Source organism: Amycolatopsis jejuensis (assembly GCF_000717335.1).
Lineage (GTDB): Bacteria > Actinomycetota > Actinomycetes > Mycobacteriales > Pseudonocardiaceae > Amycolatopsis > Amycolatopsis jejuensis.
In genome coordinates this window covers 1-56,863 of the sequence record NZ_JNYZ01000033.1, presented here as the reverse complement: position 1 = coordinate 56,863, position 56,863 = coordinate 1, and the positions used below count along the sequence as shown (strand labels likewise).

51 protein-coding genes (1 of these 51 cut by a window edge) are annotated in these 56,863 nt (G+C 68.8%); 30 read left to right on the top strand and 21 right to left on the bottom strand.

Going from position 1 to position 56,863, the window contains the following annotated elements; all coding sequences use genetic code 11:
* The 7 genes from OO71_RS36220 to OO71_RS36190 form a co-directional block, all read right to left on the bottom strand.
* Positions 1-1,037 carry the 5' portion of a cysteine desulfurase-like protein gene (locus OO71_RS36220; RefSeq protein ID WP_033294558.1) on the bottom strand. It extends 202 nt beyond the left edge of the window, so the window shows 1,037 of its 1,239 coding nt (coding positions 1-1,037); its start codon is at positions 1,035-1,037; its stop codon lies off the left edge, out of view.
* Between the two features lie 124 nt (positions 1,038-1,161).
* On the bottom strand, positions 1,162-2,757 hold the full coding sequence (locus tag OO71_RS36215) for a helix-turn-helix domain-containing protein (protein WP_033294523.1): 1,596 nt from the start codon (positions 2,755-2,757) through the stop codon (positions 1,162-1,164).
* Between the two features lie 20 nt (positions 2,758-2,777).
* A complete protein-coding gene (locus OO71_RS36210; RefSeq protein ID WP_033294522.1) occupies positions 2,778-3,386 on the bottom strand; it encodes a TetR/AcrR family transcriptional regulator in 609 nt (202 codons plus the stop codon).
* Between the two features lie 63 nt (positions 3,387-3,449).
* Entirely contained in the window at positions 3,450-4,994 is a 1,545-nt protein-coding gene (locus OO71_RS36205) for a class I adenylate-forming enzyme family protein (protein WP_033294521.1), read from the bottom strand.
* Positions 4,991-6,139, bottom strand: a complete 1,149-nt coding sequence (locus OO71_RS36200; RefSeq protein WP_051792637.1) for a saccharopine dehydrogenase family protein — start codon at positions 6,137-6,139, stop codon at positions 4,991-4,993. Before OO71_RS36200 ends, OO71_RS36205 begins: the two co-directional genes overlap by 4 nt.
* A 39-nt stretch (positions 6,140-6,178) precedes the next feature.
* Positions 6,179-7,810: a N,N-dimethylformamidase beta subunit family domain-containing protein gene (locus OO71_RS36195; protein WP_051792636.1), complete on the bottom strand. Its 1,632-nt coding sequence runs from the start codon at positions 7,808-7,810 to the stop codon at positions 6,179-6,181.
* A complete protein-coding gene (locus OO71_RS36190) occupies positions 7,807-9,108 on the bottom strand; it encodes an MFS transporter (protein ID WP_051792635.1) in 1,302 nt (433 codons plus the stop codon). Before OO71_RS36190 ends, OO71_RS36195 begins: the two co-directional genes overlap by 4 nt.
* Positions 9,109-9,328: 220 nt before the next feature.
* Between OO71_RS36190 and OO71_RS36185 the strand changes: the two genes are divergently transcribed.
* The gene (locus tag OO71_RS36185) at positions 9,329-9,973 is read left to right on the top strand and encodes a TetR/AcrR family transcriptional regulator (RefSeq protein WP_033294520.1); all 645 of its coding nucleotides are present in this window, start codon (positions 9,329-9,331) and stop codon (positions 9,971-9,973) included.
* 6 nt (positions 9,974-9,979) lie between these two features.
* Here the strand turns inward: OO71_RS36185 and OO71_RS36180 are convergent, their stop codons facing one another.
* Both OO71_RS36180 and OO71_RS36175 read right to left on the bottom strand, forming a co-directional pair.
* Positions 9,980-10,435: a MaoC family dehydratase gene (locus tag OO71_RS36180; RefSeq protein WP_033294519.1), complete on the bottom strand. Its 456-nt coding sequence runs from the start codon at positions 10,433-10,435 to the stop codon at positions 9,980-9,982.
* A 23-nt stretch (positions 10,436-10,458) separates the two neighbouring features.
* Positions 10,459-11,421 carry an NADPH:quinone oxidoreductase family protein gene (locus tag OO71_RS36175; protein WP_033294518.1) on the bottom strand — a complete coding sequence of 321 codons (963 nt, stop codon included), beginning with the start codon at positions 11,419-11,421 and terminating at the stop codon, positions 10,459-10,461.
* Between the two features lie 304 nt (positions 11,422-11,725).
* On the opposite strand from OO71_RS36175, the gene OO71_RS36170 reads away from it, so the two are divergent.
* Entirely contained in the window at positions 11,726-13,174 is a 1,449-nt protein-coding gene (locus OO71_RS36170) for an FAD-dependent monooxygenase (RefSeq protein ID WP_033294517.1), read from the top strand.
* A gap of 105 nt (positions 13,175-13,279) precedes the next feature.
* Positions 13,280-14,479 carry a glycosyltransferase gene (locus tag OO71_RS36165; protein WP_033294516.1) on the top strand — a complete coding sequence of 400 codons (1,200 nt, stop codon included), beginning with the start codon at positions 13,280-13,282 and terminating at the stop codon, positions 14,477-14,479.
* 35 nt (positions 14,480-14,514) lie between these two features.
* Here the strand turns inward: OO71_RS36165 and OO71_RS36160 are convergent, their stop codons facing one another.
* Positions 14,515-14,742: a hypothetical protein gene (locus tag OO71_RS36160; protein WP_033294515.1), complete on the bottom strand. Its 228-nt coding sequence runs from the start codon at positions 14,740-14,742 to the stop codon at positions 14,515-14,517.
* 178 nt (positions 14,743-14,920) lie between these two features.
* Here OO71_RS36160 and OO71_RS36155 point away from each other — a divergent pair, with 178 nt between their 5' ends.
* Complete coding sequence (locus OO71_RS36155) at positions 14,921-16,363, top strand: alpha/beta fold hydrolase (protein WP_156096737.1); 1,443 nt, start codon at positions 14,921-14,923, stop codon at positions 16,361-16,363.
* 237 nt (positions 16,364-16,600) lie between these two features.
* On the opposite strand, the gene OO71_RS36150 is transcribed toward OO71_RS36155, so the two are convergent.
* From OO71_RS36150 to OO71_RS36120, 7 genes are all read right to left on the bottom strand, one after another.
* Positions 16,601-19,807: a hypothetical protein gene (locus OO71_RS36150; RefSeq protein ID WP_033294514.1), complete on the bottom strand. Its 3,207-nt coding sequence runs from the start codon at positions 19,805-19,807 to the stop codon at positions 16,601-16,603.
* 67 nt (positions 19,808-19,874) lie between these two features.
* The gene (locus tag OO71_RS36145; protein WP_033294513.1) at positions 19,875-20,285 is read right to left on the bottom strand and encodes a hypothetical protein; all 411 of its coding nucleotides are present in this window, start codon (positions 20,283-20,285) and stop codon (positions 19,875-19,877) included.
* A 24-nt stretch (positions 20,286-20,309) separates the two neighbouring features.
* Positions 20,310-21,146: a class I SAM-dependent methyltransferase gene (locus OO71_RS36140; RefSeq protein WP_033294512.1), complete on the bottom strand. Its 837-nt coding sequence runs from the start codon at positions 21,144-21,146 to the stop codon at positions 20,310-20,312.
* A 26-nt stretch (positions 21,147-21,172) separates the two neighbouring features.
* Positions 21,173-22,570: an amidase gene (locus OO71_RS36135; RefSeq protein WP_033294511.1), complete on the bottom strand. Its 1,398-nt coding sequence runs from the start codon at positions 22,568-22,570 to the stop codon at positions 21,173-21,175.
* Between the two features lies 1 nt (position 22,571).
* Positions 22,572-23,357: a class II aldolase/adducin family protein gene (locus tag OO71_RS36130; protein ID WP_033294510.1), complete on the bottom strand. Its 786-nt coding sequence runs from the start codon at positions 23,355-23,357 to the stop codon at positions 22,572-22,574.
* 25 nt (positions 23,358-23,382) lie between these two features.
* Positions 23,383-23,799: an HIT family protein gene (locus OO71_RS36125; protein ID WP_033294509.1), complete on the bottom strand. Its 417-nt coding sequence runs from the start codon at positions 23,797-23,799 to the stop codon at positions 23,383-23,385.
* A gap of 125 nt (positions 23,800-23,924) precedes the next feature.
* Positions 23,925-24,623 carry a GntR family transcriptional regulator gene (locus OO71_RS36120; RefSeq protein ID WP_051792632.1) on the bottom strand — a complete coding sequence of 233 codons (699 nt, stop codon included), beginning with the start codon at positions 24,621-24,623 and terminating at the stop codon, positions 23,925-23,927.
* Positions 24,624-24,930: 307 nt separating this feature from the next.
* Here OO71_RS36120 and OO71_RS36115 point away from each other — a divergent pair, with 307 nt between their 5' ends.
* The 8 genes from OO71_RS36115 (at position 24,931) to OO71_RS36080 (ending at position 35,236) form a co-directional block, all read left to right on the top strand.
* Positions 24,931-26,253, top strand: coding sequence for an MFS transporter (locus OO71_RS36115; RefSeq protein WP_084145514.1), 1,323 nt, complete (start codon positions 24,931-24,933; stop codon positions 26,251-26,253).
* Complete coding sequence (locus OO71_RS36110; protein ID WP_084145513.1) at positions 26,250-27,029, top strand: SDR family NAD(P)-dependent oxidoreductase; 780 nt, start codon at positions 26,250-26,252, stop codon at positions 27,027-27,029. The genes OO71_RS36115 and OO71_RS36110 overlap by 4 nt, the downstream gene beginning before the upstream one ends.
* Entirely contained in the window at positions 27,026-27,979 is a 954-nt protein-coding gene (locus tag OO71_RS36105; protein WP_033294507.1) for a DUF6081 family protein, read from the top strand. Before OO71_RS36110 ends, OO71_RS36105 begins: the two co-directional genes overlap by 4 nt.
* A 1-nt stretch (position 27,980) precedes the next feature.
* The gene (gene ilvD / locus OO71_RS36100; protein ID WP_211260783.1) at positions 27,981-29,687 is read left to right on the top strand and encodes a dihydroxy-acid dehydratase; all 1,707 of its coding nucleotides are present in this window, start codon (positions 27,981-27,983) and stop codon (positions 29,685-29,687) included.
* Positions 29,688-29,733: 46 nt separating this feature from the next.
* Entirely contained in the window at positions 29,734-30,066 is a 333-nt protein-coding gene (locus OO71_RS36095; RefSeq protein ID WP_033294506.1) for a putative quinol monooxygenase, read from the top strand.
* Between the two features lie 154 nt (positions 30,067-30,220).
* A complete protein-coding gene (locus OO71_RS36090; protein WP_033294505.1) occupies positions 30,221-31,138 on the top strand; it encodes an ABC transporter ATP-binding protein in 918 nt (305 codons plus the stop codon).
* Positions 31,135-32,487 carry an ABC transporter permease gene (locus OO71_RS36085; RefSeq protein ID WP_033294504.1) on the top strand — a complete coding sequence of 451 codons (1,353 nt, stop codon included), beginning with the start codon at positions 31,135-31,137 and terminating at the stop codon, positions 32,485-32,487. The genes OO71_RS36090 and OO71_RS36085 overlap by 4 nt, the downstream gene beginning before the upstream one ends.
* A 7-nt stretch (positions 32,488-32,494) precedes the next feature.
* Positions 32,495-35,236: an alkaline phosphatase family protein gene (locus OO71_RS36080; RefSeq protein WP_033294503.1), complete on the top strand. Its 2,742-nt coding sequence runs from the start codon at positions 32,495-32,497 to the stop codon at positions 35,234-35,236.
* A gap of 66 nt (positions 35,237-35,302) precedes the next feature.
* Here the strand turns inward: OO71_RS36080 and OO71_RS36075 are convergent, their stop codons facing one another.
* Entirely contained in the window at positions 35,303-36,175 is an 873-nt protein-coding gene (locus OO71_RS36075) for a PaaX family transcriptional regulator (RefSeq protein ID WP_033294502.1), read from the bottom strand.
* Positions 36,176-36,413: 238 nt separating this feature from the next.
* Between OO71_RS36075 and OO71_RS36070 the strand changes: the two genes are divergently transcribed.
* From OO71_RS36070 to OO71_RS36020, 11 genes are all read left to right on the top strand, one after another.
* Entirely contained in the window at positions 36,414-38,015 is a 1,602-nt protein-coding gene (locus tag OO71_RS36070; protein WP_033294501.1) for a phytoene desaturase family protein, read from the top strand.
* A 72-nt stretch (positions 38,016-38,087) separates the two neighbouring features.
* Entirely contained in the window at positions 38,088-39,092 is a 1,005-nt protein-coding gene (locus OO71_RS36065; RefSeq protein ID WP_033294500.1) for an ABC transporter substrate-binding protein, read from the top strand.
* Positions 39,089-39,901, top strand: a complete 813-nt coding sequence (locus OO71_RS36060) for an ABC transporter permease (RefSeq protein ID WP_051792631.1) — start codon at positions 39,089-39,091, stop codon at positions 39,899-39,901. Before OO71_RS36065 ends, OO71_RS36060 begins: the two co-directional genes overlap by 4 nt.
* A complete protein-coding gene (locus OO71_RS36055; RefSeq protein ID WP_033294499.1) occupies positions 39,898-40,686 on the top strand; it encodes an ABC transporter permease in 789 nt (262 codons plus the stop codon). Before OO71_RS36060 ends, OO71_RS36055 begins: the two co-directional genes overlap by 4 nt.
* Positions 40,687-40,697: 11 nt before the next feature.
* Entirely contained in the window at positions 40,698-41,495 is a 798-nt protein-coding gene (locus OO71_RS36050; RefSeq protein WP_033294498.1) for an ABC transporter ATP-binding protein, read from the top strand.
* Between the two features lie 60 nt (positions 41,496-41,555).
* Complete coding sequence (locus tag OO71_RS36045; protein WP_033294497.1) at positions 41,556-41,957, top strand: rhodanese-like domain-containing protein; 402 nt, start codon at positions 41,556-41,558, stop codon at positions 41,955-41,957.
* Positions 41,954-42,979 carry an aldo/keto reductase gene (locus OO71_RS36040; RefSeq protein ID WP_051792630.1) on the top strand — a complete coding sequence of 342 codons (1,026 nt, stop codon included), beginning with the start codon at positions 41,954-41,956 and terminating at the stop codon, positions 42,977-42,979. Before OO71_RS36045 ends, OO71_RS36040 begins: the two co-directional genes overlap by 4 nt.
* A complete protein-coding gene (locus OO71_RS36035) occupies positions 42,976-43,617 on the top strand; it encodes an MBL fold metallo-hydrolase (RefSeq protein WP_033294496.1) in 642 nt (213 codons plus the stop codon). Before OO71_RS36040 ends, OO71_RS36035 begins: the two co-directional genes overlap by 4 nt.
* Before the next feature lie 35 nt (positions 43,618-43,652).
* Entirely contained in the window at positions 43,653-45,818 is a 2,166-nt protein-coding gene (locus OO71_RS36030) for a thiamine pyrophosphate-dependent enzyme (RefSeq protein ID WP_033294495.1), read from the top strand.
* Positions 45,815-47,410: an indolepyruvate oxidoreductase subunit beta family protein gene (locus OO71_RS36025; protein WP_033294494.1), complete on the top strand. Its 1,596-nt coding sequence runs from the start codon at positions 45,815-45,817 to the stop codon at positions 47,408-47,410. Before OO71_RS36030 ends, OO71_RS36025 begins: the two co-directional genes overlap by 4 nt.
* A 16-nt stretch (positions 47,411-47,426) precedes the next feature.
* Positions 47,427-48,176, top strand: coding sequence for a cyclase family protein (locus OO71_RS36020; RefSeq protein WP_033294493.1), 750 nt, complete (start codon positions 47,427-47,429; stop codon positions 48,174-48,176).
* A gap of 81 nt (positions 48,177-48,257) precedes the next feature.
* Here OO71_RS36020 and OO71_RS36015 read toward each other — a convergent pair whose 3' ends face one another.
* Positions 48,258-49,109, bottom strand: coding sequence for an NmrA family NAD(P)-binding protein (locus tag OO71_RS36015; RefSeq protein ID WP_245633893.1), 852 nt, complete (start codon positions 49,107-49,109; stop codon positions 48,258-48,260).
* A gap of 102 nt (positions 49,110-49,211) precedes the next feature.
* On the opposite strand from OO71_RS36015, the gene OO71_RS36010 reads away from it, so the two are divergent.
* Positions 49,212-49,919 carry a TetR/AcrR family transcriptional regulator gene (locus OO71_RS36010; RefSeq protein WP_033294491.1) on the top strand — a complete coding sequence of 236 codons (708 nt, stop codon included), beginning with the start codon at positions 49,212-49,214 and terminating at the stop codon, positions 49,917-49,919.
* A 524-nt stretch (positions 49,920-50,443) separates the two neighbouring features.
* Positions 50,444-50,587: a hypothetical protein gene (locus OO71_RS50570; protein WP_156096736.1), complete on the top strand. Its 144-nt coding sequence runs from the start codon at positions 50,444-50,446 to the stop codon at positions 50,585-50,587.
* Between the two features lie 8 nt (positions 50,588-50,595).
* Here the strand turns inward: OO71_RS50570 and OO71_RS36005 are convergent, their stop codons facing one another.
* A complete protein-coding gene (locus OO71_RS36005; RefSeq protein ID WP_211260782.1) occupies positions 50,596-51,546 on the bottom strand; it encodes a VOC family protein in 951 nt (316 codons plus the stop codon).
* Between the two features lie 47 nt (positions 51,547-51,593).
* On the opposite strand from OO71_RS36005, the gene OO71_RS36000 reads away from it, so the two are divergent.
* Positions 51,594-52,391, top strand: a complete 798-nt coding sequence (locus OO71_RS36000) for an enoyl-CoA hydratase/isomerase family protein (protein ID WP_033294489.1) — start codon at positions 51,594-51,596, stop codon at positions 52,389-52,391.
* Positions 52,392-52,470: 79 nt separating this feature from the next.
* Positions 52,471-53,925, top strand: a complete 1,455-nt coding sequence (locus tag OO71_RS35995; protein WP_211260781.1) for an NAD-dependent succinate-semialdehyde dehydrogenase — start codon at positions 52,471-52,473, stop codon at positions 53,923-53,925.
* Positions 53,926-53,928: 3 nt separating this feature from the next.
* Here OO71_RS35995 and OO71_RS35990 read toward each other — a convergent pair whose 3' ends face one another.
* Positions 53,929-54,291: an ArsR/SmtB family transcription factor gene (locus OO71_RS35990; RefSeq protein WP_051792629.1), complete on the bottom strand. Its 363-nt coding sequence runs from the start codon at positions 54,289-54,291 to the stop codon at positions 53,929-53,931.
* A 202-nt stretch (positions 54,292-54,493) separates the two neighbouring features.
* On the opposite strand from OO71_RS35990, the gene OO71_RS35985 reads away from it, so the two are divergent.
* The 3 genes from OO71_RS35985 to OO71_RS35975 are packed head-to-tail and all read left to right on the top strand — an operon-like array spanning position 54,494 to position 56,750.
* Entirely contained in the window at positions 54,494-54,862 is a 369-nt protein-coding gene (locus tag OO71_RS35985; RefSeq protein ID WP_051792628.1) for a 2Fe-2S iron-sulfur cluster-binding protein, read from the top strand.
* Positions 54,863-54,878: 16 nt separating this feature from the next.
* The gene (locus OO71_RS35980; protein WP_033294488.1) at positions 54,879-55,334 is read left to right on the top strand and encodes a nuclear transport factor 2 family protein; all 456 of its coding nucleotides are present in this window, start codon (positions 54,879-54,881) and stop codon (positions 55,332-55,334) included.
* Between the two features lie 18 nt (positions 55,335-55,352).
* The gene (locus OO71_RS35975; protein ID WP_051792627.1) at positions 55,353-56,750 is read left to right on the top strand and encodes an aromatic ring-hydroxylating oxygenase subunit alpha; all 1,398 of its coding nucleotides are present in this window, start codon (positions 55,353-55,355) and stop codon (positions 56,748-56,750) included.
* Positions 56,751-56,863: the final 113 nt, after the last annotated feature.

Genomic DNA, 56,863 nt, shown 5'->3' with positions numbered 1-56,863 from the left:
CGGTGCGGGAGGGTGAACGAAAACGTGGGAGTGCGTTCCCCCGCTCGGTCCGGATCGGTGATTCCGTAGACCTTCAGCCCCTTGATCGACGCCATCCGGCGCAGTGCATGGGCGGACAGCTCCCGTTCGTGGGCACCGATCCGCGCGTAGGCGTCGTCCAGGCGCCGCCGTCGGTCGGGTCCTTTGCCAAGACCGGCTAGGTAGTCGACGGCCGCGACGAACCCGGCGATTGCCTCGTGTGGCTGGGTTCCGGTTTCGAACCGGTGTCCCGGCGGATTCTCGGCCGCCGGGCGGACCCGGTCTGCCGGCAGCGTGGTCGCGAGCTCCCGGTCGATCGCGGCAAGTCCCAGGTGCGGGCCGAAGAACTTGTACGGCGAGCAGAGCAGGACGTCGAGGCCGAAGGCCCGGCGGTCGATGCGTTCGTGCGGAGCGAAATGGACGGCGTCTCCCCAAGCCAGCGCGCCTGCTTCGTGCGCAAGACCGGTGATCCGGCGCACGTCGGTTTTCGACCCGAAAGCGTTCGAGGCAAGCGTGAACGCCACGACGCGGGTCCGATCACCGAGCAACGCGGCATACGCGTCCATGTCCAGCGTGGCGTCCTCGCGCCGGAGCGGCACCGTGCGGACGGCGAGCCCGAAGTCCTTGGCGATCTGCAACCAGGGTGACACGTTCCCCTCGTGCTCGAGTTCGGTGGTGATGATCTCGTCACCCGGTTTCAGCGTTCTCCCCACCGCGCGCGTGAGGGCATAGCTCAACGTGGTCATGTTCGCGCCGAAAGCGATTTCGCCCGGATCGGATCCGGTGAAATCCGCGGCGGCCCGGCGTGCCTCGTCGTAGATCGCCTCGGTTTCCCGTGACGTGACGAAAGCGCCGAGGGCATTCGCATTCGTGGTGAGAAGATACGAACGCATGGCCTCGGCGACCGTACCCGGTACCTGCGCCCCGGAAGGCCCGTCGAAATACACGACGGGACGGTCGTTCACGTGCCGCCGCAAAGCCGGAAAGCGATCGCGGATCTCGTTGACCGGCAAGGACATCATGGTTCTCCCCTGGGGTGAAGGTGCTGGCCGGATTCGGGACCAGGCTATCGCCGGGGAACCGGCGCCGGATTGTCCTTCACTGAAGAACCGCGCGGAACCCGTTGTGCGGACTCCCAAATGCTCAGCCTGCGGTGCGGCGCCGGTATGAGCGAGCGGCGAGTACCAGGCTGAGGCCGAGCCATTCGTCGACGCCGTCGAGGTCGAGGCCGAACATTTCCTGGAGTTTCCGGAGCCGGTAGCGCACGGTGTTCGCGTGGATGTGCAGCCGTTCGGCTGCGACGGTGATGTCTCCGCGCGCGATCAGGAGGGTGCTGAGGGTTTCGAGGTAGGCCGTTTGGTGTTCGGTGTCGTGCTGTTCGAGGCGGCGCAGTGGCAGGCAGTCGAGATCGTCGGGGCCGAGGCTGTCGAGGACGCGATGGAGAACCGCGACCGGCCGGACGTCGTCGATGGCCGCGACGAGCCCGCGGTGGCCGTCGTGGGTGAGGACCCGCAGCGAATCCTCGGCCTCCCGGCGGGAACGCTCGGCGTCGTGGACCCCGGCGGCGCCGCCGATTCCGATCCGGACGGTGGCCTTGCGCCCGCCCATCGACGCGTAGTTCGTCGCGAGTTCCCGCGTGCGGCGCAAGCTCGCGGTGTCGTCCTCGTCGACGGCCACCACCGCGTAGAGCATCCGGCCCGAACCGGCGACCGCGCCCGCCACGCGGTAGCTCGCGAGAAACAGTTCCAGTGCACTCCAGTGCCGTTCGACGCTCCGCTCGCGTCCGTTCCGGTCGGCCGGCTCGATCGCCAGTACCCGGAGCCGTTTGCCCGCGAGCCCGAACCGCTCGGCCGCTTCGACCTCGCCGCCGCGGCCGAAAAGCAGGGCGATCAATGCGGTTGCGTGCGCGCGGCGGGTGGCGCGCGACATCGCCTGGTCGCGAAGCAGGTGCAGGGCGGCGACCGCCGCGGCCTCCCGGAACTGCCGCAGCTGCGCGTCTCCGACCGGTCCGCTGACGACCGCCCACATCGAACCGAGCAGGTCGTCCCCGGCCCGGATGGCACAGGCGACCCGTGGCCGCATGCCGTCGATCTCGAAGTAGATCGGATCGCGGGACGAGTAGACGCGGTGCAGGATGTCCTGTTCCCGCAGCAGGGAAACCCACCGCTCGGGCACCCGGCGGCCGAGAATCGTCTCCCGGCGTCCCACGTCGATCTCCCCCTGGGTGACCGAGAACGCCAGCACCCGCAGGGATTCGTCCTCGATCGTGACCGGCCCGCCGATCAGATCGGTTGCGGTGTCGGCGATCGCGAACAGGCTGTTGCCGTCGGTACCCGCGGGGTCCTCGCCCGGTTTCGTGCGGACGAACAACAGCGACCGCATCAGGACCGCGAGATGCAGCCACGACGCGCCGCGGGGAACCGCGAGCACCGCGACCCCGGCGGCTTTCGCAGCCTGCCGGGAACGCTCGTCGAGGCCACCGCCGAGCTTGACGCACAACGCCGCCACCCCGGCGCGGCCGAGCTCGTACAGCGCAGCCGCGAGGTCGGCCGGACCGCGGATCCCCACCCCCAGCGCGATGGTGCCGGGGCTCAGCCCCGAGACGTCGTCCGGGTCGTACATGGCGACGTCGGAGACGCCCACCCCGAGGCCGGCCGGCGCGAGGACGACCTCCAGCAAAGCGTCGGACAAGGCGCTGACCAGTGATTCGAGATGAGCGCCGGGCGCGGGGTGGTCCACTCAGCACCCCTCCGGCCGGGTCAGCCGTTGCCGACGATCCGATCGGCGAGGTCCGCGTACTGGCCGGCGATGTCCTCGATCGAGAGCCGTCCGTCCGGGCGGGCCCAGGACACGACGTGCTCGCACAGGCTGACGAGCGCGAAGGCGGTGACGGTGACGTCCGAGAGCCGGAACTGCCCGGCGGCCACCCCGGCGCGGAGAATGCCGCGGAAGATCTCCATCACTTCCCGTTGCAGCCGGGTGAGCTCGCGCTGGTGCTCCGGGGACAGCACGTGGTCGAGCTGCGCGACCTGGACGATGGACGAGTACGTCATGACATCCGCCCGCAGGCCGAGCTGGAACTGCACGTAACGGCGTACCACGGCGCGCAGGCGGCCGGGCGGGTCGAGCGTCTCCGGTACGGCCAGCGCGTTCAGGAACCGCTTGAGGAAATCCTCGATGATCGCGTAGAGGATGTCCTCCTTCGAGGTGAAATGCCAGTACAGCGCCGGGGCCTTGATGCCGACCTCCCCGGCGATCGCGCTCACCGTCGTGCGGTCGTAACCGCGTTCGAGGAAGAGCCCGGACGCCACGGCGAGCACCCGTTCGCGGGTGTTCGCGGCTGCTGCCGGCGGGACTGGTTCGGCCATGCGTCCCACGATATCCGGGCGACGGTGCGTGACAAGCGGACCGTCGGACCCGGCGCGGCCCGTTCACGAGCCCGGTTCCGGGAGCGCCGCCAAGTACCTCGCCCTGACCTCGGCGCGATCCGTTTTCCCCGACGGCGTCCGCGGGAATTCCTCCTCGGACAGCACCCATTCCCCTGGCACGGCGTAGTCGGCCAGTGCCGCGGCAAGGTGCGCTCGGGCGAGCGCTTCGTCGAACACCGCACCCGGGCGCAGGCGCACGCTGGCCACCACCCGGGCCTGCAGGACCGGATCCGGCGCGCCGAAGACCACCGCTTCGGCCACAGCGGACAATTCGGCAAGGCGGGACTCGACGGTGGCGGGGAGGATCTTCTCGCCACCGCGGTTGATCACGTCGTCGGTGCGTCCGCTGAGCCACAGCAGACCGGCGTCGTCGACCTGCCCGACATCGCCCGTCCGCAGCCATTCGCCTGCCGTCTTCTGCGCGGTCAGGTCCGGGCGGCGCCAGTACTCCCGCATCCTCGTCGGACCGGCCACCCACACCTCGCCTGCGGTCCCGGCCGGAACCTCGCGGCCGAGGTCGTCGACGATCTTCATCCGCACCTCCGGCAGGGGAAGCCCCACGGAATCGCCGCAGCCGACGATCAGGTCCGGCGGCAGGGCCGTGCAGGCCGAGGTGAACTCGGTGAGCCCGTAGGCGTGGATCAGCCGGACCTGTGGCCAGCGCCGGAGCAGTTCGCTGCTCCAGGCGCCCGGCATCGGGCTGCCGCCGAAGAAGGCGGTCCTGGCCCGCGAGAACACGCGGTCGGCGTCGTCGGCCAGCATGAGCATGCGCAGGATGCTGGGCACCCCGACGAGGTAGGTGACCGGCCGCCGGGACAGCTCCTCGACGGCGGCTGCGGTGCGGTACCGGGGGAGCAGGTGGGTACAGCCGCCTGCGAGCAGCATGTGCCCGAGCTGGTCGGCGAATCCGGTGTTGTGGAACAGCGGCACGAGGACCAGCGTGCTGTCCTCGGGCGTGGTGCCCACCAGATCGACGGTGACGGCCGAGCCCATCAGCAGGGCATCGTGGGTGAGCACGGCACCTTTGGGCGCGCCGGTCGAACCGGACGTGAAGCTGATCAGCGCGAGGTCGCTACCGGCGGGCCGGCGGTTCGGCGGTACCGGTGCTGCGCGGTCGAGGGCGGTGCGGACCAGGGAATGCATTTCCCGCACCGGAATCCGGCTGTCCACTTCGGACACCAGCGCGCGGTGTGCTTCGTCGTGCACGGCCATCGCCGCGTCGAGGGTCGTGCACTGGTCCCGGAACTGGCGTGGGCTGATCCGGTTGCTGGTCGGCGCGATCACCGCACCCGCCCGCAACGCCGCGAGGTACACGATCACCCAGCTGGTGCTGTTCGCGCCCGCCAGTGCAATGCGGTCGCCTGCCGAGATGCCGTCCGCCACGAGGGCGCCGGCCACGCGGTCCACGGCGTGCTCGAGCTGCCGGAAGGTCCAGGCTTCGTCCTCGCACCGCAGCGCCGGCCGGTCCGGTGCCGCCGTGGCCCACGAGCTCAGCGCCTGCTCGATGGTGGCCGGGGAGTGCGGAATGCTGGTCGCCGGACTGTTCATTGTGGCGACCCGATCGGCAGGGGCACGAATCCTTGCGGGGATCCGCTGCGTTCCGTCCACAGTTCTTCGAACAGCGGCAAGGTCGCCCGCCACGGCAGGACCTCGGCGCCGTGCGCACCGGCCGGAGCTCCGTGCCGGGCGAGGACGAGCGTGGCCACCGCGGCGCCGATCCCGGTCGTGCGCGCCATCACGTCATCATCCACAATGGACTGACTGTCGACCACCGTCGTCCCGCGCAAGGCTTGGACGAGGGCGGCGGTGCACGCCTCACCGCCCCGTCGCCCGCGCTTGCGATGCCGGTCCCACATCAGCTTCCAGAGGAACTCCGCCGGTTCGACGCCGGTACCGTTCACCTCGACCCGGCTGTCGTCGTGGCCGAAGCCGATCCGGCCGAGCGTCGAGAACGCTGCGTTCGCCCACGCCGGTTGCAGCGCTCCTTTGCAGCTGGCGTAACGCAGGTGCGGAAACTGCCGGACGAGGGTGAACGGCTCGGGGTGGGCGGTGTCGTAGACCTCGACCGCACCGATCGGTTCCGGGAAACGGAAGGTCTGCGCGGTCGCCGGGACGAAACCGGGGGACCGCTCCCACGTGCCGTCGCGGTACACCGGGCACGGCGTCACCGCCATGTGCAGCATATGGCGCAACGGCGCGAGCCCGCCCGGGTCGCTTTCGTGCACCATCCAGGCGATCTGCACACCGTCGGCCTGCGGATTCTCTTCGAGGAGCCGGCAGGCCAGCCAGTTGGTCACCCCCGGGGAAAACCCGGCGCCGGTCAGCACGGGTACGCCTGCGGTCACTGCCTCGTCGTGCAACGACAGCACGGCCTCGGTGCCGGATACGTCGTCGGAGATGTCCAGGTAGGCGCTCCCCGCGGCGATGGCGGCCCGCGCCGCGCGGGCGGATCCGGCGAAGAACGGACCGGTCAGGTTGAGGACCACGTCGACGCCCGTGAAGTCCAGTGGCGCGGTGGCGATGTCCGCCGTTCTCGCGGAAATCCGCCGGGGATCCTTGCCGGCCGCTTCGGCCACGGCCTCGGCGCTGCGGTCGTAACCGGCGAAGTCCGCATCCGGTAGCCGGTCGAGGAGAATCTCCAGCGTGGCCAGGCCCATCCGGCCGAGCCCCAGGATCGCGATGGTGCGCCTCATGCGGGTGTCTGCCTCCGGTTCACGGGTGGATGCTCCGGCTCAGGCCGGACGCGGGGTCAGGAACGTGCCGAGGATGTTGTGCGTGATCGCCTCGACATACGGGTCGTGCAGGCGCAAGCCGTTCACCCATTCGCAGGTGGCGGCGGTGAACACCTCGCCCTCGCCACGGGTGAAGGCCACGATCATGCCGCTGCCGCGGCTGCTCCGGGCGAGGCCCTCCTCGCCGTCCTCGCCGAGGATCGCCGCACGGAACCGGGCGTCGCCGTCGCCGATCATCAGCGAGTCGGCGTACTCGGGCAGCCCGTCCTCGGCGGCGGTCGCCCAGTTCATCGCCAGGATCTCGGTCGTCTCGGGGGCACCGTCGGTGTACCGGGGATGGGGCAGCCCGTCGCGCATTTCGTAGTCCAGGCCGTCCATTTCGAAGGAGAACACATTGCTCTCGTCACCGAACATGTCGCCGTAGCCGAGACCGGTGCCCCGCAACGCCCAATGTGCTGGCCGGAAGACCGTGAACCCGCGGGCGGCGCGGGGAGCCATGCCGCCGAAAGCCGCGTACAGACCACGCAAGGCGTTGACGCCGAAGGTGGTCGCGCCGGGATTGCCGACCAAGGGATCTTCCCAAGCCCCGGTCATCCGGGTGCGGTCGGTACCGGTGATCGGGTCGTGGTCGCGGGCGTCGTATTTGTACGCCACCTGACCGCCGTCCTCGAGCCGGATTTGCCAGGTGAAATTCCCGGCGAACCGGGCGACCCGGCCGCCGTGGGTGACGAACGAGTCGACGGCGGCCCGCATTTCGGCCGTCCAGTACTCGTCGTGCCCGATGAACGACGCGCACCGGTACGCGTCGAGCAATCCGGGCTCGCCGTGGAGGTCGTCCTGGGTGTAGACGTCCACTCGGTAACCGGCGGCTTCCGCCCACTGCACGAAATGCCGTTCGAAGGTGGCCCATCCCGCGGCTGCGTAGTACTTCGAGTAGGAATTCAGGTTCGCCCATTCGATCGCCTCGTACCGTGCGGGCAATGCCGATTTCGGCCGGGTCTCGTTGACCCAGCGCGGGGCGCCGGGCGGGAGCCACACCTGCCCGCGCGCCCAGGGCCGCTGCGCGGACAGGATCGGCGACCGTCCGCGCGGGGTCCCGGGATGCCTGCCGAAGTAGTGGTTCGCGCCGCCCCAGTCGTTGTAGGCGGCCCAGGTCGACGTCGCGAGTACCAGCGCGATCGCGTCCGGCCTCGGCACCGCGGGCTTGACCACGAACAGATGGTGGCCGAGGACCTTGCCGCCGTTCTCGCCCGCGGTGCTCAGTTCCACGAGGTACGTGCCGGGTTCGACGTCGTTGCCCAGGCTCACTTCTGCCGTCGGCGCCCAGCCGCAGCCGTCGCGGTACGCGTACTCCGGGACGGCTTGGAACGCAGTTGCCTGTTCGCTGTCGTGGATCTCCTCGCGCTGTCCGCCGTCGTGCCGGATGCGGATGCGCAGCGCCGGTTCGGTCGACGAGACGAACAGGGTGACGGTCTCGCCGGGGGAGTAGCTCCTGCGGTCGCTGTAGCACCAGGCACCGGGTGCGCCGTGCAGGTCCGGGATCTCGACCCACACTCGCCGGGCGCCGGTCGAGATGCCGGATACGACCGACGGGGTTTCGTCCCCCGGCCGCTCTCCCCGTGCCGCCGTCATGCGTTCACCACTCCGGACTGCTGGCCGGTCGGCAACGGATGGTCGGTACCGGTGGTCGGCACCGGCCGCGCCAGCAGGGACGCGACCAGGGTCACGACACCGGAAGCGGCGAGCAACGCCGCGGCCGGCCAGTAGGCACCGCCGGCGCGCTCGACCAGGTAACTGGTGAGCAGGGGGAGCAAGCTGCCGCCCACGATTGCGGAAAGCTGGTAGCACAACGAGATTCCGCTGTAGCGCAGATGCGTGGGGAACAGGTCGGCCAGCAGCGACGAGAGCGCCCCGTAGTGCCCCATCAGCAGCACGTAGCCGACCGTCAGCGCGATGATGAGCCCGGCTGTGCCCCAATGCACGGTGAGCAGGAAACCGGGAAACGCCCATGCCGCGGTCAGCAGGCCGCCGAGCGCGGCGAACTTGCGCCGGTCCCGCCCGTCGAGCAGCCGGATCACCACCGCGAGCGCGAGCACGGCCGCCGCCGAGGCGATCACGAGGCCGTTCGTCCCGGCGCTCGCGGGTACGCCGAGCCGGGATTTCGCATAGCTCGGCAGGAAATTCACCAGGATCAGCAAGCTGTGCGCGATGACCGTGACACCGGTGCCGACGAGCACCACCCGCCAGAACTGCTTGACCACCGACACCACCGGGACACTGACGACCTGGTCACGGGCCTTCGCCTCGACGAAACTGGCCGACTCCTCGATCCTCAGCCGCACGACGAGACCGACCAGCAGCAGGACGATCGACAGCAGGAACGGCACGCGCCAGCCCCACGCCCGGTACGCCTCGGCGGGCATCAGCTGGAACAGCGCGATGACGGCCGAGGACAGGAGCAGGCCCAGCGGGCTGCCGAACTGGGGAAGCGAGCCGTAGAAGGCGCGTTTGGCCCGCGGCGCGTGCTCCACCGCGAGCAGCACCGCGCCACCCCATTCGCCGCCGACGGCAAGGCCCTGTACCAGCCGCAGGGCCACCAGGATGATCGGCGCCCAGATCCCGATCCGGTCGTAGGTCGGGATCAGCCCGACGAGACTCGTGGCGAGCCCCATCATCAGCAGCGACACGACCAGCGTCTTCTTCCGGCCTGCCCGGTCGCCGAAATGGGCGAAGAGCAGGCCGCCGAGCGGACGGGTCAGGAATCCGGCGCCGAGCGTCGAAAACGCGAGCAGCGAACTGGTCAGCGGATCGCTCGCGGGAAAGAACTGCGAGCCGAGCACGAGCACGACCGTGGTGCCGAAGACGAAGAAATCGTAGAACTCGATGGTGGTCCCGATCAGGGCCGCGGCACCGACGCCGCGTGCGCTCATCGGGCGATGCCTGGCCGGCTGCCGTGGTGCACTCATCAGACTCCTGCCGCAGGGGAAGACGGGGGACGGCGCAATCTCTTTAATGGTATTAAGGAGAGAGTCTAGAACTCGTCCCGGGCCGCGTCAACGGCCGCGGGAATTTCGTGGCAGGGCGGCCGATCCGGCCCGGGAAAACCGGGTCCGGCTGGGCAGTCCGGCATTGGTCGCGTACGGTTGCCCGGTGAGTTCCGGAAAGCCGGCGCGAAGGAAACGATCGCCGCAGAAGCAGCGGTCCGGCGACCGCACGGGGGCCCGTGACGCAATACTGGCTGCCGCGCACCAGCTGTTCGCCGCGCGGGGGTACAGCGGCACCAGCACGATCGCGATCGCGGAGCAGGTCGGCATGCGTGCCCCGGCGCTGTACTGGCATTTCGCCTCGAAGGAAGCGATCCTGTTCGCCATCATCGAGCGGTCGTTCGCCGACTTCCACCGGTCGCTGCGGTTCACCGCGGACGGCCCGGAAGCACGGCTGACCGAACTGGTGCGCAGCTATGTCACATTCCAGCTCGAACAGTCCCCGGAAACGGCTGTCTTTTCTTCGTATCCCGCGTTGAGCATGCTCGGGAACATTCTCACCGAAGAGCACCAGGACCAGCTTCGCGCCATGCAGCGGGAAGTGTACGAACTGTTCAAGGAATGCCTGACCAGTGGCGCCGTATCGGGCGAGTTCCGGATCGGGGACACGAGTGTCACGGCTTTTGCCATGATCAGTCTCTGCGAGTACGTGAACACGTGGGCACAGCAGGGCGGCAAGCGGACCCCGCGGGAAATCGCCGCGGAGTACGTGGTGTTCGCGCTGCGGATGGCCGGGGTCGCGGGGTACTGAACCCGGTCACGTCATCAGGACGATGATCTCGGCCACGCAGGCGGGTTTCGCCGAACCCTCCCGTTCCACCACCACCTCGGTCACGAGTCTCGTGCCGTTCGGGCGTTCGGTGGCTTCCCACAGGGTGATCCGGCCGCGCAGGCGGGAACCGGCCGGTACCGGCTCGGGGAACCGGACCCGGTCCGAGCCGTAGTTCAGCGACGCGTTCAGCCCGTTGACGGTGTAGACCTCGTCCGAGAACCAGGCCATCAGCGACATGACGAGGTACCCGTGGGCGATCGTCGATCCGTGCGGGCTGCGCGCCGCCCGCCCTGGATCGACGTGAATCCACTGCTCGTCGCGGGTCACCCTGGCGAAATCGTCGATGTCCTGCTGGGTGATCGTGATCCAGTCACTCGTGCCCACCTCCTCGCCGACGGAGCGCCTGAGGTCGTCGATGTCCTCGAACACGCGTGGTGCCATGGGATCCTGCTTTCGTCAGGGGGTCAGCGAACTGCGAACACGGCGCGTCCGAGAAGCCGGCGTTCGGCCATTTCCCGGAGCGCGGAAGAGTATTCCTTCAACGGGCGTACCGAATGGATGATCGGGCTGATGGTGCCGTTCCGGATCAGGCCGGTGAGCACGGCCCACTGCTCTTGCGAACGGCCGTGCTCGATCATGTACGACTGTTCCACGCCCCGGATGTCCGTGTTGTTCATGAGCAAGCGGTTCACCTTGACCCGGGGGATCTCGCCGGAGGTGAACCCGACGACCATCAGCCGCCCCATCGGGGCGAGACTGCGCAGCGAGTCGGTGACGACTTCCCCGCCGACCACGTCGATCACGACGTCCACCCCGCGGCCGTTGGTGATTTCCCTTGGCACCGCCGGGATCTGCTCCCGCCGGAGCACGTGGTCCGCCCCGGCCTGCCCGGCTATCCTCGCCTTCGCCTCGGACGACACGACCCCGATCGTGCGAGCACCCAGCCCGCGCGCGACCTGGATACAGGCCGTGCCGACGCCACCGGCGGCACCGTGGATCAGCACGGTTTCGCCCGGTGCCAGGTTTCCCCGGACGGCAAGGGCGAAATGCGCGGTCAAGTAGTTCATCGGAAGCGCTGCGCCGTCGCCGAGCGAAACTCCGTCCGGGAGCGGATACACCTGGGTGACGGGCACCGTGACCACTTCGGCGGCGGCACCGGAGTCGAGGAACCCGGCAATGCGGTCGTTCTCGCGCAGCCCGCTGCCCGCCGGTGCCTCGAGCACGATCCCGGAGAAGTCGGAACCGAGCACGAAGGGCGCCTCGGGCTGCTGGTGGTACAAGCCCTGCGCCATCAGCAGATCGGGAAATCCCGCTGCGACGTAGTGGACTTCCACGAGCACCTCACCGCGGCCACGTTCGGGTGCCGCGACGTCCCGGACCCGGGCCGAGGCGGGCCCGTCCGGCTCTTCGACGCAGATCGCTCGCAAGGTTCCGGCGCCTCCTCGTCCTTAATGCCGTTAAGGACGGTAGCAACGAGCGTCGGCACTGTCAACGCGGGAGGATCCGGCACCTGACTCTTGACCAGCAGGTTCGGCGTCGTGGTCAGGTGATCGGGGAAAAGGATTGGACGCCCGGCCCGCGGGCCGGTACCTTGCAACCGGCCGTGACACGTCCGAGGAGGTGAGACCCATGAACGCAGTACCGAAGTGGGTGCTCCCCCTGCCCGTTGCGGTCGGGTGGTTGACGTAGGTGTCGCCGGGAGCGCCTTGGCACTCCCGAAAGGCAATACCGATGGACTCTTCGCAGGAAAAAACGCCGTCGTTCGACGTGATCATCGCCGGGTGCGGGCCGACCGGCGCGATGCTTGCCGCCGAGCTCAGGCTGCACGAGGTACGGGTGCTCGTTCTCGAGAAGGAAACCGAGCCGGCGCCGTACGTTCGCATTGTCGGGCTGCATATTCGCAGTATCGAGCTGATGGCGATGCGCGGACTGCTGGATCGCCTTCTCGCGCACGGACGACAGCGTCCGGCCGGGGGATTCTTCGCGGCCATTCCCACACCTGCGCCGGAGGGGCTGGACTCCGCGCACGCGTACCTGCTGGGCATTCCGCAGCCGGTCATCGTTCGGCTGCTCGAAGAACATGCGATCGAGCTGGGTGCGCAGGTCCGGCGTGGTTGTGTGGTGGCCGGGGTCGAGCAGGACGACGAGGGGGTCACCGTCGAGCTGGCCGACGGGGAACAGCTGCGGTCGCGGTATCTCGTCGGTTGCGACGGCGCGCGCAGTACGGTGCGCAAGCTGCTCGGCGTCGGCTTTCCCGGTGAGCCATCGCGGAACGACACACTGCACGGCGAGATGGAAGTCGGTGTGCCGCCGGAGGAAATTGCCGCCAAGGTGAGCCATCGGCGGTTGCAGCTCCGGCCCGTAGGCGGTGGGGTTTACACCGTCGTGGTCCCCGCTGCGGGAGTCGGCGACCGCGCGGAACCGCCCACGCTCGAGGATTTCCGGCAGCAGCTGCGGGCCGTCGCCGGAACCGATTTCGGGGTGCACTCGCCGCGCTGGTTGTCCCGTTTCGGCGATGCGACGCGGCTGGCCGAGCGGTACCGGACCGGGCGGGTGCTGCTGGCCGGCGATGCCGCACACATCCATCCGCCCACCGGCGGGCAGGGTCTCAACCTGGGGATTCAGGACGCGGTCAACCTCGGCTGGAAACTGGCCGGGCAGATCCGCGGCTGGGCGCCGGAACCACTGCTGGACACCTATCACGCGGAACGGCATCCGGTCGCCGAGGACGTGCTGGACAACACCCGTGCCCAGATGGAACTGTCGGCCGCCGGACCCGGTCCGCAGGCCGTGCGCCGGCTGCTCACCGAACTGATGAAGTTCGACGAGGTGAACCGCTACCTGATCGAGAAGATCACCGCGATCGACCTCCGTTACGACTTCGGCGCGGGCCCGGACCTCCTCGGCCGCCGCCTGCGCGACCTCGATCTCGAACAGGGCCGCGTCTACGACCGGCTGCATCGGGGCCGCGGCCTGCTCCTGGACCGCACCGAACGGCTGACCGTCGGCGGCCGGTCGGACCGGGTCGATTACCTCGCGGATCCCCTTGCGGTACTGGATGTTCCGGGAATCCTGCTCCGCCCCGACGGCTACGTCGCCTGGATCGGCGACGATCAGCAGGACCTGGACGACCATCTCTCCCGCTGGTTCGGCACACCCGCCACCGGGCAACGGGGATGAGGAAGTGCGCACTTCCAAGAGGAAAGGGCAAGCATGGAGTTTCCGTGGCCGATCGGGCATTTCCGCCGGTACCCTCGCGGCGACGGCTGACCCGAAGGAAGTTTGATGCGCGTTCTTCTCACCACCCAGCCCGGACACGGGCACTTCGACCCGATGGTGCCGTACGCCGCGGCGCTCCGGACGGCCGGTCACGAAGTACGGTTCGGGAGCAGCGCGGTGTTCGGCCCGGCCGTCGAGACCGCCGGGTTCGATTTCACCGCCATCGGCGAGAACTTCAGCTGGGACAACGCGGAGGTGACGTTCCCCGAGTCGGTGGAGTACGCGCGCCGGGGTCAGGGACTGGCGTACTCCAACGTCATCACCTGGACCAGATGGAATCCGGCGGCGGCCCGCGACCTGATCGCCTCGTTCGACAGCTGGCGACCGGACGTCCTGATCCGCGAGTTCGCGGAGAACGGAGCCACGCTCGCGGGCCAGGTCGCGGGCATTCCGGTGATCTGCGCTTCGTGGTCGGCCCTGCCGACGGACGCGCGACGCTGGGGGTCGGTGCTCGACTGGCCGTGGGTGCTCGACCGGTACCGGAGTGAGGCGACGGCCCTCGGGATCGAACTCGACGACGCCACCGCGACATGGGGCAGGCAGCTGACGCTCACCAGCCTGCCTCCGTCCTGGTTCACCGGGGCCGAGACAGAAGCGACCGTGCGGCACTTCCGCCTTCCGCTGGCCGACAGTCCGGCCACTCCAGGTCCGCCTTGGCTGGCTGCACTCGGTCGCGAACGTCCGCTCGTGTACGCGACCCTCGGCACGGTCTTCAACCGGCTGCGCAAGGCCCGCCAGCCCTTGATCGACGGTCTCGCCGAACTCGATGTGGACGTGCTGCTGACGGTCGGCAGCACGGTCGACCCGGATTCCCTCGGTCCGGTCCCGCCGAGGATGCGCATCGAACGTTTCGTGCCGCAGGCCTACGCCATGTCCCAAGCGTCGCTGGTGGTGAGCCACGCGGGCTTGGGCACCATGCTCGGCGCGATTTATCACGGCGTGCCGATGGTGTCCATCGTCCTCGGCGCCGAACATCCCCTCAACGCGGCGAGCGCCGCCGAGGCCGGGCTGGCACTCCCGCTGAACCTGGCCGACCTCGACGCCGACCGGATCGCCACCACCGCACAGCACGCGTTGGACGATCCCGTGCTCCGAGCGACGGCCGACAAGGTCCGGAAGGAGTGCGACAACCTGGAGACCGTCGATCAGGTTGTGCCGCTTGTCGAAAGCTACGTGGAAACCGGGAACACCTCGCCGGAACGGTGACCGAGCCGAACGGCAGCGGGCAGTACCCGATGACGTCAATCCGGTTCGGCGGTCAGGTCGCCGGGCAGGACCGTCGCGATGAGACCGGCGACGAACTGCGGCACCTCGGCCGGGTCCAGCACCAGGCGGGGCTCGTTGTGGTCGGGGCCCTGGAAGACCTCGACCGAGTGCACCCCCGGGTCGTCGGCGCCTTCCGCGACCCCGATGATCGTCCAGTTCCGGTGCCGGGTGTTGGCAAAATGACTGAATCCGGGACGATCCACGGAGTCTCCTCGGCGCTGTTGTCGATCTTGCCGGAAGGCTAGCAGGACGAGGTCCGCAACTCGCGGTCGAGCAGCTTGCCCGGACGGTCACCGTAGCCCCGCCCGAGTCGCCCGCAGGAGGAATTTTTCGGCAGAATGGTCGTCAAGATCAAGTGCCGAGGATGGGGAGGTACCTCCAGTGCGGGTGGCTGTGGCAGCCGTTGCGGCAGCGGCCCTGATGGCAGGGCTGTGCCCGGCGCTGCCGGCGAGTGCGGACGGTGCCGATCCGGTGGTGCACTGGGCGCCGTGCGTCCGGGAGGATGTCCACGCCGGTCTCGAATGCGGTGTCGTCACCGTGCCGATCGACTGGGATGCGCCGGGCAGTGGCAGGTTCGGCGTGGCGGTGTATCGGCTCAAGGCCCGCGGTCCGGCGAAGGGCACGATCGTGAACCTTCCCAGTGGTCCCGGAGAGACCGGCGACATTGCGTTCGCCACGCTCGGCAAGGTCGTCCCGGACTACGACCTGGTCGGCATCGATCCGCGCGGGGTCGGCGGCAGCAGTCCGCTGACCTGCACGGTCACCAGCGACCTCGCTCTTCCGCCGATTCTGCCGCCGGTGACCCGGTCCGGCTTCGAGAAGCTGAACGCGGACCAGCAGCGGTTCCGGCAGCACTGTGCCACCGAGCCGCCCGCCGTGCTTTCCCACCTGGGCACCGACAGCGTGGCCCGCGATCTCGAATACGTGCGGCAGGCCCTGCGCTTGGAGCAGGTCACCCTGTACGGCCACTCCTACGGAACCCTGCTGGCCGAGAAGTACCTCGCCCGGTACGGCCAGCACGTGCGAGCGGCGGTCCTGGAAGGCGTGATGGATCCGACGCAGGACCGGCGGAGCTTCGTCACCGCCCCGGCGGAGGCGGCCGAGGCGGCCTTCGGCGAATTCACCACCTGGTGCGGTGCAACAGAGTCCTGCGCGTTGCACGGCAAGGACGTCGAGGCGTTGCTGCGCAAGGCACAGCAGCTGGCGGACGAGGGAAAAATCCCCGGGTCGTTCGCCAGCCGCCGATGGACGGCCGAGGTCGTGACCCTGGCGGTGGGCCTCCAAGCCGGCCGCGGCAGCAGCGCGTACGCCGATCTGGCGACGACGCTCGCCGCGCTGGCCGACGGCCGGAATCCGGAGCCGGAACGTCCCGGGGAAGACCCGCCGGGGCAGAGGTTCCCCTATGCCGACCCCATCGTGTGCCAGGACTTCGCAGCCGCGGTACGCGGCCCGGCGGACGGGGCGGGCGATCTCGCTGCCACCCGGCGGGTCGCGCCGACGGTCGGCTACGACCCGAACTCGAGCCAGTACACCGCACTCTGCGTCGGCTGGCCCGGACCGGCGCCCGGGGTGGCGGGCCGCCCGGTCACGTCGGCGAGCACGACGCCGGCGCTGCTGGTGAGCAACACCGGGGACACCGCAACGCCCGCGCCATGGGCCCACTCGGTGGCGCGGCAGCTGGCCAGCCAGGCCCGGCTGCTGTCGGTGGACCGCACGACGCACGAGAGCAGCGCCGGAGAGCCGGGCTGCGCCGGGGACGCCATCCGGGACTACGTGACGACTCTCCGGTTGCCTGCGCCGGGCACTGTCTGCGTCCCCGATTGAGAGTGCCCGGCCTGCTCACGGCACAACGGTGTTACTCGGGAGCGAGGGCTGTGCGCAGGGCGCGGTCCCGCACGTCCGGGTCCGAGTGGCTGCGCAGCGCCGACACCAGGTCGCGCCACGGGGGTCGCTATCCCGTGTTCGCGCCGGTCTGGGCGGTGATGCCGATCCCGTCGGGGTGGGCGTGAGATTCCGTGCGGTGTCGAGCGATCCGGGACGGCCTGCTCACGGTACAACCGATCACTCGGGAGCGAGGGCTGTGCGCAGGGCGCGGTCCCGTACGTCCGGGTCCGAGTGGCCGCGCAGCCCCGACAGCAGGTCGCGCCACGGGGCTGGCCATCCGGTGTTCGCACCGGCATGAGCGGCGATGCCGACGGCCAGCAGGGCCTCCGTCGGCGTGGCCGTGAGGTTCCGTGCGGTGTCCAGCAATCCGGGGCGGTCGTGGGCGGACAGCCAGTCCTCCAGCCGGTCCGTGACCTGCCAGGCCAGTGCGGGCCGGTCGGCGAGGGCGGCGATCCGGCGCAGGGCCGGGAGCAGGTCGCCGCGGTGGGGCAGGGCGGCGACGGCCAGCATGAGCGCGTCTGTACGGCTGTCCGGGTCGGCCGCCAGCGTCACCGACAGTTCTTCCGCAGCGCCGAGCAGCCCGGTGTCCGACTGCGACCCGAGGCAGTCGACTAAGTGGCGTAACCGTTGCCGCGCAGGCAGATCGCGGTCGGGGGCGACGAACTCGTCCGCGCCGGTCAGGGTTTCGACCACGGCTCGCAGCGGCGCCGGATCGCCGGTGACGGCGCATGCGGTGATCACGGCGTCGACGGCCTCCCGCCAGGTGGCGGTGTGCGTCAGGTCGCCGATCAGCGCGGCCAGTTCCGGCGTGCCTGCGCGGTCCCAGGCGCTCCAGGCAGGCCACTTGGCCAATCCGATCCGCGCGACCTCCGGATCGGCATTGCTGGCCACGGCCCGCACCAAAGCGCCGTACCGCGGCCGGTGCCGCTCGGCGATGTGCAGCGGACCGGGTTCGGCCAACGCGGTGGCCACGTCGGACAGGCTGGCCGCCTCCGTGAGCCACTGCCAAGCCCGGTCGTCGTCGAGCAGCCACCGCGCTGCCGACACGATGCTGCGGCGAACGTCCCGATGCAGGTCCGGATCTGCCCACATCGCGGCCAGTTCACCGGACGCGTCCGGCACGCGGTGTTCGGCGATGAGCCGCGTCGCTTCCTTCCGCGATGTCACCTTCCGCCCGGCCAGGACGGGGCGGAGCACCGCGATCAGCTCAGCAGGCGGTACGGAACGGGCGGAGCGCCGTGCCGAAGAAAGCGCGACCTGGGCACGGTCGGTTCCGGCGTAACCGAGCAAGATGTCCAGCGCATCAGCGGTCCCGGCCAGCGCGGCTTCCACCACGGCGACCTCGTCGTCCGACAGCAACGGCTGCAAGGCATCAGCGCCGATGCCGGGCAGGTTTGCCCAGCGGCGAATCACCGACACCCGTTTCCACACCGGTTCCTCGGGCGAAGTCGCCACGTTCGCGAGCAGTTCGGCGTACCGGGCGACCTGTGCGGGTAACCACCGCCGCTGCCCGTGCGCGAACACCGGCAGCTCGTCGGGCGGCCCGTCCAGCACGTGGTCGAGCAGGTCGGTCCGGCGAAGGCTGATCGCGTCCGCCACCGCGGTCACCGTGATCGTGGACGGATCACGGCGGACCACGACTTCGACGCGCCCGTCCCGGGTCTCCGGGGGTGCCAGCCACAGCTGAATCGCTTGCTGTGCAACGGTTTCGTCGGCCGCGGTCGTTGCCTCGGCCACGTAGTCCTGCAGGTCGGGCATCGGCCAAGCCCGCCGCTGCAAGCTCGATGCCAGCGACAGGGCCAGGTCGAAGCGACCGGCGCGCGCGTCGGCGGCAATCCGTGGTTGCAATGCCGTGAACAGGACGTCCTCGGCGTTGCGAGGGAGGTCCCGGCCGATCCCGCGCAGGTCGGGCGTTTCCGCGTGGTCGACGGACAACTGCAGGATCCGCAGTCCGCTGCCGACCATGCCGGACTGCGCGGTCAGCGTCCCGTGCCGGATCAGTCGCGCCGCCAAGGTGAGGATTTCCTGCCTGGTGGCCCAGGACGCGTCCCGGGCCTGGACCGCGTCGGTGGCCAGCTTCTCCAGGTCGGCCGAGACCAGCAGCCACCCCGGGATCGCGCCGACCGCTTCGAGTGCGGCATAGCGGACCGGGTCCTGCTCACCGGACAGCCGGGTCAGCGACGCCAGCAGGCGGGCGACGACGTCCGGGTCCCGCGTGGCGGCCGCCGCGCCGATCAGGAACGCGTAGGCCTCCGCCCGCTCGTCCGCGGACGGGTGCGCCGTCCGGGCGCGCAGCACCGGCTCGGCCTCCGGCCACGGCAGCCGCGCCGTGACTTCCGACCGGAGGGACGGATCCTCGGCGACCGGCCGGGTGGCCAGCAGCCGGCGCGCCTGCTCGTGCCGGGTTCGCCACGGCAGGAGGTCCAGCAGCGACAGCGAAAGCAGGTTGCGGTCACCCAGTGCGCCGTTCAGCACCGCCGCCCGCCGGGAGGGCGGCAACCCGCGCAGCAACTCGGCCAGCCGGGTGTCGTCGGTGATGAGGGAACGCGCGAGCACGATCAGGGAAGCGTCCGACGCCCCGCGCAGCGCGCGCCGGAGGTTCCGGCCGAGCCCGAACCACCACGTGCGCCGCCCGGGATCGGCGAGGACCGCGGCAACGCGATCCGGATCGGCCGCGGTCAGGGCGGCCAGCCAGCGGTCCGAGCCCGGCGGCAGGTCGGTGACCGGTCCCGAGTGCGCCAGCAACTCGATGACCTGCCCGGCGTCGTGCCGGACCAGGTGCCGCAGTCCCGGACCGAACCACGCCCACCCGCCGTCCCGTCCGGCCTCGCTCGCGTCGGTCAGCCGGCGGCGCAGGTGAGCGAGCACGGCCGCGGGATGCCGGTGGGTCAACGCCGCCACGTTCGGCACCGCGAAATCCAGCTCCGGCAACAGCCTTTCCACGGTGTCCGCGGCACACGCGGGCAGCACGGCCGCGGCCTCGTGGTCACCGAACCGCTCGCGTACCAGCGGCAGCAGATTCCCGGCCCATTCGGCTGCGCCGGTTGCCCGCATCGCACGGTAGAGCGCATGCCGCCACGCGAGGGGCGCTGTCGGCAACGCCTGCGCGACGACGTCGAAGTGCCGGTCGTGCCGGGCGCAGTGGCCCATGACCCGCCCGGCGTCCCCAGTGGTGAGGCAGCGCCGCAGGTGGGTGTCGTCGTCCGCGATCATCGCCATCGTCGCGGCCCACGCCCGCGGAATCCCCGGTACCGCGTCGAGCTCCGCCAGCAGCCTGCTCAACTCCGCGGTTCCGGCCAGCGCGCGTGCAGTGTCGGCGATGACCCGCTGGCGTGCGGGAAAAGCCAGCGGGGTCACCTGTTCCACCAAGGCGCGCATGTCCATTGCCGGGATTATTCCGGGCTGCAGTGAGACGGGAAATCCGGGCTGGGTTCAAGCAGTTCGATTCAGGTCAGAGCTTCGCCCCTCGTGCGGTCCACGCGGCCATCTCGCCGTCCGCGATCGTCAAGGTCACCAGCCAGCGATCGCTGCGGCGCAGCAGATAGACGTGTTCCCATTCCGCGATCAGTTCTTCGTTCTCACCCCACACCCGGTACGCCATCCGGGCCTCGGCGACGCCGGGGAAGAGTTCCGTCGCGGTCAGGAGCTTGCCCTCCGGGCGGGCCACCCCCTGGCTGCGATAGAAATCCATCAGATTTCCGCAATGGCCGCGAAATTCCTGCACGTCCATCGCGGAGTTGCCGGTGGCCGACGGGAACAATCCGACCGGCTCCCACAGCGCGGCTACCGCGTCGGCGTCGAAGCGGGCGAAGGCGTCGACGTACGATTCGAAGAATGCGGCGATCTCGTCTTGAAAGGTCATCGGGGTTCTCCCAGCGGCGGGCGATCAGCGGGTGGCGACACCGGAAACGTAGAACCGGCTGAGTTTCGTCCCGCCATCGGGGTCTTCGTTGGCCTTCTCGAGCACGCTCGCCATTCTCTCCATCGTCTGTTCCAGGACACCCGCCTTTTCCAACGCCAGGCTACAGGCCCGGGAGACCGGGTGGACCTGGTCGAGCCCGGCGAGGAATTCCCGCGGTGCCGGACCGGTGGTGACGTCGGGATGCTTCGTCACCTGGACCTGGAAGCCCTGTGCAGCGAAGAGCGCACGCATTTCGGCCTCATTTCCCCAATAGCTGTAGGGAAACGGCGCATGTCCGACGACCGCGGCCGTGTCGCTGATCTGGATTTTCGCCGCTTCGGAGATCGCGTCTCCGCCGAACCAGCCGGTCCACACGATCCGTCCGGTCGGTTTCACGACCCGGGCCATTTCGGCGATCGCGGCTTCGCGGTCGGCGCCGAACATCAGGGAGATTGCATCGATCACGACGTCGAAACTGGCGTCGGGAAAGGGCAGCCGGGCGACATCCGCGAGTTCGAAGCGCGTATCCGGATAGTCTTTCAAAGCGGCCCGTGCCACGTCGAGAAGGCGCGGGGAGATTTCGATGGCGGTGACCCGGGCACCGGCTTGGGCGGCAAGCAGCGCGGCATTGTTGCGCGCGCCGACGTCGAGAACGGTTTCCCCGGCTTGGATCCGGGCGGCTTCGACGATCCCGCGGGTGATCGGCAGGAGCGCCTCCGCGACGAACTCGTACTTTCCGAGCGCGCCGAAATCGGGAACGACGGAATCGCGTCCGACGTAGTGTCCGACAAAGTCCCAGGCGGGGGCATCGGTGGTGGGCATCGGAGATCTCCAATCCGGAAGGGAATTCAGAACCGGGGTTCGATCGGGGTCGAGATAGTGCCGGAAGCTTCGATGACGGCTGCGGCGTCGAGGCACAGGTCTTCGCGGAACCGGCGGCCGCCGACGAGGACTCCGATCGGGAGCCCCGTCACCGGGTCGAGCTGGCTGGGCACGCACACCGAGGGCAGGCCGAGCAGGTTCGCGGGCGCGACCGGCCGGATGATCGCCTGCAGCGAAGCCAGATCGCCGGCCAGGTCGAAACCGTGCCCGGGGGTCACGCGGGTCCAGGTCGGGCCGAGGAGGAGGGGGTACTCGTCCTGGAAGGCGGACCAGTCCATCGCGATGCGGTGCCGGCGCTGGAAGGAAGCCGACATGGCAAAGGAATCAGCGAATGCCGGTACCGCATCGGTGTGCATGGTGAAGTATTTGAGTTCGTCCGGCCCGAGGAGCGGCAGTACTTCTTCGGAGCGGTAACGCTGATCGCCGATGATCAGCTCGCTCCACGTTTCAATGGCTTCCTCGTACCGCGGCGGGCAGGCCTCTTCGACCGCATAACCCGCGTCCGACAAGGCATCCGCGGCCCCGCGTACGGCATCTGCCACGGCGCTCTCGAGCGGCATGCCGGACAAGACGGCGACGCGAATCGGCGACCGGACCGGTTTTCCGGCGAGCGGCGCATCGATCGACCACGGGTCCTTGGGATGCGCACCGATGATCGCCTCGAGCACGAGCCGGACGTCGGCCACGGTGCGGGCCATCGGGCCGTGGACGTTCATCAGCTGGCTGGTGATGTACTGATCCGGGCCGGGAATGAGCTGTGCGCACGGTACCCGCCCCGCCGACGGCCGGACGCTGACGATGCCGCAGGCGTTGGCGGGATTGCGCAAGGAGCCGCCGAGGTCCGATCCCAGCCCGATCGGTGTCATCCCGGAGGCGAGCGCCGCGGCGTCACCGCCACTCGAACCACCCGCGGTCCGCTCGTAGTCCCACGGATTGCGGGTCAGGCCGTAAAGCGTGCTGGTGGTCGAAGGCCGGAACGCGAAGTCAGGGAGATTCGTGCGGGCGATGGGGATCGCGCCCGCAGCCCGCATCCGTTCCACCACTGGCGCGTCACCGGGCGAGACCGCGTCGGCCAGCGCCGGGTTACCCCAGGTCGTCGGCAGGCCTGCGACGTCGATACATTCCTTGGCAGAGAAGGGAACGCCGTGAAGCGGGCCGATCGCCGACCCTTGCTGCCGTTCGCGGTCGGCATGGTCGGCGGCTTCGAGCGCTTCTTCACGCAGTACGCGAACCACGGCATTCACTCGCGGATTCACGTCGTCGATCCGGGCCAGGTGGGCTTCGACGAGGGAGCGAGACGTCGTCTCCCCGGTTTTCACTTGCCGCGCCATTTCGGTCGCCGAGAGACGCCACAGGTCGGTCATGCTATTTCTCCGCACGGTTGCTGCGATAGTCTCGCTGAAGATCCACATCGACCGCGTCGAACGCGGCCGGTGCCCCGTCGTCGACCCCTTCGTCAAGCCCGAGACGGGTGAGCCGGCGCAGGTAATACGCCCAAGTCGCCTCGTAGTAGACGGCGGACGACATGATCTGCTGGACATCGGCCACCTCGGCGGCTGGCATGTGATCGGGCGTACCGGCGGCCATTGCCTTCAGCTGCGCGCCGCACACCTTGTCGAGCTCCACAGTGGACACAACCGCGTCCGCGAGGCAGCTACCGGTCACCAGAACGCCGTGATGCTTGAGCAGCAACGCCTTCTTGCTGCCCAGCGCCTTGGCGATCGATGCGCTCGCAGTGTTGAGCAGGGGGCTTTCGTACACCTCGGCCAGCGCAACTTCCTCGTACCAGCGCGCGGAATGCTGGTCGAACGGGACGACGGTGGAGCCGAGTGCGCCGAGCACGACGCCGTTGGCGCCGTGGTGATGGACGATGGACTGCACGTCCGGCCGCTCCGCGTAGATCTCCCCGTGAATCCGGAGATTGGGGTTGACCCGGCCCTCGCCGGAAACGGGGTGCAGATCGAAATCGACCTCGACGAGGTCGGCCGTGCGCACTTCTTCCAGGCTCTGGCCGAGCTGGTAGGTCCAGAAGGTCGAACCGCCGGTACCTCGCAGGGTCAGATGCGCGAGTAGGCCGGTTCCGATCTCGAAGGAACCCAGCGCCCGGCAGGCCAGCGCCAGGTCGCGGGGGGTATCGGTCGGCAGGGACATCGGTGTCCTTCCGGGTCGGGATTTCTCAGGCGGTCAGTGCGGTCCGCACCTTCGCGGCGACGGCGAGGGAAGCAGCGAGATCGCGGTGGTCGGGGAGCAGGGACAGTATTGCGGCGCCGCGCCGGTCCGGCTGGAGTGCCGGGTCGCGGGCGATGACCAGGAAGTGGAAGTGCCGGTAGTTCTCGCCGAAGCTCATGAAGTACACCCGCGGTGCGCCAGTGGCCTGCTGGATCGCGGCGCTCAGCCGCTGCGCCAGCGGGCCGAACTCGGCCAGCTCCGCGGCGGTGGGTCCGGTCCACCCTTCCGTATGTCGCCGGAGCCGCAGGACGAACCACCCGGGAACCTCGTAGCCGTCGCTCACTTCGCACGCCCAGGCGCGGTCGCGATAGACCACCGCCTCGTCGTCCGCATCATCGAGGGCGCACGGCAGGCAGGTGCTCACGTCGGGGCCGCCGGAGAGGGAAATGCCTGTTCGAGGATCAGCACGAACACTGGACCTCCTCGCTATTCGCTAGGATATATCACCCATGCTAAGCGAGAGTGGCTTGGGCCACAAGATGCGATCGGTCAGGGGTTCTCGATGGCGCGGATGCTGTCGAGGATCCGCGCCTCGTTGGCCGCCAGGTGCTCGCGCAGTGCGTCCGCCATGGCGTCGGCCGCGTCGGCACCGTCGGCGAGCGTCAGGTCCAGCAGCAGCCGGTGGGTCTCGTACCGGCGGCGACGCTCTTTTTCGGTGACCTGCATGGGCTCGAACACGAGGTGGGTGTACCGCTCGGCGGCGTGCCACAGGGTGTCGAGCATCCGGTAGTCCCAGGCATTCGCGGCCGGGTGGACCAGTGCCTCGTGAAAGTCGTGGTGGCTCTGCCAGGCGATTTCCGGGTCGACGTCGCGGATCTGCTCGAGGAGCTCGCCGAGCCGGTCGGCTTCGGCCGGGGTGTGCCGCCCGGCCGACGCGCCCGCCAGCGGCAGTTCGATCCGGTAGCGCAGGCGGTAGATGGCCGCGATGTCGTCCGATGACAGCGGCGCGACGCTCGCGCTGCGCGCCTGCCGCAGCACGATCAGGCCCTGCGATTCGAGCCGGCGGAGCGCCTCCCGGATCGGGATGTGACTGACCCCCAGCTGGGCGGCCAGGTCGCGGATGGAAAACTGCTCGCCTGCCGGGAGCGCGCCGGTGAGCACGGCCCGGCGGATCTCGGAGGTCACCAGGTCCACGGCGGAGCTGTTCACACCCGCCACCGACCGGAGCTGGCTTTCCAAGGCCATCATGGGGAAATCTCCTCGCTTCAGCCGAACCCTGCATCCGAACCTTGCACCATGGCTACCCGTGGAGCTACGGTATAGTGTATATCCTACGCCCGGCCGGGCTCAACGAAGAGATCGTGCCTGAGACCAAGGACCGGCCGGTCCGGGATACCCGCCAAGTTCCCCTGCTTCGCGCGGAGCAGGGCTTTCCTTCCCTTGCGGGATCCGCCGCACCCGACCGGTGCGCCGGATGCCCGAGCAGAACTCGATGCCCCAAGACCGGGGTCCGCTGAGTCTTTCGCGGACTTCCCGCTGACCGGAGGTTCCCGGCATGACAAAGGTGTCCCGCCCGAAATCGAGTGCGCCGTTCTCCCTCGCACCGGGCCGGAAAACGACAGTGGCGTTTCTCGCGGTCTTCGTCGGAGCGTCATTCTTCTGCCGCACGGCGCTGAACTCGCTGCAGGAGCCGTTGCAGGCCAACCTGCATCTCAGTGACAACCAGATCGCGCTGGTGATGGGTACGGCGATGGCCATCCCGGCCGTACTCGGCGGCGTTCCGGTCGGCCTGCTGGTGGACCGGTTCAACCGGGCCCGCCTCCTGGCCGTCTTCTGCCTGCTGAACCTCGTGGGCACCCTTCTCACGGCGCTGAGCTCCAACCTGCCGATGTTGCTCGTCGCGCGATTCATCATCGGTTTCTCGACCGCAGCCGTCGGTATTGCGGTGATTTCCCTGCTGGCCGACCTGTTCCCGCGCTCGCAGCGGGGGCGCGGCAGTATGGTTTACGGGGTTTCGCAGATCGTGGGTATGGCTGCTGCATTCGCCGCGGGGGCCGGGGTCGCCGCGCTTTTCCATTCCCCCGACATGTGGCGGCCGGGCACGCTCGTGCTGAGCATTCCCTTGCTCGCGGTGTTGCTGCTGTCGTTTCTTCTGCGCGAACAGGAACGCAAGGAGATCGCCCAAGTACGGCCCACCGTCGCGAAATCCGCGCGTGAGCTCTGGGCTTTCCGGCGAGTCTCCGGGCCGCTGCTGTGCGGCGTGATGGCGATCGGTGTTGCCGACGGTACGACCGTGGTGTGGGTCGTCCCCACGTTGGCCCGCAACTTCGACCTGGGCATCGGCGCGGCCAACGGCATCATGAGCCTCGCGCTCGTGGTGGGCGGCTTGCTCGGTCCGATCTTGGGTGGCTTCGCCGCCGATCGCTGCATCCGGTCGGGCGGGGCGGCCCGCGCGATGACGTTGCTGACCGTGCTGGGGGCACTGAGCGGAGTGCTGGGGCTGTTCGCGCTCGCCCCGGGTGCGTTGTTCGCCAGCATCGGCCTTACCGGATTTCTTCTGGCCGGCACCATGATCATCTCGGTGGTCCTCACCCTGGTCACGGTTCTGCTTCCCAATGAGCTGCGCGGTTTCTGCGTGGCGGTGATTTCGACCGGGCAGATCGTGGTCAGCTTCGGGCTGGCGCCCAGCCTGGTCAGCATTGTCGCCACGGCAATGGGCAGCCCGTCCAGTGTCGGGGCTGCGCTCGCGATCGTGTGCGCCGGGGCGAGTGTCTTCTGCGGGGCCGCGTTCCTTTGTGGACGGACGCTGGTGAAACGGCGTCCCGTGCCGGCCAATCCGGTTGCCGAGGAACTGCCGCAAGCCGAGGTATCGTCGTGACGGACACCATTCCGCCCTTCCGGCTGGACGATCGGGTCGCCGTCGTCACCGGTGCCGGACGCGGTATCGGGCGCGCGATCGCCCGCGTGTTCGCGCGGGCCGGGGCAAACCTCGTCGTCGCGACCCGCACCGCCGGACCCGGCGAGGAAACGGTCCGGCTGATCGAAGCAGAAGGCGGGACCGGCAAGCTCGTGCTCGTCGATCTCGCCCACCGCGCCGCGGCTTTCTCGCTGATCGAGGAGACCGTCCGCCTGTTCGGCCGGATCGACATCGTCGTGCACAATGCCGGGGAGTGTCCATTGGGGACGGTCGACGAGATCAGCGAAGAGGACCTGGACCGCACCCTGAACGTCAATCTCAAGGCGGCCTTCTGGCTGACCAAAGCCGCGGCGCCGATGCTGCGCGAAGCGCCGTCGCCCCGGCTCTTGTTCACTTCCTCGCTCAGCGGCCCGCGCTTTTCGGCCCCGGGTATGGTGCATTACGGTGCCTCGAAAGCAGGTCTGAATGGGTTCATCATCGGTGCCGCGCTGGAATATGCGCCCGATCGCATCACGGTGAACGGGGTCGAGCCGGGGACGATCCTCACCGATGCCTTGCGAGAGCTGGGCGGGCCCGAGCGGCAGGCCGAAGTTGCGGCCGCCATTCCGGTCCGGCGGCTGGGAGAACCGGAGGACGTTGCGCACACCATGCTTTTCCTGGCTTCGGATCAGGCGAGTTATGTCACCGGGCAGACCATTGTCGTCGATGGCGGCATGTCGGTGAAGGTGCCGGTGTGACCGGGGGTGTCGTCTGGTCCGACGACTTCACCAGCGGCTTCCCATCCGGATGGAGCTCGCACGAGGAGGGCGATTTCCGGCCCGCCGATGCGGTCGTGACCATCGGTGACGGCCTCACGGTAAAAGCGAAGGGCGTCAATCCGGATTCGGGCGAACCGGCCTTTACCCAGACCATGCCGCAGGTTCCGCCGGACGCGCCGCATCCCGGGGTCCTCGATCACGTGAAATGGGTGGCCTCGGTCGACCACCAATCGTCCGGCGGATTCACCGGCTTCGATACGCCATCCGGCAAGGCGATTCACGTCGAAGCCCTGCTGGGCGGTCGTACGTACGGCACCGCGCGGCATCCGTTCGGCGCCGCAGTCCGCGACGCCGAAAGCGACTTCCGGCTCGGTGCCGCGGCTTTGGTCGCCATGGATGCCGAATCAAACATCGTGTTCAATTTCTTCCTCACCAACACCGAAATCTTCGCGATGTACGAGCGGGCACCTTTCGCGCGCGATACCTTCGGCGACTATGCCGCGTTCTCCTTCGCGGTGCCGGTCGGTTCGCGGACCCCCGATGACTGGCATCGGCTCGCCGTTTCCTACGACCGCGATTCCGGGGTGGCGCGCTGGTTCGCCGACGGTGAACTCGTCTTCGAGATCACCCGGGTCGGACATCGGATCGATCGCCGTTACCTGGCCATCGACGTCGGCGGTGACGACCAGCTCGCCCGGGTCAACCAGCTGCAGTGCGGCCTCGGCATGTTCACGCTGATGGACGCGTCCCTCGACGGCGGCCCCGGCCTCGTCGATCTTTACGGCTATCCGATGTTCTTCGACCCGAAGCGCGGTGCCCCCCATCCACAGCGCTATGTCGACACCGAAAGCAGGCCGGAAAGCCGGTTGTTCGGCCAGGGCGCCGAGATCAGGTGCAAGAGTTTCACGGTTTCCCATCGAGGGAGTTGAGGTGCCGTCCCGAAGGTTTCGCTCCGAGGTCATCCGCGAGGGAGTGGTCCGGACGACCACCCGCAGCTTCCTCTACGCGCTGGGGGAGGACGACGAGGATCTCCACCGGCCGCACGTCGCGGTGATCCACACCGGCGGCGAGATGAGCCCGTGCAATACGGCATTGCGTGACCAGGCTTTGCACGCCAAGACCGGCATCTACGCGGGCGGCGGAACGGCGCACGAATGTCCGGTGGTTTCCGTTTCGGACGGATTATCCGTGGCCCATTCGGGCATGCGCTTTTCGCTCATCTCGCGGGAACTGATCGCCGACAGCGTGGAAGCGACCGTCCGCGCCCATCAGTGGGACGGCGTATTCGCGGCCGGCGGCTGTGACAAGAACATGCCCGGGCTCCTGATGGGAATCGTGCGGTGCAATGTTCCCGCTGTTTTCCTCTACGGCGGGGCGGCCTTGCCGGGGCATCTCGGCGGACGCGACATCAACATCGTCGACACCTACGAGATGATCGGCCGGGTGCTGGCGGACGAGGCCACGCAGGAGGAACTGGAAGCCATGGCGCGGGCTTGCCTGCCGACGGCGGGTGCTTGCGCGGGGCAATACACCGCCAACACCATGGGGATGGTGTCCGAAGCGCTGGGCCTGGCCGTTCTCGGCTCGTCGATGATCCCCGCGGTCTATTCCGCCCGCGCCCCGATGGCGCGCAGGGCCGGAAAGGTGCTGATGCAGGCGGTGCTCGGCGGCGGGCCGCTGCCCCGGGACCTCGTGACCCGTCAAGCGCTCGAGAACGCCTGCGCCGTCGTCGCGGCCACCGGTGGGTCGACCAATGTGCCGCTGCACCTTCCCGCCATCGCCAACGAAGCGGGCATCCGCTTCGATCTCGACGACGTCGCCGCCGTGCTCGCGCGGACGCCGCTGATCGCCGACCTCAAGCCGGGCGGCCGCTTTCTGGCGAAGGACGTCTTCCAGATCGGCGGGGCTCCGGTGATCCTCAAGGCCCTGCTCGACGGCGGTCATCTGCACGGCGACTGCCTGACCGTCACCGGGCGGACGCTGGCGGACGAACTCGCCGCGGTGACCGCACCCGACGGCGAAGTGGTTCGCAACTGCAGTGCGCCGATTGCCGCCACCGGGGGAGTGACGGTGTTGAAAGGCAATCTCGCGCCGGACGGTGCACTGCTGAAGACGGCAGGCCTCACCCGGCTCGAACACCGGGGACCGGCGCGGGTTTTCGAGTCGGAAGAATCCTGCCTGTCCGCCGTGCGTGAGATGGCCTATTCGCCCGGTGACGTGATCGTGATCCGCAACGAAGGACCGCGCGGTGGCCCCGGGATGCGCGAGATGCTGGGGATCACCGCGCTGCTTTACGGCCAGGGCATGGGAGAACGCGTAGCGCTGATCACCGACGGCCGGTTTTCGGGCGCGACGCGTGGTATGTGCATCGGCTATCTTTCCCCCGAAGCCGCCTGCGACGGACCGATCGGGTTGCTCCAGGACGGCGACATCATCGCCATCGACGCGCGCGACGGCGTCAGCACGCTCCAGGTCGAGCTTGACGAAGCCGAGCTGGACGCGCGCCGGGCGTTACCCCGGCCAGCCCCGGCTCGGCCGCACGGCGGGCTGCTGGAGAAATACGCCGCTACTGTCGGACCGGCCAACCAAGGCGCCGTGACCCATAGCGGGAACGTCCAGTGGGAGATGGACCCCTGACCCTCGATTCGGGAACCGCACCAGCAACCATCCGGAGGCACAGCTCGTGATCCTTATCGTCATCCAGCTCCAGATCAGGCCGGACCGCCGCGACGAGTGGCGCACCGGGATCGCCGAATACACGGCCAAAGTGCGCAGCGAGCCAGGGAACGTGTCGTTCGACTACTACCAGCACGGCGACGATCCGGACGAGTTCGCCGTGATCGAGGTCTTCCGCGACGGGGACGCGGGCGGCGAGCATGTCAAGACCCCCTATGCCCAGCAGTTCTTCGTCGATCTCGGCAGGTGGGTCACGAAGAAGCCGTCGCTGAACTACCAGGAGCTGCCCGGCGACGCCTGGGTCGAGATGGGCGAGGTCACCCCCACCTGGCCCGCTTGAGACAGGCGGGCCAGGTAAGCGGACGCCCAACCGACGGCAAGGGGACAGGTAGCGCACTCGCTGGCCATGCCTGGTTTCCCGGCCGTTCGGCCGCCGCGCCCTCTCAAGTTGGTTCGGGTACCTAAGTTCCTTCCGGTTGCGACGGAAGGAACTCATGGACAGAACGCTCGCGGTCCGCGCCCGCGGTCTCACCAAGAGCTTTGGTGACGTCGTCGCGCTCGACGGGATCGATTTCGAGGCGGAGCAGGGCCGGATCCACGGGGTGGTCGGGCCCAACGGCGCCGGGAAGACGACGTTGCTGGGCCTGCTGCTCGGGCTGTCGGCCGCGGACGAGGGCAGTCTCGAAATCCTCGGCGAGCCGGTCGGCAAATCGGCGACCCCCGCCGGGGTGGCCGGCTTCGTCGACGGGCCGGGGCTCTACCCGGCGCTGAGCGCACGGCGGAACCTGCTTGCGCTGGCCGGGCTGCTGGGCGGAGCGGCGAGCACCGCGTCGATCGACGAGGTACTTGAAGAGGTCGGGCTGACCGATGTCGCGGACGACCGGGTCCGCGGGTTCTCGCTCGGGATGCGGCAGCGCCTCGGGCTGGCCGCGGCGTTGCTGTCGAAACCCCGGCTGCTGGTCTTGGACGAGCCGTCGAACGGGCTCGATCCGGCCGGGGCGAAGCAGGTCCGCCGGGTGCTGGACCGCCTTGCCGCCGACGGGGTGACGGTGGTGCTGTCGAGCCATCGCATGGACGACGTCGAAGCGCTGTGCTCGGAAGTCACGATCGTCGCGACCGGCCGCGTAGTTTTCGCCGGACCTCTGGGCAAGCTGTCGGCCGAGAGCGCCGAGCTCGACTACCGGCTCCGGACTTCCGATACCGAAGCGGCCCAACGGTCGGTGGCCGAAACGCCCGGGATCCAGGTGGTCCAAGCGGCGGACGAGTTGCTGGTCGTACGCGGGGGAGTGCCCGCGCTGGACGACCTGGTGACGCGGCTGGTGCGCGCGGGGATCGCGGTGCGGGAGCTGGCGCCGGTGGTATCGCCGCTCGAAGCCGCGTTCCTTGCCTTGACCGGGGAGTCCGAGCGATGACCGCGACTCTCGATCGGACGACGGCTGCCGCGCGGGTGTCGATCGCGCGATGCCTTCGGTTCGAACTGGTCAAACTGGCCGCACAGTGGCGGATCCGGCTGCTGGTGCTGGCGTGCTGGCTTGCGCCCGCGGTATTCGTGGCTGCGGTGAGCCAGCAGGATTCGCTGCCGGTCGACACGCTGTTCGGCCGCTGGATGAACACGTCCGGGTGGGCGGGATCGCTGGTATTGCTGGGGTTTGCGGGCACGTACGCGCTGCCGCTGCTCACCTCGGTCGTGGCCGGGGACGTCTTCGCGGCCGAGGACCGGCTCGGCACCTGGCGCCACGTGCTGGTGGCGATCCGGTCGCCCCGCCGGATTTTCGCGGCCAAGGCGCTGGCGAGTGTCGCGGTGGTCGTCGTGCTGCTGATCGGGCTTGCGGTGTCCGGGATCGCCGGTGGGCTGCTGGCCGTCGGCAACGAGCCGCTGGTCGGTCTCGACGGGCATCTGCTGTCCGCGGGCGATGCGGCCGCGCAGACCCTGCTGGCCTGGCTTTCGGTCCTGGCGCCGACCTTGGCGCTGGCGGCGGTCGGGCTGCTCGGTTCGGTCGCGCTGGGCCGGTCGCCGATGGGGTTGCTGCTCCCGGCGGCGTTCGCGCTGGTGATGCAGCTGGCGCAGGTCGTGCCGGTGCCGATCGCGGTGCGGTTCGCGCTGCCGGGCTTCGGCTTCGGCTCGTGGACCGGGTTGTTCACGAGCCCCGCGGAACTCGGCCCGGTGCTGATCGGCATCGCGGTCAGCCTCGGCTGGGCTGTGGTCGCGACCGGGCTGGCCTACCGCCTTTTCCTGAGACGGGATTTCACGAACCTGAGTTACGACGGGGCCGGACGGCGCGCGCTGTCCGCCGGAGTCGTCCCGCTCGCCGGGTTGCTGGCGGTGTCGATCGGCCTCTGCGCGGTCGCGGTACCCGCAGTGGGGTCGGGGATCACGCGGGACAAGGTGCAGGACTCGGTCGCCACGGCGTTTTCCCACCTGTACCGGATGCAGACCCGGCAGCTGAACCGTCCCGCGGTGACCGAGGAACAGCTGCGCACGACCGCAGCGTGCACCAAGGCCGGGGGCACCGGACCGCAGGAAGGACCGGGGAACGACTGGCGCTGCATCGTCACCTGGCATCTCCCCGGTGCCGACGCGGCCGGCACGGCCATCTACCAGCTCAACGCCACTGCAGACGGGCGGTACGTCGCCGACGGCGACGGGCCGAAGGAAGTGAACGGCTACTTCCTGGTGCGTACCCCGCTGGGGGACACGCCGAACCCTCTCTGGCAGATCGACGGGACCGTCGACCTGCTCCCCACCACCCCGAAGGGATGACTGCAGCATGCAGGTAACGCGCCTCAGGCGCCAGGCCGGGAAGCGTTCCGGCCCGCGCCGGCGGGTCAGAACGGCGACGGTCGGGTTCTCGGCGATCGCGCTGGTCGCCACCGGGACCGGGATCGGCGCCGCGCAGACTCACCTGTTCGGCACCGACCAGGTCGGCCAGACGACCGACAACGGGCTCGTCGCGTCGTCCGATCAGTACCTCGCCCCCTACGGCGAGCGGACGGTGATCAACCAGGGCAAGATCATGTCCTCGTCGGTCAGCCCGGACGGTACGCACCTCGCCGCCTCGATCACCGACGGCGGGATGGCTCTGTCCATTGTGGACCTCAAGTCCTGGAAGGTGCAGCAGCTCGTCGGCAACAACGCGGCGGCCAACCTGCGTATCCCGGGCAACGACATCGGCCAGGAAGGCCCGACGTACTCGCCGGACGGCAAGTCGCTGTGGCTGGGTCAGGCCGACGGCTACCGCAAGTTCACCGTGCTCCCCGACGGTTCGCTCGCGGATCCTGCGTTCGTGCCGATCCCGAAGGACGGCAGCAAGCGTGCGCTCGTGGGCGAAGCGGTGTTCTCGCCGGACGGTGCCACGGTGTACTCCGCGGTGAACGGCCAGAACCGCGTGGTCGCGATCAATGCCGCGACCGGGGCGATCCAGCAGAGCTGGAACGTCGGCAACGCCCCGCGTGACCTGGCTTTGGTCGGCGGTAAACTGTATGTGAGCAACGAAGGCGGGCGCCCGGCCAAGCCCGGCGAGCCCACCATCAACTCCTACGGCACCGACGTTCTCGCCGACCAGACCACTGCCGCCACCCTCAGCGGCACGGTCAGCGTGATCGACACGGCGAACGCCGCCGCGGCGGTGCAGAGCATCGACGTCGGCCTGCACCCGACGTCGTTGTACGCCAAGAAAGGCGCGCTGTTCGTCACCAACACCGCGACGAACGACGTGTCGGTCATCGACACCGCCAAGGACAAGGTGGTGCAGACCATCGCGACGCAGCCGTGGCCGGAGGCGTCGGTCGGCTACGAGCCGGACGCGACGGTACTCACCGACGACGGCCACCTGCTGGTGACGCTGGGCCGGGCCAACGCGGTCGCGGTGTACAAGTACACGAGCCCGCTGGAGCCGGTCAGCTACGTCGGCCTGCTGCCCACGGACTACTTCCCGTCCGAGATCACCACGGTCGGCGACCAGGTGGTCGTTTCCAACACCCGCGGCATCGACGCCCGGCGCTCGACCGGCCCGAAGCACGGTACGCACGACACCACCTCCAGCCTGACGCACTTCACGCTGCCGAGCGACGACGTGATCAAGGGGCAGACCGGCAAGGTGTTCACCCAGAACGGCTGGCACGGCAACTCCCTCGCCAAGGCGGACAGCACCGGGAAGGCCCAGCCGGTGCCGGTACCGGTGAAGCTCGGCGACCCGTCGACGATCAAGTACGTTTTCTTGCTGGTCAAGGAAAACCGCACGTACGACCAGCAGTTCGGCGACATTCCCGAGGGCAACGGCGACCCGTCGCTCGCCCAGTACGGCGAGAACGTGACGCCGAACCAGCACGCGCTCGCGCGTCAGTTCGGCTTGTACGACAACACCTACGACGTCGGCACCAACTCCGCCGAAGGCCACAACTGGCTGATGCAGGCCGACAACCCCGAGTACACCGAGTCCAGCGCAGGGGAGTACCTCCGCAGTTACGACACGGAAAACGATGCTCTCGGCCACCAGCGCAGCGGTTTCCTGTGGACCGGTGCCCAGGCGGCAGGCAAGTCCGTACGCGACTTCGGCGAGTTCCAGTCGAGCCTGCGCAAGCCGGCCGACGCCACGTGGCAGAACCTGTACTGCGACACCAAGAACATGGCTGCGACCGGGGAAGCCACGAAGTACCCGATGGAGGTCGGGTCGGCGATTCCGTCGCTGAACGCCGTGTCGGCGCCGGGGTACCCGCAGTTCGACACCAACGTCCCGGACCTCTACCGGTACGAGATCTGGAAGCGGGACTTCCAGCAGAACGGGCCGTCGAACCTCAACATGTTCTGGCTCTCCAGCGACCACACCGGCGGCGCCCCGAACGGCGCCGCCCAGGTCGCCGACAACGACCTCGCCACCGGCAAGATCGTCGACGCGATCTCGCACAGCCCGTACTGGAAGGAGTCCGCGATCTTCGTGGTCGAGGACGACACCCAGGCCGGCTCCGACCACGTCGACGGCCACCGCGGCCCGGTGCAGATCATCAGCCCGTGGGCCAATCACGGGGTGGTGGACAGCCACTACTACACCCAGATCACCCTGATCCGCACGATCGAGCAGATCCTGGGCATGCAGCCGATGAACCAGAAGGACACGGCAGCGTCCCCGATGCGGCAAGCGTTCACCCAGAGCCCGGACTACGCGCCGTTCACCGCACTGCCCAACCGAACGTCGCTGACGGCAGGCCTGAAGACGCTGCCCTCGTGCGGCGCCGACGTCCCGGCCCCGGCGAACCCGGCAGCCGCCCCGGTCCCGTCGTCCGCGGTACCCACCGACAAACAGCAGGTCGCCGCGGAATGGGAAGGCTGGAAGTCCCAGCAGCACCTCACCGGCCCGAACGCGAAGGCCGACTCGACGAACCCGTCCCAGCTGAACCACCTCAACTGGTACGAAACACACGGATGGACAACGCCGTACCCAGGCGAGGACAAGATCTTCGCCCCGAACGACGTCCCGGGAGCCCTGATCCCCGCCGCCGACCACGACGGATGAGTGTTTGACGGGAGTGCCCCTGACCTGCGGGTCGGGGGCACTTTCTCGTTCATGGGGCAGTGCGGCTCAGGCTGAACTTGTGGTCTCCCGATGACCGGCCCCCTGCATGATCGTCTCCGCATACCGTCTCGCCGGGGCGGCCAGCCGCGTCTCGATCTCGGCCAGGATTTTCTCTGCGTACTCCGCGTGCCAGTCCTTCTCGAGCAGTGGGCGGGGGATACCCGGGTCCACCAGTGGAATACGGCGCCAGCGGGTGATCGACTGGACGTATCCCGCGAAGGCTTCGGCGTCCGGCATTGTCTTGCGGGATTTTGCGCGTTGGCGGATTGCGTCGGTGTCGGTGGTGAAATCACGGTAGCCGTCGGCGATGCCGGGCAGGTTCCACCACGTGCTGACGGAGCGTTCCACCGGCTGTGCGCCGCGGTAGTCCGAGACGAAGAGGTCGACGTACTCGGACAGGTCGTGGCGGCGGAGCATCGACTCGGTTTCGTCGAACAGGGTGGCCGGGGCGATCCACACTCCCGAGGCCACCGTGCCGAAGCCCAGCCACGCCAGCCTCGACCGCAGGGTGTAGCGCTTCTCCCGTTCGGATTCCGGGACGCTGAAAACGACGGTGACCCAGCCGTCGCCGAGGTCGGCGCGGCGGCGGCCGAAGGAGCGGCGGCCGTTTTCGTCGAGCAGGTCGCGGGCGAGTGGCGACAGGCGGTATCCGGCGGTGTCGCCGGTGCGTTCGGCGCACAGCAGACCGCGTTTCTTCAAGCGCGACACCGTCAACCGGGTGGTGTGCTGCTCGACGTTCAGCGCGGACATCAGCTTGAGCAACGAGTCGATGCTCACCCAGTCGTCGGTCTCGTGTGCGTAGAGATCGAAGACGGAGATGGCGAGGCTGCGCGGGCGTAGTTCGCGCTCCCTGCTCGCCTCGATGGTGTTGGGCAGCATGAGCGAACTATAGGACAACGACGTGTGGAGTTGACGGCGTCCGGTGCTTCCGACTGTCGGTCCGCGCCCGTCGGTAGGCCGTTGACCTGCGGAAACGTCCGTCGCAGTTGATCAGAAAATTTTTGGTCGTAACAGATGCGAGACATCAGTTTCTTGACGAGCATCACAGGACCGACATAGCCTCCCATCCCAAGCGAGCCCGGGAGTCCCCCGGATCCGGCGCCGGAGGTGGTCACGGATGCACGAAGTCGACGCAGTGGTGATCGGAGCGGGCCACCAGGGTCTCGTCGCCGCCACCACGCTCGCGGAGGCCGGGCTCGAGGTCCTCGTCGTGGAAGCCGAGCCGGAGATCGGCGGAGCGGTCCGCAGCGGCGAGCCGATCATCCCCGGGTACGTGCACGATCTCTTTGCCACCAACATGAATCTCTTCCTGGGATCGCCGTTTCACGCGCGGTACGGGGACGAGCTGCGCGACGGCGGGTTGCGGTTTGCCACCTCGCGACACCCGTATGCGTCCGCGTTCCCGGACGGCGCCAGCCTCCGGGTCACCTCGGATCCGGACGCCACGCTGGCGATGTGGCGGGACCACTCGGCCGCGGACGCCGAGGGCTGGCAGCGCCTGCGGGAGGTGTTCGATGCGTTCTCGTCGTGGTACCTGCCGGTCTACACCCAGCGTCAGCCGTCCCGGTCGCTGGTTTCCGCGGCGCGCACGATCCGGAGCGGCCGCAAGCACGGGTACAGCGGGGAGTGGGCGAGCCTGCTCGTCGCCAGCTCACGGACCTTGGGGGAACGCTATTTCGCTTCCCCGGAAGCGAAAGCACTCCTTGCCGCCTGGGGGATGCACCTCGACTACGCCCCCGATATCGCCGGTGGTGCGGTGTTTCCGCTCCTCGAATGCTTTCTCGACATGATCAACGGAATGTCCCTTGTGGAGGGTGGCGCCGGGCGGCTGCCGGCAGCCCTGGAACGGCTGCTCGAACGGCGTGGTGGGCAAGTTCGCACGGGAAGCGCGGTCGAGCGGTTGGAGGCGGCGGGTGCCGTCCGGGTCCATCTCGCCGACGGAACGTCCGTTCGTGCCCGCCGCGGCGTGGTGTCGACGGCTCTCGTACCCCAGCTGGCACGCATGCTCGGCCCGGCCGCCCCGGCGCCGATGGTCCGCGCGGGCCGCGACTACCGGTTCGGGCCGGGTACCTTCATGCTCCACCTTGCGCTGTCCGGGCCGGTGCCGTGGCAGGACCCGCGCCTTGCCGAGTCCGCCTACGTCCATCTCGGCGGGTACGTGGACGATATGGCGCTGGTGTACCAGCAGGCATTGAGCGGGTTGCTGCCCGAAAAGCCGCTGCTGGTGGTCGGGCAGACGAGTGTCGTCGATCCCACCCGGGTGCCGCGCGAGGGCCACCAGGTCGCCTGGATCCAGGTGCGGATGGTGCCGGGCATGATCCGCGGGGACGCGGCAGGCCGGATCGCGGCGCGGACGTGGGACGAGGCCCGCGAGCCCTTCGCGGACCGGGTGCTGGACCTGCTCGAACGGCACGCGCCGGCGGTTCGCGACGTCGTGCTCGGCGTCAGTGCCCATGCGCCGCCGGACCTCGAGCGCGCGAACCGCAATCTCGTCGGCGGCGACTCGGTCTCCGGCAGCCACCACCTCGACCAGTTCCTGCTGATGCGGCCGAGCCTCGAGCTCAGCCGGTATCGCTCCGGTGTCCCGGGGCTGTTCCTGGCCGGAGCCGGGACCTGGCCGGGCGCCGGGGTCAACGCGGTGTCCGGCGAGCTTGCCGCGAAAGCACTGCTGAAGAGCGCGCACCGACGACCTTGGACCCGATCGACCTCTGGAAAGTAACCACCTGCCGTCCCCGGCGGGCGACGCCCGGCACGGAGACCACAGGCCGACATACAGCTGAAGGAAGTGGCTATGTTCCACCTCAACGCTTCGAGATTGCGCGCGGCCACCGCAACTGCCACCGCCGGTACCGTCGCGGCGATCGTGCTGGCCGGCTGCGGCGCGGGCGAGGCCAAGGACGCCCCGTCGGCGAACGGGCAGACCACCGTCACCTTCGCCTACGTCCCGTCACCGGGGATCGCGCCGATCTTCGTCGGGATCGGCCAGGGGTACTTCCGGGAGCAGGGCATCGACCTGAAACCGGTGGTCGTCGGAGCAGGACAGCTTTCCCCGGCGATCATGAGCGGGCAGAACGATCTTTCCTTCGATGCCGTACCGGGCGTCATCGGCAGTGTCTCCAACGGGCTCCCGGTCCAGGTCGTGGCTCAGACTTCGACCAACGAAGCGGGTGCGGCCGGCGGTACCGGACGAGACCTGCTGGTACGCAAGGGAAGCGGGATCACCAAGGCAGCCGATCTGATCGGGAAGAAAGTCGGGGTACAACGTCTCGGCGCGGCCGGTGACGTCGCGCTCCAGATGCTCGCCCGGCAGCAGTCCGGCAATCCCGCGGCCAAGGTCAACGTCCTCGCGGTCCCGGTGACGTCAATGGAAACCAGCTTGCGCTCCGGTGACGTCGACGCGGTGAACGTCGCCGACCCGGACGCGACGCAGATGCGCGCGACCGGGCAGTTCGAGTCGCTGGGGGATCCGTCGCAGGCGGCATTCGGGGCAGCGCCGGACAAGGTCGTGACGGCAACGAAAATGTGGATCAAGGAACATCCCGATCTGCTCGGCAAGTTGCGCGCTGCCATCGCGAAGTCCGACGCTTACGCCCAGCGCAACCCGGATGCCGTCCGCCAAGTTCTGATCAGCGAATGGAAAACGCCCGCGGAGGTAGCCGCGCAGACTCACTGGCCTGCCTTCAGCGACGCCGTCGACGCCAAGGCCACGCAGTCGATTGCCGACGCCATGCACGATCTCGGGCTGATCAAGCAACCGGTCGACGCCACCGCGCTGTTCCCGGCAGGCAAGTCATGAGCCGCGGGGTACTCGCGGTACGGGCTCGACGGCCGAAGACGATCAACGGCGTCTCGGCGCTTCCCGGCCAGCTGGCCGTGGTGGGTGCGGTGCTGCTGCTCTGGCAGATCCTCAGCATGACCGGAGCAGGCGGCAACACGCTGCCGGGTGTCGGCCAGGTGGCCGGGGAACTCCTCGGGCTGCTCGGGGACCCGTCGACCTGGGGGGCCATCGGGGACACGTTCTCCGGCGAGCTCGCGTCGCTGGCGATGGCGATCGTCATCGCGGTCCCGCTCGGCATCGGGATCGGCCGGTCGGACTTCTGGTACCGGAGCACCCGCCTGCTGGTGGACTTCAAACGTTCGGTGCCGGGGCTGGCCCTGCTTCCGCTGGCCAGCCTGCTTTTCGGCACCCGGTTGCCGACCGAGCTCCTCATCGTCGTCCCGACCTGTGTCTTCCCGATCCTGCTGCAGATGGTCTACGGCGCCCGCGACATCGACCCGCTGCTGATGGACATGGCCAGGATGTACCGCCTCGGCCGGATCACCAGGTTCGTCCGCATCACCTTGGCCAGCTGCGCAAGCTATCTCGCGACCGGGTTGCGGCTGGCCATCATCATGGGCTTCATCGCGACGGTCGGGACCGAGCTGGTGGCCGGGACGCCCGGCATCGGCTTCTCCTTGGCCAACGCCCAGGCGGTCGGCGCCACTCTTCAGGTCTACGCCTACACCGTGCTGATCTCGCTGATGGGTTTCGCGCTGACGATGGTCTTGACCACCGTCGAGCGTCTGCTGATCCCGTGGCGGGTGTCCGGAAGGAGGCAGGCATGAAGTCCGTCCGTCGCCGCCTTGCCGTACTGGGGATCGAAATCTGGCTGCCGGTCCTGCTCGTGGTTGCCTGGTGGGTTGCCTCGCGCGATTCCGAGTCGTTCTACTTCCCGCCGCTGAAGGACATCTGGGCGCGTTTCGTCGGCAACTGGATTTTCTCGGGGATTCCGGAGTTCCTGCTGCCGAGCCTCGCGAACCTCGGCATCGGGTTCGCGCTGGCCGTGGTGGCCGGGATCGTGGCGGGCCTGCTGCTCGGGCTCGTCCCGGCGCTGTACCGCCGGTGCTGGCTGCTGCTTGAGCTGTTCCGGGCGACCCCGATGATCGTGCTGGTCCCGCTGGCGATCATGTTCTTCGGGGTCGGCTCGACGGAGAAGATCATCCTGATCGCCGTCGCCAGCGTCTGGCCGATCCTGCTCGGGACCACCGACGGGCTGCGCGAGGTCGACCCGCTCGTCTCGGAGATCAGCCGGTGTTACCGGGTGCCGCTGGCCATCCGCCTGACGCGCGTCATGCTCCCGGCCGCGCTGCCGCAGATCCTCGCCGGGACGCGGGTGAGCGTCTCGATCGCGGTGTCCATGATGGTCGGCAGCGAGCTGTTCGCCTCGACCGAGGGAATCGGGTACTTCGTGCTGCGGACTCGCGAGACCTCCGCGGTCACCGATCTCTGGACCGCGATCATCCTGCTGGGCTTGCTGGGTTACCTCATCAACCTCCTCTACGGCGCAGTGGAGCACGTGCTGCTCGGCTGGCACCGCGGCCTGCGGGCAGTCGAGGCGAACGCGAAATGAGAGGACTGCACATGGTCGCGACGACCGCTGCCACCACGACCAAGCTGGTCGTGCGCGGGATCACCAAGAGCTACCTCTCCGACGGCCGGGAGCACGAGGTGCTTTCCGGCGTGGACTTCGAGGTACGGTCGGGGGAGATCGTCTGCATCGTCGGTCCGTCCGGCACCGGCAAGTCCACCCTCCTGCGGACGATCGCCGGTCTCACCACCGCGGATGCCGGGGAAGTCGTCGTCGACGGCACTGCCGTCGCGGGACCGGCGCCCGGGTGCGCGGTGGTGTTCCAGGATTACAGCCGATCTCTGCTACCGTGGTTGAAGGTCGAGCCGAACGTTGCGCTTCCCCTGCGCGGCAAGGGAATCCCGAAGGACGAGCAGCTGCGCCGGGTCCGTCGTGCGCTCGCCGACGTCGGGTTGGCCGAGGCGGGCAGGCGCTACCCGTGGCAGCTGTCCGGCGGGATGCAGCAACGGGTTTCGATCGCCCGCGCGCTGGCGTCCGAGCCGGAGCTGCTGCTGATGGACGAGCCCTTCGCGTCGGTGGACGCGCAGACGCGCAGCGATCTCGAAGACCTGGTACTGAAAATCCGCGAGGAGCGGGGCGTCACCGTCGTCCAGGTGACCCATGACATCGACGAGTCGGTGTACCTCTCGGACCGGGTCGTGGCGCTGGGCGGTACCCCGGCGAGCGTCACCGAGATCGTGGACGTCCCCCTGCCCTTCCCCCGGAACCAGCACGACACGAAAGCCGATCCGCGGTTCGCTCAGCTGCGTACCCACGTACTGGAGCGGATCCGGGGAATGTCGCCGAGCTGAGCCCCGGCGCCCCCCCCATGTCGAAGCCCGAAAAGGGCTGATACCGAAGGAGAAATCACGATGGCATCAGGTTCGCACGCGCTCGTCCTGCGCGCCGAGGAGATCGTCCCGGAGATCACTGTCGAGGATCTCGCCCGTGAGCTCGCCGCGGGCGAGACGATCCTGGTCGACGTCCGCGACGCGGAGGAGACCTGGAAGACCGGCACGATTCCGGGGGCACACAACGTTTCCCGCGGCGTCATCGAGTGGTTTGCCGACCCGGAGAGCAAGTTCCACCTCGAGTTCATGGACCCGGCCAAGCGCGTCGTGGTGTTCTCGATGGGCGGGGAGCGGTCTTCGGTGGCCGGTCTCGCGCTGATGGAGGTGCTGGGCTACACCGACGTCGCCGACCTGCGGGCCGGGCTGCGCGGCTGGCTTGCCGCGGGATACCAGGTCGCGCCGGTGGAAGGTCGTTCGGCATGAAGTACCGGCAGCTGGGATCAACGGGCGCCCGCGTCTCTTCGATCATTCTCGGATGCGGGAGCTTCGGCGGCGTGGGCGCGGACCCGCGGCTCTACGGCAAGGGCGTCGACGACGCCGAGGCGGCCCGGATCATGGACACCGCGGTCGATCTCGGGATCAACTGCTTCGACACCTCCAACAGCTACGGCGGCGGAACGAGCGAGGCCGCGGTCGGGGCCTGGCTGAAGAAGAAGGGTTCCGCGGCACGGGACCAGCTCGTCCTCTCGACCAAGGTGCACCATCCGGTCGGCGACGGCCCCAACGACTACGGCCTGTCCCGGCGGCACATCATGCAGCAGATCGAGGTGAGCCTGCGCCGCCTCAACGTCGACCACGTCGACATGTACCTGCCGCATGCGGTCGACATGACCACGCCCCTGGAGGAAACGCTCGAAGCGCTGAACGACCTGGTGGTCGCGGGCAAAGTCCGGTACCTCGGCGCCTCCGGGTTCCCGGCCTGGATGATGACGAAAGCCCTGTGGCTGTCGGACAAGTACCACCTGCATCGCTTCCAGTGGATCCAGGACTCCTACAGCCTGATGGACCGCAACCTGGACGCGGAGATGCTCCCGCTCTGCGAGGACCAGGGGCTGGCGATCACCGCGTACAGCCCGCTCGCGGCCGGGATCCTGTCCGGCAAGTACCGCAAGGGGCTCGAACCACCGGCGGGTTCGCGGGTCGAGATGTCGCCGCACATCTACGGCCGGATGCTCGGCGACGAGGCGTACGTCGACCTCGATCTGCTCCAGCGGTTCGCGGAGAAGAAGGGGGTCAGCATGCCCGCCGTCGCGGTCGGCTGGCTGCTGGCGCTGCCGTACACCATGTTGCCGATCATCGGCCCGCGCCGTCCGGGCCACCTGGACCTCGTTCCGGAAGCACTCGATCTCGAGCTGACCGACGAGGACATGACCGAACTCGGTGCGTTGTTCGCGACCAGCCGCGGAGTTCCGCGGCGGTGGCATCGGCCGGTGGGTAGCCGATGATCGTCACCAAGTACACGCATGCCTGCGTACGCATCGACGACGGTGACCGTTCCGTGGTCATCGATCCGGGTATCTGGTCGGAACTCGGCGAAGCGCTGGATTCCGTCCGGGGAGTGCTGGTCACGCACGAGCATCCGGACCACGTCGATGTGGCCGGGATCAAGGCAGCCGGGCTGCGCAACCCGGATTTGCGGGTCTGGGCACCGGAATCGGTCGCGGCGGCGCTGTCCGACCTTGGCGACCGGGCGACCGTCGTGACCGCGGGCGAGACATTCGAGGCGGGCGGCTTCACCGTGGAAACCTTTGGCGGGCAACACGCAGTCGTGCATCCGTCGATTCCCGTCATCGACAACGTCGGGTACTTCGTCGAGGGCGTGTACCACCCGGGCGATTCGTTCGCGGTACCGAACCGGCCCGTGCGGGTGCTCGCGGTGCCGCTGCACGCGCCCTGGTCGACGACGGGCGCGGTGGTCGACTTCACCGTCGCCGTTCGTGCGCCCGTGGCCTTCCAGATCCACGAGTGCCTGCTGTCGGACTTCGGGCGTGATTTCTGCGAGCAGCACGTGGCCGAGGCGAGTGCGCCGTTCGGGGTGGATTTCCGGCACGTGGACCCGGGTACGGCCGTCGAAGTGGCGTGAATTCCGCAGGTCCCTGAGGTTTGATCGGAGAAACAATGGCCGAACGGTCCTTCGTCGCCGAGGTCGAGAAGCTGCGGCACGGAGCCGGTACGACGCTGCAGGTGGAGGGCATCCTCGCGGTGACCAAGGCGTTGCTGCAATCCGGCGTCGCCTATGTCGGCGGATACCAGGGTGCGCCGATCTCCCATCTGATGGACGTACTCGGGGATGCGCACGAGATTCTCGACGAGCTCGGGGTCCACTTCGAGAACAGTGCGTCGGAGGCGACTGCCGCGGCGATGCTGGCCGCATCGGTGCATCAGCCCTTGCGGGGCGCGGTGACGTTCAAGTCGCCGGTAGGCACCAACGTCGCATCCGACGCGCTGGCGAACCTTTCCAGCGGCGGCGTCACCGGCGGCACGCTCGTGATCCTCGGTGAGGATTACGGCGAGGGGTCCAGCATCATGCAGGAGCGCTCGCACGCGTTCGCGATGAAGTCGCAGATGTGGCTGCTCGACCCCCGGCCCGACCTCACCGCGATCGTCGACGCGGTCGAGGCGGGGTTCGAGCTGTCGGAGGCGAGCAATACGCCGGTGTTCCTGGAGCTGCGGCTGCGGTCGTGCCATCTTCACGGTTCCTTCGTGGCCAAGGACAACCGGCGCCCGCCGCTGACGGTGGCGGAGGCGGCGGGCAACCCGGTGCGGGCAGTCGACCGGATCGTGCTGCCGCCTGCCTCGTTCCTGCACGAACGGGAGAAACTGGAGCATCGATGGCCGGCCGCGGTCCGGTACATCACCGAACACGGGCTCAACGAGGTGTTCGGCAACGGGCTGGCCGACGTCGGGATCGTCGTCCAGGGCGGGCTGTACAACACGCTGAACCGCTCGCTGGAACTGCTCGGCTGTTCCGATCCGTTCGGCCGCACCCGGATCCCGCTCTACGTCATGAACGTCACCTATCCCGTGGCCGACCAGGAGATCATCGACTTCTGCCGGGACAAGCGGGCCGTGCTGATGGTCGAGGAGGGACAACCGGACTACCTGGAACAGAACCTGCACGCCATCCTTCGCCGCGCCGAGGTACCCACCACCTTGCACGGCAAAGACTTCCTGCCCGCCGGGGGCGAGTACACCTCGCTGGCCGTAACGCGGGGCCTGCACGCCTTCCTGCGTCGCTACCTTGCAGACGCCGTCACCGCCGAACCGGCGCTGCTGCTCGCCGACGACGACCCCCGCAGCCCGTTCGCGACCCCGGTTGCCGAGCACAGCGTCCGGGCGCGCCCGCCCGGCCTGTGCACCGGCTGCCCGGAGCGGCCGATCTTCAGCGGGCTGAAGCTGGCCGAGCGGGAGACCGGCAAGCACCACGTGAGCGCGGACATCGGCTGTCACCTGTTCGCGATCAACGCGCCGTTCGACCTCGGGGCGACCACCATGGGGTACGGCCTCGGTTCCGCGGGTGCGGCCGCGCTGAGCTCGGCGGAGTCCGATCGGCGCACGATCGCGATGATGGGTGACGGCGGCTTCTGGCACAACGGCTTGACGAGCGGGGTCGGCAATGCCGTGTTCAACAAGAACGATCAGCTGCTCGTCGTGGTGGACAACGGGTATGCGGCCGCGACCGGCGGACAGGACGTGGCGTCGTCGCAGGCGGCGAGTCCCACCAGGTCGACCCGCCATCCGATTGAGAAGGCGGTCCGCGGGGTGGGCGTCGAGTGGGCGCGCACGGTCGACGACACCTACGACGTCGCCGCGGTGAAGGACGCCTTCGTCGAAGCGCTGACCGATACGGAAGCCGGGCCGAAGGTCCTCGTGATGCAGAGCGAGTGCCAGCTGAACCGGCAGCGGCGGGTGAAGCCGGAGCGGGCGAAGGCAGTGCGGGACGGGAAACGCGTCGTCCGCGAGCGGTTCGGGGTCGACCCGGAGACGTGTACCGGCGACCACGCCTGTATCCGGATTTCCGGTTGCCCGTCGCTGACCATCGCCGACAACCCGGACCCGATGCGCACCGATCCCATCGCCACCGTTCTGGACAGCTGCGTGGGTTGCGGGGTCTGCGGCGCGAACGCGCACGCAGCGGTGCTGTGCCCGTCGTTCTACCGCACGGATGTCGTGCACAACCCGACGCGCTGGGACCGGTTCCTCGCCAAAGCACGTGCTTGGTGGATCAGGGTCGCGGGTCGTGGCATCGAGCGTCGCGCGGCCCGGTTCGAGGTGGTGGCATGACCGGTCCGTCGTGGTACTCCGGACATCGTCCGCTGACGCTGGCGATCCTCGCGATGGGCGGGGAGGGCGGCGGTGTCCTCGCCGACTGGATCGTGGCGCTCGCCGAGCGCGCGGGGCACCGCGCGCAGAGCACGTCGGTTGCCGGGGTCGCTCAGCGCACCGGGGCGACGGTCTACTACGTGGAGCTCTTTCCGCCCACCGGACCCGGTGACGGCCCGGCTGACCAGGGCCGTAGCGCGCCGGTGCTCAGCCTGTTCCCGACCCCCGGCGAGGTCGACGTCGTCCTCGCGTCGGAGTTGATGGAGGGTGGCCGGGCGGTGCAGCGGGGATTCTCGACCCCGTCCCGCACCACGCTGATCACGTCGACCCATCGCGTGTACGCCATCGACGAGAAGATGTCCCTCGGCGACGGCCGGGTCGACAGCGCAGCACTGCTCGACGCGGTCCGCCGGGGCTCGAAGCGCCTCGTTGCCGCGGACTTCTCGCAGATCGCCGAGCAGGCGCACAGCGTGATCAGTGCGGCCTTGTTCGGGGCGTTGGCGGGTTCGGGCGCGCTGCCTTTCGCGCGGGACGAGTTCGAGCAGCAGATCCGCGAGTTCGGCAAGGGGGTGGCACCCTCACTGCAGGCGTTCGCCGGTGGATTTGCCGCGGCTGAACCGCCTCGGTCCGTTGTGGACATCTCGATCGGACCGCGGCCGCGTACTGCCGAGGAGGTGAAGGCCGAGGAGGAACTGCGTCGTAACAAGATCGCTGCAACCGACCCCGGCACGCTGGTGGGTACGGCGCTTCGGCCGCTGGCGCAGCGCGCGCTCGATTTCCCGGGCGCCGCGCGGTCGATGTTGCTGCACGGCTTGCTGCGGACGGGTCTGTATCAGGACGTCGGTTACGCCGAACGGTACCTCGACCGAGTGGCGCGGCTGGCCGAGCTGGACCCGGACGTCGACGGCGCCGCAACGCTGACCACCGAGGCGGCCCGGAATGTGGCGCTGTGGATGTGTTACCAGGACACGGTTCACGTTGCGCACCAGAAGGTCCGGTCGGGGCGGATGGCCCGCGTCCGGAGGGAGGCGGGTGCCGAGCCCGGTCAGCTCGTGCAGGTCCGGGAGTACCTGCACCCGCAGATCGACGAGATCACCGACACCCTGCCGACCCGGATGGGTGCGGCGCTGCGGCAATGGCGGCCGCTCCAGCGGGTCGTGCGGACGGTCACCGGCAAGGGCATGGTGCTCAACACGAGCTCGATCGTCGGCTACACGATGCTGGCGACCATGGCGCGAATGCGTCCGCTACGACCCCGTTCCCTGAGGTTCGGCCGGGAACAAGCCGCGATCGAGGAGTGGCTGGATACCGCGTGCGCCTGCGAGCCTGAGCTGGCTTGCGAGATCCTCCGCTGCCAAGGCGTTTTGAAAGGCTATGGCGCCACATACGAGCATGGCAGCGGCAGTTTCATGAAACTCATGAGTGCCGCCCGCGTGCTGCGTGGATCTGCTGAAGCTGCGCAAACCTTGGCCGACCTCCGTCGTGCCGCACTGTCCGATGAGGACGGTGCCGCCCTCGATGCCCGCCTGGCCGAAGCCGCGCTGACCCTCTGACCTACCGGGAGCCATCATGTCCGTCCTCAGTGCACTCCTCGACGCCACCCGCTCCGGCGCGGTGGAGATCGTCGACCTGACCACCCCGTTGCAGTCCTCGACCCCGATCCTGGAGCTGCCCGAGCCCTTCGCCAACACCAGCCGGTTCCGCCTGGAGGAACTGAGCCGTTACGACGACCGCGGCCCCGCCTGGTACTGGAACGACATCCACACCGGCGAGCACACGGGAACGCACCTCGACGCCCCCGTGCACTGGGTCACCGGCAAGGACGGCTTGGACGTCTCCCAGGCCCCACTGTCCACTTTGGTCAGCTCGGCGGTGGTGCTCGACCTGAGCGCCGAGGTCGCCGAGAACCCGGACTTCGTACTGGAGGTCGAGCACGTCCGCGCCTGGCAGGCGGAACACGGCCCGCTGCCCGAAGGCGGATGGCTGCTGTACCGCACCGGCTGGGACGCCCGCGGAGACGACGCCGCCGGGCCCCACACTCCCGGGGTATCGGCCGATTGCGCCCAGTGGCTGGCCGAAGAATCGCCGATCGCGGGGCTCGGCGTGGAAACGGTGGGCACGGACGCGGGTGCGGCGCCGGGGTTCACGCCACCGTTCCCTTGCCACAGCTTCCTGCTGGGTGCTGGGAAATGGGGTCTGACCAGCTTGCGCAACATCACCCGGCTGCCGCCGACGGGGAGCGTGCTGGTCGTCTGCCCCCTGCCGATCGTGGACGGCTCCGGCAGCCCGGCGCGGGTACTCGCACTGGTCGAACGGTAGCCCGGGGTAGCCGGAGCTCGTCAGGAAAGCGTTCGCGGGAGGAAGCCGGCGTGCCTGGCGGTACCGGCGACGCGGCCCAGGTCAGCCGACCTGGGCCGCCGCCAGTTCTTCGCGGAACGTCCGGGGACGACGGCCGAGCAGTTTCTCGAGAGTCGGGTCGATGGCTGAGAACTCCCCGGCCCGGCTGGCCGCGAACATCCCGAGACCCATGGCGATTTGCTCCTCGGGAAGGTGGTTTTCCCGTCCGGCACCGGCGAATTGCTCGTCACTGATCACCGTGCGGCTGACCTTGCGCCCGGTGACGTCGGAGGCGATCGCCGCGAGGTCTTCGAAGGTGAGCGTCTCGGACGCGGTGAGCGGGGGCGTGATGCCGTCCAGCCGCCCTTCTTCGGTGAGCGCGATGACCGCCGCCTGCGCGAGGTCGGCGTGCGCGGTCCAGTTCACCGGGCCGTCCTGGGGGAGCGGAAGCGCGCCGCTTTGCAGGCCGCGGCCGAGGAACTGGAGCGCGCTTGCCACGTAGAACCCGTTGCGGAGCGACGTAAAGGGTACGCCGGTCTCCTGAAGCGCGGCTTCGGCGGCCGCGTGGTCGATCATCGGCGCGAACGCCGAGTGCGGGCTCGCCGCCATCTGGCTCGTGTAGAGGATGCGCCCGGCACCGGCCGCCACGGCGGCGTCGATTGCGGTGCGGTGGTGCTGGACGGCGGCGTCTCCGGCGGTGTTGCTCGAAATGATCAGCACCTGGGAGGCGCCCTCGAAAGCCTTCCGAAGGCTTGCCGGGTCGGCGAAACTGCCTTGCCGGACCCGCACTCCGCGGTCGGCGAACGCCTGTGCCTTCGCCGGATCGCGGACGCTGACCCCGATCTGCCCGGCAGGCACGGTCGCCAGCAGCCCTTCGACGACGAGCCGTCCGAGCTGCCCCGTTGCTCCGGTCACGATGATCACGATGTGGTGCCCCTGTTCGCTGTTTCCAGTGTTACCTCGACTATGTTAGCACAGATATTATCACTGGAAACGGATATGCGTTATCGTTGATTCATGAACACCGCGGACAAGGCCAGGGAAGTGATCGTCAAGGCGGCCACCGGTCTCCTCGCGAGCAGCGGGCCGGACGCCGTGACCACGCGGTCGGTCGCGATCGCCGCCGGGGTGCAGGCGCCGGCCATCTACCGGCTGTTCGGGGACAAGAACGGGCTGCTCTCCGCGGTCGTGGAAGCCGGGATCGGCGAGTACCTGGCGGCGGCACCGGCCGGGCACGCATGCGCGGACCCGGTCGACGATCTCCGCGCCGGCTGGGACCTCGCGGTGGAGTTCGGGCTGGGCAACCCGGCGCTGTACACGCTGGCCTACGGCGGACCAGGCGACCTCACGTCGGCCGCCTTCAGCGCGAGCATGGAAATGCTGATGCGGCGGGTCCGGCGGCTTGCCGCGGGCGGCCTGCTGGCCGTCGACGAGGGCCTCGCCGTCCTGATCATCCACGCCACCGCCCGCGGTGCCGTGCTCACTGCCCTGTCCATTCCGGCGGGGCTGCGCGATCCGGCGCTGCTGACGACCATGCGCGAGGCCATGATCGCCGCGGTCACCAACCGCCGTCCGGCGGTGCCGCAATCCGGTCCCGCCGGAGCGGCCCGCGCACTGCGCGCTTCCCTTGCCGGCCAAACCACCCTGACCGCCGCCGAAGTACGTCTGCTCAGGCAGTGGCTCGACCGCCTCACTGCCCGGACTGGTGCCGAGGGTAGCGACTGAGCCATGCCAGACGAAATCGAAGACGTTCGGCTGTCCGGGTTGCGCATCACCGTCGCGCACGCGTCGACCGGCGTGCTCCGGTACCCGACGATCATGGGACTCAACCAGCCGATGCGGGAATTCGCCAAGCGGTTTTGTGGCGGCGGGGCGGACGGCCGTCGTCTGGGATCCGTACAACGGCGAGGATTTCGCCGGGCCACCGCTGGCGGCAAGCCGCCGCACTGGCCCGCCACTGGACCGGTCGCGCTGACGCAACTGACCGCGACCCGCGTCGAGGCGGGTACCGCCGTCCTGCTCACCGGAATGTCCGGGGCGCTGGCATCCACCTTGGCGAGCCTGGCCATCGCGCGCGGCGCCGAAGTGGTGGGCCTGAGCCGCCGCCCGGACAAGATCGACCCGGCACTGGGCGGCACCGTCCCCGACCTCCGCGATCACCGAAGCCACCCACGGCGGCCCGCAGGTGGTGATCGACAACATCGATTTTCGAGACGTACTACCCGATCCTGCCGATCGGCGCACGGGTGGTGTCCGGCGCGCTGGACGCCGCCGGTCCGCGACGGCTCCGGATCCCGCACCCCCTGCTGCACGAGTACCCACTGGAGCGAGCCGCGGAGGTCCACGAGGCGGTCGCCCGCAATACCACTGCCGTGCGGGTGTGGCCGGACTGACCTGCCCGTCAGCTACGCGGGCCGCCGGGGACATCCCAGGTGGTCCAGCGGAAGGGGACGCCCTGGGTGGTCGCCGGGTCGGTGATCAGGGTGTGGTCGTCGCGGGTGATGGTGGCGATTTCCTTGCTGTCGAAGTACTCCTTCGTCGCGTCGAGGTCTTGGACGCGGAATGCCGCCGCGTGGTGGATTTCGCCGTTTGCGGACAGGTCTGCCGCGGCGATCGTGCTGTCGGTGTTCGGGGTGGACAGTTGCACGACCGTGTCGCCCAGCTGCACGTAGACGTCGTCCGTTCCGGTCAGTTCCGACGAATCCTTGTGCAGCAACGTGCCGCCGAGGATGCCGGTGTACACGTGAGTGGCCCGTTCGAGGTCGCGGGTCAGGATCGTGGTGTACGCGAGCCCGGGCGTCTGCACCGGGTGGTTTTCCAGCCACCACCGGGAATCGTACCCGGAGCCGTTCAGCCGGGGGTCCTTGCGATCCATGGTTCCGGCCGGGTTGAAGAACTCCAGCTGGGTGATCGTGTCCTTCGGATGGGTCATGATCGCGGACCCCGGGGCGGGGCGGGTTTCGGTGAGCCGGCCGCCTTCGACGAAGACGCGGATGCCGTGGTCGGTGCAGCGCTGCCAGATTTCCCCGGCGTCGTCGGTGTACCAGGCCACGGAGTGCCAGTGCGTGCCGAACCGCCGGTGGAACCGGCCGAGCGGCATGGTTTCCCAGCCCGCCACCCGGAAAGCGGGCGCGAGTGGTTCGAGGACCGTATCGCCCAGTAGCACGAGTGACGCGTCGCGTTTCTCGCCCGCCATGTAGTGGTGGTCCAGGAAACCTCGGCGGACCTGGAAAACCTCGTCGTACCACGCCTCCAGGGCGGGCAGATCGCCGGTCAGATGGATGAGGTGGAACAGTTTCCCGATCGCCATCGGCTGTCCTTTGCTGGTGAGGTGGCCGATCAGTTGTATCATTTTAAAACTGTCGTATCCAGCTCGTGTGCAAGCGAAGGGATCTTTCGATGAAGACCGGCTCGGGCGACGCGGTACTCGTGACGGAGCCCGGCACCGGGGTGCGGCTGATCACGCTGAACCAGCCGAAGGTCCGCAATGCCATGACGGCGGAGATGACCGCGGCGTGGGACGACGCGATGAAAGCCGTGGCTGAAGACCGCGAGGTCCGGGCCGTGGTCGTGACCGGCGCCGGTAGCTCGTTCTGTGCGGGCGCGGACATGTCCTGGCTCGACCAGGGCGCCGCCGAGGACATCACCACCGACCGGCTCCGGGACCGGATGCTTCCGTTCTACCGCAGCTGGCTGCGCCCGCGGGAGCTGCCGGTACCGGTGATCGCCGCGGTCAACGGCCCGGCCGTCGGCGCGGGTGTCTGCCTCGCGCTGGCCTGTGACCTGCGGTTCGCCGCGGCCACCGCACGGTTCAGCACCCCGTTCGTCTACCTCGGCACCCACGGCGGCATGGGCGCGACCCGCCTGCTCCCCGAGGCGATCGGCCTCCCGCGCGCCCGGGAGATGCTCTACACCGGCCGCGAGGTGCCCGCGGACGAAGCGCATCACTGGGGACTCGTCGCGGACGTCCATGACGACGTGCTGGCAGCCGCTCTCGAAACCGCCGCGCAGATCGCAAAAGCAGCGCCGATCGCGGTACGGCTGACCAAGTCCGGGCTCGAACAGTCCGCTGCCGGGCTCGAAGCGTCGATCCAGTGGGAAGCACTGGCCCAGCCGGTCACCATGACCACGGCCGACCTGCACGAGGGCGTCGAAGCGTTCCGCCGCCGCCGGGCGCCCCGGTTCCGGGGCCGCTGACCGGATCGGCGCTCGACGGAAGCGGCACGGCCGGTTTAGACTTCCCGTCGTCCGATAAATTTAAAAATATGGACGGGTGATGATGGGACGCGGAGACGGCAGCACGCTCTTCATCGGCGGGCGCTGGGACAAGGCGGACGAGGGCCGATCGTTCCCGGTCACGGACCCGAGCAGCGGCGCGGAGATCGGTCATGCAGCCGACGGCGGCGCTTCCGACGCGCAGCGGGCCGTCGAAGCTGCCGAAGCCGCGTTCCCGGAGTGGAGCGGGCAGACCGCGTACCGGCGGGCCGAGGTGCTCCAGGCGGCGCACGCGCTGATGCTGGAACGCCAGGAGGAACTGGCCGCGCTGATGACCCTGGAACAGGGCAAGCCGCTCAAGGCCGCCCGCACGGAGGTGCGGTACGCCGCGGATTTCCTGCTCTGGTTCGCGGAGGAGGCCAAACGCGTCTACGGCAGCACGGTCCCGTCCGCCCGCGCGGACCAGCGGTTCCTGGTGATGCGCCAGCCGGTGGGGGTGGTCGCGGCCATCACACCGTGGAACTACCCGATCTCCATGCTCACCCGGAAGCTCGCGCCGGCCATTGCGGCCGGCTGCACGACCGTTCTCAAACCGGCAGAGCAGACGCCGCTGTGTGCGGCAGCGGTGTTCGAGATCTTCGAGGAGGCCGGTCTCCCGGCAGGCGTGGCGAACCTCGTCACCACCAGCCGCCCGGAGGAGACCGGGCAGGTCTTCCTCGGTTCGCCGGTCGTCCGGAAGCTCACGTTCACCGGCTCGACCGAGGTCGGCACACTGCTCGCCGGACAGGCCGCGGCCACGATGAAACGGCTGTCGATGGAACTGGGCGGGCACGCGCCGTTCCTCGTGTTCGAGGACGCCGACCCGGTGCACGCGGCCAAGGGCGCGACGCTGGTCAAGCTGCTCAACGCCGGTCAGGCCTGCATCAGCCCGAACCGGATCTACGTCCACCGCTCGATCATGGAACCGTTCGCGGCGGCGATGACCGACCGGTGCGAGCGGCTGCGGGTCGGCCCCGGCAGTTCCGGCGCGGACGTCGGGCCGCTCGTCGACACCGCGGCGCTGGAGAAGGTCCGCCGCCAGGTCGACGACGCGGTGTCGAAGGGCGCGCGCCTGCTCACCGGCGGCGAGCGGCTGGTCGAAGACGGGCTCGGGGACGGCAGCTTCTTCGCCCCGACCGTCCTTGCCGACGTGGACGCTTCGATGCAGATCTACCGCGAGGAGACGTTCGGCCCGGTCGCGGCCTTGATCCCGTTCGACGACGAGGACGAGGTGCTCCGGATGGCCAACGACACCGAGTACGGCCTCGCGTCGTACCTCTACACCCGCGACCTCGGCCGTGCGGTGCGGGTCGCCGAGGCGCTGCGGTTCGGGATCGTCGGGATCAACGACATCAACCCGACCTCGGCCGCGGCCCCGTTCGGCGGCGTCGGGCTCAGCGGCCTCGGCCGCGAGGGCGGCGCGCAGGGCATCGACGAGTACCTCGACGTCAAGCTCGTCGGCCTCGCCCTGCGGTGACCGCTACCAGGTGAGCAAGGTCGCCGATCGCGGTGCGGTTTCGGCTTTTGCTTTCCGGCGGGGAGCGGGGGAAATGTCCTCGTCTTCCGCCGGGACGATTTCCTGCAGGTCGCCGATCAGGTGCCGGAGGGCGTCAGCGCGGAGCGTGTAGTAGTAGTTGCGGCCGCGCTTGTGCACGTCGAGCAGCCCGGCCTGGCTGAGGATCTTCGTGTGGTAGGAGATGGTCGGCTTCGAAACCGGGAGCGTGTCCTCCAGCAGGCTGCAGGGGACCTCGTCCTGCTGGGCCAGCTGCTGCACGATGTTCCATCGGATGGGGTCGCCCAGCGCCTTGAACACCTCGGGCGCAGCCGCTGCTTTGCCGGACACAGTGCCTCCTGACCGTGCGAAGTCCGTCGATTCCGCACTTGCCCAATCTAGTCCATCCACACTTCGATGATTTTAGAACTATTGACGTAAAAGGGCAAGCCGCCGTGCCGCTGACCGGAAAAGTGCCCCTGCCGGGCGGAGGTTCCGCCGATACTGCGGGCAGGGAACCGCGAAACCCGGTCCCGGACGACGAGGGAGGGCGATGACCGACGGAAAGTCCGCGTCCCGATCCGTCGAAGTGTGCGTGCAGCCTGCGGGAATCGAGCTGACGGTCGCCGGAGGGGAGACGTTGTTCGCCGCGGCCCGGCGGGCCGGAGTGGACTGGCCGACCGTGTGTTTCGGCCAGGGCAACTGCACTCGCTGCCGGTGCCGGATCGTCAGCGGAACCGACCTGGCGCAGGAAGCGGGTGTGCGGGAACGCGCAAAGCTGCGTCGCGCGCCGAGTGAAGGTCCGGGCGAGCAGCGGCTGGCGTGCCAGCTGCGCTTCCATCGCGCGGGGAGGGTGGTCGTCGAGGCCCCGCTCGTCGTCCGGGGGCCCGGTCCGGAAGAGCCCGAGTTCATTGTGTGGTGAGGGAAAGGATACCGGCGTGCGTGACGGAGCGAACCCGCAGCAAGTGTTGTGGGAACTGGCGAACCGCTATTCGGATGCGGTCACGCGCAAGGACGCGGAGGCCGCGAGCCGCCTGTGGGCTGTTGCCGGTACCTGGGAAATCGGCGCGCCGTTCAGTGTGCTCGCCACCGGACCGGAGGAAATCGCGGCAACGCTCGGACAACGCATTTCCCCGGCCGTTTTCATGCTGCAGAGCCCGGGGGCGGCCGTGGTCACCGATGCCGGGCCGGAGCGGATCGAAGGCCGGGTGCACACCCAGGAAATCGCCCATTTCGCGGACCGCACGGCGACGATCATCGGCTGCTACGACGACGTGGTGATCCAGGACGAGGGCGAATGGCGTTATGCGAGCCGGCGGTTCACCGTCACCGCAGTGGATTCGTCGCCGAAAGCGTGGACGGCGGTGGCCGGCGCTTCGTCCGGCACCGACTGACAACCGAGGGAGTTCCTCATGACCGAGCTGCCGACGTCCGAACCTGCGGTGACCGAAGAAGTCCCGTACGCCATCACGGACCCGTGCTACATCCCGGCGGAGCGTTACTTCTCGCCCGAGTTCTACCAGCTGGAGAAGGAGCGGCTGTGGTCCCGGACCTGGCAGATGGCGGCGCGGCTGGAGGAAATCCCCGAGATCGGCGATTTCGTCGAGTACCGGATCTGTGACGAGACCGTGCTCGTGGTCCGCACCGGCGAACACGAGGTCAAGGCCTTCGTCAACGCCTGCCGCCATCGCGCGACCCAGCTGGCGACCGGCACCGGCACGTTCGCCGCGGGCGAGATCGTCTGCCCGTTCCATGGCTGGTCGTGGAATCTGCGGGGCGAAAGCTCGTACATCTACGGCGACCACGCATTCCGGGCGGACTGCATGACCCCGGAGAAACTGCGCCTCCGAGAGTGCAAAGTGGACTTCTGGGGCGGCTGCGTCTTCATCAATTTCGACCTGGCGGCGCGGCCGCTGGCGGATGCTCTCGAACCGATGCCCTCGCTCCTCGACCCGATGAGCGTCGAGGACATGAAGGTGACCTGGTGGCGGGCGATCGAGGTGGAGGCGAACTGGAAGATCGCGCTGGAAGCCTTCATGGAGGGCTACCACGTGATGCAGACGCACCCGCAGCTCAGCTTCTGGATGGGCCGGAAGTTCAGCTCGGATTTCCAGACGTATCACCACGAGAAGAACGGGCATTCCTGGGTCCAGCGCTCGCCGCAGTACCGGGCGCTGATGCTGGCGGCGCTGGCGAAGTCGGCCGCCGCCGACGGCGCGTCGGCGGCCGAGATGACCAAGACCCAGCGGGACCAGCTCCGGGCCAGCAACGCGAACCTGCTCGACGGCCTGTGGGCGATGGTCGAGCAGAAGGACCAGGACGTGCTCGACGCGATGGGCGACGTAGAGGTACCGGCCGGGCAGACCTTCGCCGATCTCTACGGTGATGCCATCTACGACTACGCGCTCGAGCACAACCTGCCCATGCGCCGCCCGACCCCCGACGTGAAACTGCGCTGGAGCGGGATCTTCCAGCTGTTCCCGAACACCATCATCCTCCCGCAGTACGGCAACGCGATCCAGTACCGATCGCGTCCGCTCGGACCGGACCGCTGCATTTTCGAACTGATCGGCCTGACCCTCAAACCGGACGGCGAACAGGCGGAGCGGGCAGGCCTCGAAGGAGTCTTCGCCGCCGACGACGAAGCAGCTTTCGGGCTGGTTCCCCGCCAGGACTTCGGCAACATCGAAGCGCAGCAGCGGGGCCTGCGCACCCGCAGCCACCGCGAGCAGCGGCTGTCCGACGTCTACGAGCGCGGGATCAGCAACCTGCACGAGCAGATCGACAGCTATCTGGCGACGCCGCTCTGACCGCAAACGCACGGAAGGAATCTGAATGATCGTGTCAAGCCGCAGCGGTAGTGGGTTGCGGCGCGGTCGGTGTGAACTTCCGGCCGTCGCGCAGGAGGGCCCACAGGACGTCG

Excerpts from the sequence above, each read along its gene's own strand:
- OO71_RS36200 (WP_051792637.1), bottom strand. The coding sequence starts at position 6,139 with ATGAGGCGCACCATCGCGATCCTGGGGCTCGGCCGGATGGGCCTGGCC.
- OO71_RS36025 (WP_033294494.1), top strand. The coding sequence starts at position 45,815 with ATGACCGGTCCGTCGTGGTACTCCGGACATCGTCCGCTGACGCTGGCG.
- OO71_RS36085 (WP_033294504.1), top strand. The coding sequence starts at position 31,135 with ATGACCGCGACTCTCGATCGGACGACGGCTGCCGCGCGGGTGTCGATC.
- OO71_RS36140 (WP_033294512.1), bottom strand. The coding sequence starts at position 21,146 with ATGCCCACCACCGATGCCCCCGCCTGGGACTTTGTCGGACACTACGTC.
- OO71_RS36170 (WP_033294517.1), top strand. The coding sequence starts at position 11,726 with ATGGACTCTTCGCAGGAAAAAACGCCGTCGTTCGACGTGATCATCGCC.
- OO71_RS36055 (WP_033294499.1), top strand. The coding sequence starts at position 39,898 with ATGAAGTCCGTCCGTCGCCGCCTTGCCGTACTGGGGATCGAAATCTGG.
- OO71_RS36030 (WP_033294495.1), top strand. The coding sequence starts at position 43,653 with ATGGCCGAACGGTCCTTCGTCGCCGAGGTCGAGAAGCTGCGGCACGGA.
- OO71_RS36210 (WP_033294522.1), bottom strand. The coding sequence starts at position 3,386 with ATGGCCGAACCAGTCCCGCCGGCAGCAGCCGCGAACACCCGCGAACGG.
- OO71_RS36060 (WP_051792631.1), top strand. The coding sequence starts at position 39,089 with ATGAGCCGCGGGGTACTCGCGGTACGGGCTCGACGGCCGAAGACGATC.
- OO71_RS36035 (WP_033294496.1), top strand. The coding sequence starts at position 42,976 with ATGATCGTCACCAAGTACACGCATGCCTGCGTACGCATCGACGACGGT.
- OO71_RS36045 (WP_033294497.1), top strand. The coding sequence starts at position 41,556 with ATGGCATCAGGTTCGCACGCGCTCGTCCTGCGCGCCGAGGAGATCGTC.
- OO71_RS36145 (WP_033294513.1), bottom strand. The coding sequence starts at position 20,285 with ATGACCTTTCAAGACGAGATCGCCGCATTCTTCGAATCGTACGTCGAC.
- OO71_RS36075 (WP_033294502.1), bottom strand. The coding sequence starts at position 36,175 with ATGCTGCCCAACACCATCGAGGCGAGCAGGGAGCGCGAACTACGCCCG.
- OO71_RS36165 (WP_033294516.1), top strand. The coding sequence starts at position 13,280 with ATGCGCGTTCTTCTCACCACCCAGCCCGGACACGGGCACTTCGACCCG.
- OO71_RS36000 (WP_033294489.1), top strand. The coding sequence starts at position 51,594 with ATGAAGACCGGCTCGGGCGACGCGGTACTCGTGACGGAGCCCGGCACC.
- OO71_RS35995 (WP_211260781.1), top strand. The coding sequence starts at position 52,471 with ATGATGGGACGCGGAGACGGCAGCACGCTCTTCATCGGCGGGCGCTGG.
- OO71_RS36020 (WP_033294493.1), top strand. The coding sequence starts at position 47,427 with ATGTCCGTCCTCAGTGCACTCCTCGACGCCACCCGCTCCGGCGCGGTG.
- OO71_RS36205 (WP_033294521.1), bottom strand. The coding sequence starts at position 4,994 with ATGAACAGTCCGGCGACCAGCATTCCGCACTCCCCGGCCACCATCGAG.
- OO71_RS36130 (WP_033294510.1), bottom strand. The coding sequence starts at position 23,357 with ATGTCCCTGCCGACCGATACCCCCCGCGACCTGGCGCTGGCCTGCCGG.
- OO71_RS36135 (WP_033294511.1), bottom strand. The coding sequence starts at position 22,570 with ATGACCGACCTGTGGCGTCTCTCGGCGACCGAAATGGCGCGGCAAGTG.
- OO71_RS36190 (WP_051792635.1), bottom strand. The coding sequence starts at position 9,108 with ATGAGCGCACGCGGCGTCGGTGCCGCGGCCCTGATCGGGACCACCATC.
- OO71_RS36065 (WP_033294500.1), top strand. The coding sequence starts at position 38,088 with ATGTTCCACCTCAACGCTTCGAGATTGCGCGCGGCCACCGCAACTGCC.
- OO71_RS36195 (WP_051792636.1), bottom strand. The coding sequence starts at position 7,810 with ATGACGGCGGCACGGGGAGAGCGGCCGGGGGACGAAACCCCGTCGGTC.
- OO71_RS35975 (WP_051792627.1), top strand. The coding sequence starts at position 55,353 with ATGACCGAGCTGCCGACGTCCGAACCTGCGGTGACCGAAGAAGTCCCG.
- OO71_RS36150 (WP_033294514.1), bottom strand. The coding sequence starts at position 19,807 with ATGGACATGCGCGCCTTGGTGGAACAGGTGACCCCGCTGGCTTTTCCC.
- OO71_RS36005 (WP_211260782.1), bottom strand. The coding sequence starts at position 51,546 with ATGATACAACTGATCGGCCACCTCACCAGCAAAGGACAGCCGATGGCG.
- OO71_RS36120 (WP_051792632.1), bottom strand. The coding sequence starts at position 24,623 with ATGATGGCCTTGGAAAGCCAGCTCCGGTCGGTGGCGGGTGTGAACAGC.
- OO71_RS36010 (WP_033294491.1), top strand. The coding sequence starts at position 49,212 with ATGAACACCGCGGACAAGGCCAGGGAAGTGATCGTCAAGGCGGCCACC.
- OO71_RS36070 (WP_033294501.1), top strand. The coding sequence starts at position 36,414 with ATGCACGAAGTCGACGCAGTGGTGATCGGAGCGGGCCACCAGGGTCTC.
- OO71_RS36115 (WP_084145514.1), top strand. The coding sequence starts at position 24,931 with ATGACAAAGGTGTCCCGCCCGAAATCGAGTGCGCCGTTCTCCCTCGCA.
- OO71_RS36080 (WP_033294503.1), top strand. The coding sequence starts at position 32,495 with ATGCAGGTAACGCGCCTCAGGCGCCAGGCCGGGAAGCGTTCCGGCCCG.
- OO71_RS36180 (WP_033294519.1), bottom strand. The coding sequence starts at position 10,435 with ATGGCACCACGCGTGTTCGAGGACATCGACGACCTCAGGCGCTCCGTC.
- OO71_RS36040 (WP_051792630.1), top strand. The coding sequence starts at position 41,954 with ATGAAGTACCGGCAGCTGGGATCAACGGGCGCCCGCGTCTCTTCGATC.
- OO71_RS36090 (WP_033294505.1), top strand. The coding sequence starts at position 30,221 with ATGGACAGAACGCTCGCGGTCCGCGCCCGCGGTCTCACCAAGAGCTTT.
- OO71_RS36050 (WP_033294498.1), top strand. The coding sequence starts at position 40,698 with ATGGTCGCGACGACCGCTGCCACCACGACCAAGCTGGTCGTGCGCGGG.
- OO71_RS35985 (WP_051792628.1), top strand. The coding sequence starts at position 54,494 with ATGACCGACGGAAAGTCCGCGTCCCGATCCGTCGAAGTGTGCGTGCAG.